Annotated in this window: 54 protein-coding genes, 1 tRNA gene and 1 pseudogene (1 of these 56 only partly in view); 20 read left to right on the plus strand and 36 right to left on the minus strand. The window is 68.2% G+C overall.

Annotated elements, in window-relative coordinates:
- Positions 1-105 precede the first annotated feature (105 nt).
- Positions 106-2670 carry a glycosyl hydrolase family 18 protein gene (locus tag AB0I67_RS06750; protein WP_357918769.1) on the plus strand — a complete coding sequence of 855 codons (2565 nt, stop codon included), beginning with the start codon at positions 106-108 and terminating at the stop codon, positions 2668-2670.
- 121 nt (positions 2671-2791) lie between these two features.
- Positions 2792-3136: a VOC family protein gene (locus tag AB0I67_RS06755; RefSeq protein ID WP_357918772.1), complete on the plus strand. Its 345-nt coding sequence runs from the start codon at positions 2792-2794 to the stop codon at positions 3134-3136.
- Position 3137: 1 nt separating this feature from the next.
- Here the strand turns inward: AB0I67_RS06755 and AB0I67_RS06760 are convergent, their stop codons facing one another.
- Positions 3138-4919, minus strand: a complete 1782-nt coding sequence (locus AB0I67_RS06760; RefSeq protein ID WP_357918774.1) for an amino acid transporter — start codon at positions 4917-4919, stop codon at positions 3138-3140.
- Between the two features lie 277 nt (positions 4920-5196).
- Here AB0I67_RS06760 and AB0I67_RS06765 point away from each other — a divergent pair, with 277 nt between their 5' ends.
- Complete coding sequence (locus AB0I67_RS06765; protein ID WP_357918777.1) at positions 5197-5583, plus strand: pyridoxamine 5'-phosphate oxidase family protein; 387 nt, start codon at positions 5197-5199, stop codon at positions 5581-5583.
- 1 nt (position 5584) lies between these two features.
- On the opposite strand, the gene AB0I67_RS06770 is transcribed toward AB0I67_RS06765, so the two are convergent.
- From AB0I67_RS06770 to AB0I67_RS06795, 6 genes are all read right to left on the minus strand, one after another.
- On the minus strand, positions 5585-6736 hold the full coding sequence (locus AB0I67_RS06770) for a M6 family metalloprotease domain-containing protein (protein ID WP_357918780.1): 1152 nt from the start codon (positions 6734-6736) through the stop codon (positions 5585-5587).
- Entirely contained in the window at positions 6733-7968 is a 1236-nt protein-coding gene (locus tag AB0I67_RS06775) for an ion channel protein (RefSeq protein ID WP_357918783.1), read from the minus strand. The genes AB0I67_RS06770 and AB0I67_RS06775 overlap by 4 nt, the downstream gene beginning before the upstream one ends.
- A gap of 118 nt (positions 7969-8086) precedes the next feature.
- Positions 8087-8449, minus strand: a complete 363-nt coding sequence (locus AB0I67_RS06780; protein ID WP_357918785.1) for a CrcB family protein — start codon at positions 8447-8449, stop codon at positions 8087-8089.
- Positions 8446-8814 carry a CrcB family protein gene (locus tag AB0I67_RS06785; RefSeq protein ID WP_357918788.1) on the minus strand — a complete coding sequence of 123 codons (369 nt, stop codon included), beginning with the start codon at positions 8812-8814 and terminating at the stop codon, positions 8446-8448. The genes AB0I67_RS06780 and AB0I67_RS06785 overlap by 4 nt, the downstream gene beginning before the upstream one ends.
- A 40-nt stretch (positions 8815-8854) precedes the next feature.
- Complete coding sequence (locus tag AB0I67_RS06790) at positions 8855-10840, minus strand: MDR family MFS transporter (protein WP_357918791.1); 1986 nt, start codon at positions 10838-10840, stop codon at positions 8855-8857.
- A 97-nt stretch (positions 10841-10937) separates the two neighbouring features.
- Complete coding sequence (locus AB0I67_RS06795; RefSeq protein ID WP_357918793.1) at positions 10938-11774, minus strand: fumarylacetoacetate hydrolase family protein; 837 nt, start codon at positions 11772-11774, stop codon at positions 10938-10940.
- A gap of 48 nt (positions 11775-11822) precedes the next feature.
- On the opposite strand from AB0I67_RS06795, the gene AB0I67_RS06800 reads away from it, so the two are divergent.
- Positions 11823-12467, plus strand: coding sequence for an FCD domain-containing protein (locus AB0I67_RS06800; protein ID WP_357918796.1), 645 nt, complete (start codon positions 11823-11825; stop codon positions 12465-12467).
- Here AB0I67_RS06800 and AB0I67_RS06805 read toward each other — a convergent pair.
- Positions 12457-13008, minus strand: a complete 552-nt coding sequence (locus AB0I67_RS06805; protein WP_357918799.1) for a TetR/AcrR family transcriptional regulator — start codon at positions 13006-13008, stop codon at positions 12457-12459. The two genes, AB0I67_RS06800 and AB0I67_RS06805, sit on opposite strands and share 11 nt — an antisense overlap.
- A gap of 82 nt (positions 13009-13090) precedes the next feature.
- Here AB0I67_RS06805 and AB0I67_RS06810 point away from each other — a divergent pair, with 82 nt between their 5' ends.
- The 4 genes from AB0I67_RS06810 (at position 13091) to AB0I67_RS06825 (ending at position 15395) form a co-directional block, all read left to right on the plus strand.
- Positions 13091-13720: an NAD(P)H-dependent oxidoreductase gene (locus tag AB0I67_RS06810; RefSeq protein ID WP_357918802.1), complete on the plus strand. Its 630-nt coding sequence runs from the start codon at positions 13091-13093 to the stop codon at positions 13718-13720.
- A complete protein-coding gene (locus AB0I67_RS06815; protein ID WP_357918805.1) occupies positions 13717-14031 on the plus strand; it encodes a multidrug efflux SMR transporter in 315 nt (104 codons plus the stop codon). Before AB0I67_RS06810 ends, AB0I67_RS06815 begins: the two co-directional genes overlap by 4 nt.
- Positions 14032-14061: 30 nt before the next feature.
- A complete protein-coding gene (locus AB0I67_RS06820; protein ID WP_357918808.1) occupies positions 14062-14772 on the plus strand; it encodes a hypothetical protein in 711 nt (236 codons plus the stop codon).
- 122 nt (positions 14773-14894) lie between these two features.
- On the plus strand, positions 14895-15395 hold the full coding sequence (locus AB0I67_RS06825) for a universal stress protein (RefSeq protein ID WP_357918811.1): 501 nt from the start codon (positions 14895-14897) through the stop codon (positions 15393-15395).
- 6 nt (positions 15396-15401) lie between these two features.
- Here the strand turns inward: AB0I67_RS06825 and AB0I67_RS06830 are convergent, their stop codons facing one another.
- The 5 genes from AB0I67_RS06830 to AB0I67_RS06850 form a co-directional block, all read right to left on the minus strand.
- A complete protein-coding gene (locus tag AB0I67_RS06830; protein WP_357918814.1) occupies positions 15402-16565 on the minus strand; it encodes a YibE/F family protein in 1164 nt (387 codons plus the stop codon).
- 164 nt (positions 16566-16729) lie between these two features.
- A complete protein-coding gene (locus tag AB0I67_RS06835) occupies positions 16730-18931 on the minus strand; it encodes a heavy metal translocating P-type ATPase (RefSeq protein ID WP_357918817.1) in 2202 nt (733 codons plus the stop codon).
- A gap of 36 nt (positions 18932-18967) precedes the next feature.
- A complete protein-coding gene (locus tag AB0I67_RS06840) occupies positions 18968-19657 on the minus strand; it encodes a hypothetical protein (protein ID WP_357918820.1) in 690 nt (229 codons plus the stop codon).
- A 305-nt stretch (positions 19658-19962) separates the two neighbouring features.
- The gene (locus AB0I67_RS06845) at positions 19963-20172 is read right to left on the minus strand and encodes a copper ion binding protein (RefSeq protein ID WP_357918823.1); all 210 of its coding nucleotides are present in this window, start codon (positions 20170-20172) and stop codon (positions 19963-19965) included.
- A 143-nt stretch (positions 20173-20315) separates the two neighbouring features.
- Complete coding sequence (locus AB0I67_RS06850; RefSeq protein ID WP_357918826.1) at positions 20316-20543, minus strand: hypothetical protein; 228 nt, start codon at positions 20541-20543, stop codon at positions 20316-20318.
- A 496-nt stretch (positions 20544-21039) separates the two neighbouring features.
- Between AB0I67_RS06850 and AB0I67_RS06855 the strand changes: the two genes are divergently transcribed.
- The 3 genes from AB0I67_RS06855 (at position 21040) to AB0I67_RS06865 (ending at position 21983) form a co-directional block, all read left to right on the plus strand.
- Entirely contained in the window at positions 21040-21159 is a 120-nt protein-coding gene (locus tag AB0I67_RS06855; RefSeq protein ID WP_357918829.1) for a DLW-39 family protein, read from the plus strand.
- Between the two features lie 21 nt (positions 21160-21180).
- Entirely contained in the window at positions 21181-21894 is a 714-nt protein-coding gene (locus AB0I67_RS06860; protein WP_357918832.1) for an HAD family hydrolase, read from the plus strand.
- 16 nt (positions 21895-21910) lie between these two features.
- Positions 21911-21983 (plus strand) — tRNA-Ala (locus AB0I67_RS06865).
- Positions 21984-22072: 89 nt separating this feature from the next.
- Here the strand turns inward: AB0I67_RS06865 and AB0I67_RS06870 are convergent.
- From AB0I67_RS06870 to AB0I67_RS06925, 12 genes are all read right to left on the minus strand, one after another.
- Positions 22073-23212: a site-specific integrase gene (locus AB0I67_RS06870; protein ID WP_357918835.1), complete on the minus strand. Its 1140-nt coding sequence runs from the start codon at positions 23210-23212 to the stop codon at positions 22073-22075.
- Positions 23209-23427 (minus strand): excisionase family DNA-binding protein, encoded by a 219-nt coding sequence (locus AB0I67_RS06875; protein WP_357918837.1) that lies wholly within the window; start codon positions 23425-23427, stop codon positions 23209-23211. The genes AB0I67_RS06870 and AB0I67_RS06875 overlap by 4 nt, the downstream gene beginning before the upstream one ends.
- Complete coding sequence (locus AB0I67_RS06880) at positions 23424-24995, minus strand: replication initiator (protein WP_357918840.1); 1572 nt, start codon at positions 24993-24995, stop codon at positions 23424-23426. Before AB0I67_RS06880 ends, AB0I67_RS06875 begins: the two co-directional genes overlap by 4 nt.
- Complete coding sequence (locus tag AB0I67_RS06885) at positions 24992-26410, minus strand: cell division protein FtsK (protein WP_357918843.1); 1419 nt, start codon at positions 26408-26410, stop codon at positions 24992-24994. The genes AB0I67_RS06880 and AB0I67_RS06885 overlap by 4 nt, the downstream gene beginning before the upstream one ends.
- 83 nt (positions 26411-26493) lie before the next feature.
- On the minus strand, positions 26494-26730 hold the full coding sequence (locus AB0I67_RS06890) for a hypothetical protein (RefSeq protein ID WP_357918846.1): 237 nt from the start codon (positions 26728-26730) through the stop codon (positions 26494-26496).
- Positions 26727-26987, minus strand: a complete 261-nt coding sequence (locus AB0I67_RS06895) for a hypothetical protein (RefSeq protein WP_357918849.1) — start codon at positions 26985-26987, stop codon at positions 26727-26729. Before AB0I67_RS06895 ends, AB0I67_RS06890 begins: the two co-directional genes overlap by 4 nt.
- On the minus strand, positions 26984-27388 hold the full coding sequence (locus AB0I67_RS06900) for a plasmid replication, integration and excision activator (protein ID WP_357918852.1): 405 nt from the start codon (positions 27386-27388) through the stop codon (positions 26984-26986). The genes AB0I67_RS06895 and AB0I67_RS06900 overlap by 4 nt, the downstream gene beginning before the upstream one ends.
- Before the next feature lie 134 nt (positions 27389-27522).
- On the minus strand, positions 27523-28347 hold the full coding sequence (locus AB0I67_RS06905; RefSeq protein ID WP_357918855.1) for an integrase: 825 nt from the start codon (positions 28345-28347) through the stop codon (positions 27523-27525).
- A 2-nt stretch (positions 28348-28349) separates the two neighbouring features.
- The gene (locus tag AB0I67_RS06910) at positions 28350-29189 is read right to left on the minus strand and encodes a sigma-70 family RNA polymerase sigma factor (RefSeq protein WP_357918858.1); all 840 of its coding nucleotides are present in this window, start codon (positions 29187-29189) and stop codon (positions 28350-28352) included.
- A gap of 397 nt (positions 29190-29586) precedes the next feature.
- Entirely contained in the window at positions 29587-29973 is a 387-nt protein-coding gene (locus AB0I67_RS06915; RefSeq protein WP_357918861.1) for an ATP-binding protein, read from the minus strand.
- A gap of 120 nt (positions 29974-30093) precedes the next feature.
- Entirely contained in the window at positions 30094-30930 is an 837-nt protein-coding gene (locus tag AB0I67_RS06920; protein ID WP_357918864.1) for a helix-turn-helix transcriptional regulator, read from the minus strand.
- A 183-nt stretch (positions 30931-31113) separates the two neighbouring features.
- A complete protein-coding gene (locus AB0I67_RS06925) occupies positions 31114-31536 on the minus strand; it encodes a hypothetical protein (protein WP_357918867.1) in 423 nt (140 codons plus the stop codon).
- A gap of 356 nt (positions 31537-31892) precedes the next feature.
- On the opposite strand from AB0I67_RS06925, the gene AB0I67_RS06930 reads away from it, so the two are divergent.
- Positions 31893-32099 carry a hypothetical protein gene (locus AB0I67_RS06930; RefSeq protein WP_357918870.1) on the plus strand — a complete coding sequence of 69 codons (207 nt, stop codon included), beginning with the start codon at positions 31893-31895 and terminating at the stop codon, positions 32097-32099.
- Positions 32100-32141: 42 nt separating this feature from the next.
- Here the strand turns inward: AB0I67_RS06930 and AB0I67_RS06935 are convergent, their stop codons facing one another.
- Positions 32142-33083 (minus strand): tyrosine-type recombinase/integrase, encoded by a 942-nt coding sequence (locus tag AB0I67_RS06935; protein WP_357918873.1) that lies wholly within the window; start codon positions 33081-33083, stop codon positions 32142-32144.
- Between the two features lie 1133 nt (positions 33084-34216).
- Between AB0I67_RS06935 and AB0I67_RS06940 the strand changes: the two genes are divergently transcribed.
- Together AB0I67_RS06940 and AB0I67_RS06945 are read left to right on the plus strand one after the other, a co-directional pair.
- Complete coding sequence (locus AB0I67_RS06940) at positions 34217-42448, plus strand: LamG-like jellyroll fold domain-containing protein (RefSeq protein WP_357918876.1); 8232 nt, start codon at positions 34217-34219, stop codon at positions 42446-42448.
- A 30-nt stretch (positions 42449-42478) separates the two neighbouring features.
- Entirely contained in the window at positions 42479-43585 is a 1107-nt protein-coding gene (locus tag AB0I67_RS06945) for a DUF4259 domain-containing protein (protein WP_357918878.1), read from the plus strand.
- A 644-nt stretch (positions 43586-44229) separates the two neighbouring features.
- Here AB0I67_RS06945 and AB0I67_RS06950 read toward each other — a convergent pair.
- The 6 genes and pseudogenes from AB0I67_RS06950 to AB0I67_RS06975 form a co-directional block, all read right to left on the minus strand.
- The gene (locus AB0I67_RS06950) at positions 44230-44709 is read right to left on the minus strand and encodes a hypothetical protein (RefSeq protein ID WP_357918881.1); all 480 of its coding nucleotides are present in this window, start codon (positions 44707-44709) and stop codon (positions 44230-44232) included.
- Between the two features lie 302 nt (positions 44710-45011).
- A pseudogene (locus tag AB0I67_RS06955) lies at positions 45012-45806 on the minus strand (IS5 family transposase).
- A 408-nt stretch (positions 45807-46214) separates the two neighbouring features.
- Complete coding sequence (locus tag AB0I67_RS06960) at positions 46215-46883, minus strand: response regulator transcription factor (RefSeq protein WP_357918884.1); 669 nt, start codon at positions 46881-46883, stop codon at positions 46215-46217.
- Positions 46884-47001: 118 nt separating this feature from the next.
- Positions 47002-48138, minus strand: coding sequence for a histidine kinase (locus tag AB0I67_RS06965; protein WP_357918887.1), 1137 nt, complete (start codon positions 48136-48138; stop codon positions 47002-47004).
- A 20-nt stretch (positions 48139-48158) separates the two neighbouring features.
- Positions 48159-48746: a hypothetical protein gene (locus tag AB0I67_RS06970; protein WP_357918890.1), complete on the minus strand. Its 588-nt coding sequence runs from the start codon at positions 48744-48746 to the stop codon at positions 48159-48161.
- A 92-nt stretch (positions 48747-48838) separates the two neighbouring features.
- On the minus strand, positions 48839-49090 hold the full coding sequence (locus AB0I67_RS06975; protein WP_357918892.1) for a hypothetical protein: 252 nt from the start codon (positions 49088-49090) through the stop codon (positions 48839-48841).
- A gap of 58 nt (positions 49091-49148) precedes the next feature.
- Between AB0I67_RS06975 and AB0I67_RS06980 the strand changes: the two genes are divergently transcribed.
- Positions 49149-49433 carry a hypothetical protein gene (locus AB0I67_RS06980; protein ID WP_357918895.1) on the plus strand — a complete coding sequence of 95 codons (285 nt, stop codon included), beginning with the start codon at positions 49149-49151 and terminating at the stop codon, positions 49431-49433.
- Between the two features lie 5 nt (positions 49434-49438).
- On the opposite strand, the gene AB0I67_RS06985 is transcribed toward AB0I67_RS06980, so the two are convergent.
- Complete coding sequence (locus AB0I67_RS06985; RefSeq protein ID WP_357918898.1) at positions 49439-50410, minus strand: helix-turn-helix domain-containing protein; 972 nt, start codon at positions 50408-50410, stop codon at positions 49439-49441.
- Positions 50411-50481: 71 nt separating this feature from the next.
- On the opposite strand from AB0I67_RS06985, the gene AB0I67_RS06990 reads away from it, so the two are divergent.
- Positions 50482-51675, plus strand: a complete 1194-nt coding sequence (locus tag AB0I67_RS06990) for an MFS transporter (RefSeq protein WP_357918901.1) — start codon at positions 50482-50484, stop codon at positions 51673-51675.
- Here the strand turns inward: AB0I67_RS06990 and AB0I67_RS06995 are convergent.
- Positions 51672-52031, minus strand: a complete 360-nt coding sequence (locus tag AB0I67_RS06995) for a hypothetical protein (RefSeq protein ID WP_357918904.1) — start codon at positions 52029-52031, stop codon at positions 51672-51674. The two genes, AB0I67_RS06990 and AB0I67_RS06995, sit on opposite strands and share 4 nt — an antisense overlap.
- Before the next feature lie 43 nt (positions 52032-52074).
- Between AB0I67_RS06995 and AB0I67_RS07000 the strand changes: the two genes are divergently transcribed.
- Positions 52075-52635 carry an AAA family ATPase gene (locus AB0I67_RS07000; RefSeq protein ID WP_357918907.1) on the plus strand — a complete coding sequence of 187 codons (561 nt, stop codon included), beginning with the start codon at positions 52075-52077 and terminating at the stop codon, positions 52633-52635.
- A 46-nt stretch (positions 52636-52681) separates the two neighbouring features.
- On the opposite strand, the gene AB0I67_RS07005 is transcribed toward AB0I67_RS07000, so the two are convergent.
- The gene (locus AB0I67_RS07005) at positions 52682-54112 is read right to left on the minus strand and encodes an MDR family MFS transporter (RefSeq protein ID WP_357918910.1); all 1431 of its coding nucleotides are present in this window, start codon (positions 54110-54112) and stop codon (positions 52682-52684) included.
- 299 nt (positions 54113-54411) lie between these two features.
- Entirely contained in the window at positions 54412-55035 is a 624-nt protein-coding gene (locus AB0I67_RS07010; RefSeq protein ID WP_357918913.1) for a hypothetical protein, read from the minus strand.
- Between the two features lie 244 nt (positions 55036-55279).
- Between AB0I67_RS07010 and AB0I67_RS07015 the strand changes: the two genes are divergently transcribed.
- The 3 genes in view from AB0I67_RS07015 to AB0I67_RS07025 are tightly spaced (at most 28 nt apart) and all read left to right on the plus strand, a layout consistent with a single transcriptional unit that may run on beyond the window.
- Entirely contained in the window at positions 55280-56089 is an 810-nt protein-coding gene (locus AB0I67_RS07015) for an MBL fold metallo-hydrolase (protein ID WP_357918915.1), read from the plus strand.
- Positions 56090-56117: 28 nt separating this feature from the next.
- The gene (locus AB0I67_RS07020; protein ID WP_357918917.1) at positions 56118-56771 is read left to right on the plus strand and encodes a PadR family transcriptional regulator; all 654 of its coding nucleotides are present in this window, start codon (positions 56118-56120) and stop codon (positions 56769-56771) included.
- On the plus strand, positions 56768-56782 hold the 5' end (the start) of the coding sequence (locus AB0I67_RS07025; RefSeq protein ID WP_357918920.1) for a hypothetical protein. The gene runs 330 nt beyond the window's last position; the window shows 15 of its 345 coding nt (coding positions 1-15); its start codon is at positions 56768-56770; the stop codon falls past the right edge of the window. Before AB0I67_RS07020 ends, AB0I67_RS07025 begins: the two co-directional genes overlap by 4 nt.

The raw sequence follows: 56782 nt of genomic DNA on the forward strand, positions 1-56782 counted from the left end.
GATCGCAGGGGTCTTCCGTGACTTTGGGCCTTGCCGCCGGAGGTGACCCCGATCTACGATCCAAGAAAATTGTTAGGAAACTTTCTTAAAAGAAAGGCTTCCGACGTGCGACGCCTCATCACCCCCCTGCTTCTCGCCGTCACCCTCCTCGTCCTCGGCCTCGCCCCACCGGCGATGGCCGCCGATCGCCTGACCGCCGTGTTCAGCCTGACCGGCACGACCGGCAAGTTCGTGGTCAGCAACCCGGGCACCACCGCGGTCAGCGGCTGGTCCCTCGTCTTCGACCTGCCGGCCGGAGTCACCGCCAGCAGCCCGCAGAACGCGACCATCACCCAGAACGGCACCCGGGTGAAGCTCACGCCCGCGTTCTACATCGCCACCCTCCAGGCGGGCCGCAACACCGAGCCCTACTCGCCGACGGTCAACCTCAGCGCCGCCGTCCAGCCCACGAGCTGCACGGTCAACGGGGCCAACTGCGACGGCACCGGCGAACCGCCGCCACCGGCCGCGCCGGTCGTGGCCGAGTACGAGGTCGCCGGCACCTCCGCCAAGTTCATCATCAAGAACAACGCCACGACCGCGCTCAACGGCTGGACGGTCGTCTTCGACCTGCCCGCCGGCGTCACCGCGAGCAACGCGCAGAACGGCTCGCTCACCCAGTCCGGCCGTACGGTCACCCTGACCCCGGCCCACTACAACACCACCATCAACGCCGGCCGGACGACCGAGCCGTACAGCCCGAGCTTCACGGTCAGCAGCTCCGGGGCCGAACCCACGAGCTGCCGGGTCAACGACGTCAACTGCGACGGCTCCGCCGACGCGCCGCCCGGCGTGCCCGGCAACCTGCGCTCGCCGGTCAAGACGACCAAGACCGTCTCCCTGGCCTGGGACGCGGCCACCCCCGGCAGCCTGCCGATCACCGGCTACGAGGTCTACAACGGCACGGCCAAGGCCGCCGAGGTCACCGGCACCAGCGCGACCGTCACCGGCCTGACCCCGAACACCAGCTACACCTTCACCGTCAAGGCCAAGGACCGCAAGGGCACCCTGTCCGGCGCCAGCGCGCCGGTGACCGTGAAGACCAACAACCCCTCCGACGACACCCAGGCGCCGACCACGCCGGGCAACCTGCGCAGCACCGCCAAGACCTCCTCGACGGTCACGCTCGCCTGGAACGCCTCGACCGACAACACCGGCGTCGCCAACTACGACGTCTACGTGGGCTCGGCCGTCGCCACGACGGTCACCGGCACCACCGCGACGGTCTCCGGCCTGTCCCCGTCCACGGAGTACGCCTTCACCGTGAAGGCCCGCGACGGCTACGACAACCTGTCCCCGGCCAGCGCCGAGGTCAAGGTGACCACCGCCGACATCGTCGAGACCGGCTACGCCCGGGTCGGCTACTTCGTCCAGTGGGGCATCTACGGCCGCCAGTTCTTCGTCAAGAACCTCGACACCAACGGCTCGGCCGCCAAGCTGACCCACATCAACTACGCCTTCGGCAACGTCGACCCGGTCAACCTGACCTGCCTGCAGGGCGTCACCAAGGGCACCACGTCCAACCCGCAGGACCCCAATCAGGGCGACGGCGCCGGTGACGCCGAGGCCGACTACGGCCGGCCCTTCAGCGCCGCCCAGTCGGTGGACGGCGTGGCCGACACCGGGTGGGAGAAGCTGCGCGGCAACTTCAACCAGCTCAAGAAGCTCAAGGCCAAGCACCCGCACCTGAAGGTGCTGATCTCGCTCGGCGGCTGGACCTACTCCAAGTACTTCTCCGACGTGGCCGCCACCGACGCCGCGCGCAAGAAGTTCGTCTCCTCCTGCATCGACATCTACATCAAGGGCAACCTGCCCGTGTACAACGGCGCCGGCGGCCCCGGCACCGGCGCGGGCATCTTCGACGGCATCGACCTCGACTGGGAGTGGCCGGGCGCCGAGGGGCACCCGGGCAACCACGTCAGCCCCGCGGACAAGGTCAACAACACCCTGCTGATCGAGGAGTTCCGCCGTCAGCTCGACGCCCTGACCGTCACCACCGGCAAGCGCTACCAGCTCACCGCCTTCACCCCGGCCGACCCGGCCAAGATCGAGGCGGGCTGGGAGCTGGCGAAGGTCGCCAAGTCCATGGACATCTTCAACGTCCAGGGCTACGACTTCCACGGCGCCGGCAGCGACAACTCGTGGGAGCCCAACCGCACCGGCCACCAGGGCAACCTGTACGCCGACACCGACGACCCGTACAACTTCCACTTCAGCGTGGAGAACGCGGTCAACGAGTACCTGAAGGCCGGCGTGCCGCCCAGGAAGATCACCATCGGCCTCGCCTACTACGGGCGCGGCTGGCAGCAGGTGACCGACGGCGGCAAGTACGGCGAGTGGCAGGCGGCCGTCGGCGCGGCCCCCGGCCAGTTCCAGGAGGAGGCCGGCACCCGCGGCTACAGCAACCTCCTGGCCAGCGTGCCCGGCTGCACCATCAGGCACGACGAGCAGGCCGTCGCCACCTACTGCTACACCGGCAACAACGGGCAGTGGTGGACCTTCGACGACGCCTGGGCGATCGGCAAGAAGACCGCCTGGCTGAAGCAGAAGGGCCTGCTCGGCGCGATGATCTGGGAGATGTCGGGTGACACCGGCGTCCTCACCACCGCGCTCGACAACGGCCTGAAGTAGATCCGGCCGCCGAATCCCGGGCAGGGAACCCCTGCCCGGCGATTCGGGGCCACCTGAGCCGGTGGCCCGGGCGCCAGTGCGGGGCGCCCGGGCCATCGCCCCCGCCGCTAGGCTGGCCGCCATGCCCGCCCGCCTCAGCCAGATCGTGATCGACTCCGCCGACCCGCGGGCCCAGGTCCGCTTCTGGGCCGCCCTGCTGGGCGGCGAGCCCGTCGACCGCGCCCGCGGCTGGTCGCACGTCGAACCCCCCGAGTTCGTACGGCTGGCCTTCCAGCCGGTCCCCGAGGCCAAGAGCGGCAAGAACCGGCTGCACCTCGACATCGAGGTCGAGTCCGTGGAGCACGCCGCCGACCGGGCCGAGACGCTCGGCGCCCGCCGGGTGGGCTCCGCCGTACGGGACGAGCAGGGCGCCTTCCAGGTCATGGCCGACCCGGAGGGCAACGAGTTCTGCTTCGTCGGCGACTGACTCAGCCCACGTGCACGATGGGCCGGCGCTCGATCTCGGGCTCGGCCTGGCGCAGCACCTCGCGGGTGAGCGGGGGCACGTCGCCGCCGCCGAAGACCAGGTAGCGCAGCAGCGCGGGCACCGGGTTGCCCTCCACCCAGTGGAAGTAGACGTGCGGCAGCTTCCCGGTCTGGTCGCGCAGGTGCAGCAGGATCGCGGCGATGGCGTTGGGGATGGTCGCCGACTCGACGGTGAGCACGCGGAAGCCGTACCGCTCCTCACCCACCACGCGCAGCTCGCTCTCGAACTCCGACGCGTCCGGCACGGTGACCTCCAGGAAGAGCAGGCCCTCCTTCTGCCGCAGCCGGTGCCGCTCCCACGCCTCGCGGCACTTGTCGACGTACTCCTTCTGGTCGCGCTCGTGCGGCTCGTTGGCGATCAGGTGGATCTCGCCGACCTCGTGCAGGAAGCGCCGGGCGGTGTCGTCCAGGGAGATGCGGGTGACGCGCAGCTCGGTCGAGCGGGTGGCCCGGGAGACGAGCGAGGTGACCACGATGGCCAGCACGAAGAACAGCGCGATGACCAGGCCGTCGGGCCGCTCGATGATGTTGGCCACGGTGGCGTAGGCGAAGATCAGCGTCACCACGCCGAAGAAGATCGCCGATCGCGTCAGGCGGCGCTTCAGGGCCGACAGGGTGACCGCGACGGCGGCCGACAGGATCAGCGCCAGTACGCCGGTGGCGTAGGCGCCGCCCTGCGACTCCACGTCCGCGCCGAAGAACAGGGTGATGGCGAAGGAGACCAGGGTGAACAGCAACACCATGGGCCGGCTCGCGCGCGCCCAGTCGGGGGCCATGCCGTACCTCGGCAGGTAGCGCGGCACGATGTTGAGCAGCCCGGCCATGGCCGAGGCGCCGGCGAACCACAGGATGGCGATGGTGCTGATGTCGTAGGCGGTGCCGAACCAGTCGCCGAGGTACTCGTGCGCCAGGTAGGCCAGCGCGCGGCCGTTGGCCTGGCCGCCCTCGGCGAACTCGGCGGGCGGGATGAGCACGGTGGTGGCGAAGCTGGAGGTGATCAGGAAGACGCTCATGATCAGCGCGGCGGTGGTGAGCAGCTTGCGCGCCCCCTTGACCCGCTGCGCGAGCTCGCCCCTGACCAGCGGCATCACCGCGACGCCGGTCTCGAAGCCGGACAGGCCCAGGGCGAGCTTGGGCATCACGTAGAGCGAGACCGCGATCATCGCGACCGGGCTGGCGTAGTCGGCCTCCAGCACGTTGCGCCAGTTGGCGACCAGCTCGGGGGCGGCGAGCACGTGCTGCACGGCGGTGGCCACGACGACCACGTTGAGCAGCAGGTAGACCGCGACCAGCACGACCGCGATGGAGATCGCCTCGCTGAAGCCCAGCAGGAAGACCGCGCCGAGCGCGGCGATCAGCACCAGCGTCACCGGCACCTGCGTGCCGTGCAGGAACTCCGGCACGAACGGGTTGTGCAGGACGTGCGCGGTGGCGTCGGCGGCCGACAGCGTGATGGTCACGATGAAGGCGGTGGCCACGAAGCCGAGCAGGAACAGCACCAGCAGCTTGCCGCGCCAGCCCGGCAGCAGGCTCTCCAGCATCGACAGCGAGCCCAGGCCGTGCGGGCTCTGCTCGGCGACCGCCCGGTAGGTCGGCAGCGCGCCCAACAGCGTCAGGGCCACCAGCAGCAGCGTCGCGACCGGGCTCAGCGCCCCGGCCGCGAGGGCGGCGATGCCCGGCTGGTAGCCCAGGGTGGAGAAGTAGTCCACACCGGTCAGGCACATGACCTGCCACCAGGAGTGCTGCCTGTGCGGGACTTCGGGGGTCTTCGAGTCCGCGTGATGCAGACCATCCAGCAACCAGCGCCGGATCGAGGATCCGGTATGCGGCCGGGTTGACGTGGTCAACCCGCTCACCCCCAACAGTCAAACGGACCAAAGACCGGGAAGCGTATCCTTCGCCGTGGAGTGTGAGGAACCAGTTCAGATGCGTCTTGACGCAATCCCTACGCCCAGGTCCTGACGTTGCCGCCCCACCGTTGTCGCCACCCTGAGGAGCCGTGTGAACCTGACCGAGCGGGGTCCCGCTTTCGCCGAGTTCTGGCGGGAACGGCACCTGTGCACGCTGAGCACCGTCCGGCCGGACGGCACCCCGCACGTGGTGCCCGTGGGCGCGACCCTCGACCTGCCGGCCGGGATCGCCCGCGTCATCACCTCGGGGGCCTCGCGCAAGGCGCTGCTCGTCGCCGCCGGCGCGGACCGGGTGGCGTTGTGCCAGGTCGACGGGCGGCGCTGGTCCACCCTGGAGGGGGTGGCCGTGGTCCGGCGCTCGGCCGAGGAGGTCCTGGAGGCCGAGCAGCGCTACGCCGAGCGGTACAAGCCGCCGCGGGCCAACCCGGAGCGGGTCGTGCTGGAGATCGCGATCACGCGGGTGCTGGGCAACGTGTGAGCTACGACTTGGTGATCGTCACGGTGTAGCCGCCGTCGTCGTGCTTCTCCCCGACGCTGATGCCGACGTTGCCGGCCTTGTAGTGGTACTCCCGCGACGGGGTGTCCCCGCACGACTCCGGACGCTCGCCGAGCAGCCGGATCGGGCCCTCGCCGGTGCGCACGGTGGAGTCCACCGAGTAGAGGACCACGCCGGTGTGGCAGGCGTCCACGTCCACGCCCTCCCGGGCCCGCACCTCGATCACGGTGGCCCGCGTCGGCGACGAGCGCACGACCGCCAGCTTGACCCCGCCCGGCTTCTCGACCGGCGAGATGTGGTGCCGGGTGGTGCCCGGTGTGGCGACGCAGGCCACCTCGGGCTCGCCGAGCCAGCCGAGCTTGCGCTTGTGCCAGGCGAAGAAGTCGGGCTGGCGGCCGGACAGCTCGCCCATCACGTCGAACTCCCCGACGTAGCGCCCGTTCTCCGACCCCTTCTCGGGATACAGGTCGGGCAGGCCGAACAGGTGGGCGGTCTCGTGGGCGACGACGCGGTACTTCAGGTCGGGGTCGTCGCCGAAGTAGGTGATCGCCGCCGCGACCTCCGCGCCGTGCACCTGGACCGGGGGCGCGCCGCCGGTGTAGGCCGCGGTCGCCTCGGCGGAGATCTCCGAGGCGGCCAGCGTGGCCATGATGTGCACCATCGAGTAGGCGCCGAAGTCGACCGACGGCTCGGCCCGTGCCACCGCCTCCAGCGCGTCGCGGATGTAGGCCTGCTGCGTCTCGATGCCGAAGCCGCGTTCCATGCCGTAGTCGGTGGACTCCTTGGGCATCCGGGCCCACTTCAGCACCGGGGTGAGCTGGAGGTCGAGCTTGCCGTACGAGGCCTGCTGGAACCAGCGGGACACCGGCTGGTAGTGGGCGAAGCGCTCGGCGAGATCCTCCTCGCCCACGGCGTCGGGGAAGTCGACGAAGACCATCAGCGCCCGTACGGTGCCCACCGGCCGCAGGTAGTAGCGGTAGTCGGTCGGGCCCTCCTCGCCGTCCACGGACGAGGGCAGCTCGCACGGCGAGCCCGCGCTGGGGTTCAGCGTGCCGGGCGCGGCGGTGACCCGCTGCGCCGCGCAGCCGCACAGCGCCAGCACGAGCACGAGGGCCAGCAGCCGGGCGCGGTTCACGGCCGCTCCTCGATGAGCATCTGCGGCCGGCCGGTCACCAGCAGCCAGCTCGGCAGCAACGCCAGGCAGAGCAGCGGCACCAGGTCGAGGTCGGTGACCACGGTCACGGCCATGAACAGGCTGAGCCAGCCCTGCTGAGTGACCGCCAGCGTCAGGCCCAGCACGCCGCAGGCCACCGCGAGCGGCACCGGCACGCCGGGAACCACCTCGCAGACCAGCAGCCCGAGCGCCACGCCGACGAAGACCGCCGGGAAGATGCGCCCGCCGACGAAGCCCGCGGTCGCCGCGACCAGCAGGGCGGCGACCTTCACCACGACGACGAGCAGCAGGTGGCCCGCCGGGTAGCCGGCGCCGATCAGCTCCCGCATCTCCGCCAGGCCCTTGAACAGGGTGATCATCCCGCCGATCACCCCGAGCACGCCCAGCACGAACCCGCCGAGCGCCAGCCGGGCCACCGGCTGCCGCACCCGGTGGAAGAGCCGGTGCACGTGCGGGAAGGCGTAGACCGCGACCAGCCCGACGGCCGCGCCGATCGTCGCGATCACCATCCCGCTGAGCAGGTCGATCGGGCGCATCGCATAGTCCGGCAGGTCGAGCGCGAAGGACGGGCTCGCGATCACCACCATGGTGATCGCCCCCGCCGCGGCGGCCACCAGGGGGGCGAACAGCCGGTCCCACAGCGGCGGCGCGTCCGCGCCCGCGTTCGTCTCCGACAGCAGCAGCGCGGCGGCGACCGGCGTGCCGAACATCGCGCCGACCGTGCCGGCCACCGCCATCCCCATCCACGCGACGCCGGGCACGGCCGGGATCAGCCGGGCCCCCGCCGCCACCGTCACCGCGATCGTGGCCGCGGTGATCGGGTTCTCCGGTCCGAGGCTCGCCCCGCCGGCCAGGGTGAACACCGCGGCCAGCAGGATGCCCGGCAGCACCTTCACCGGCAGCGGCGGGCCCACCAGCGCCTCGGTCGCCGGGTCAGGCCCGGACGGCAGCTTCCACAGCGCCAGGCCCACGGCCACCCCGCTCAGCGTGAGCACCGCGAGGATCCACCACCACGCCGACCCGGTGAAACCGATCCAGGACGGCAGGCGGTCCCACAGCACATGCTGCAGCAGCTCGGCGAGGTAGCTGAGGCCCAGGAGCGTCAGGGCGCAGCCCACGCCGACGACCACGGCGGGAAGTGCCATGCGGGCCAGCGTCCCGGCCCGGCTGTGCGCGATCGGCGGAGTGGCCACGCTCAGCCCCGCGTCGGACGACCAGCCGGCGACGGGTGGATTTCGGGGCTTCCGTCAGGAAGTCCGGTGATCGGTTGAAGCATGGGCTGGTCATGCCCGTACGGCAGTAAAGGGAAGATCATCCGGTTGGCAGGTTTGCGGCCAGGTGGCCCAGCCCCGCCCCGGCCGCGACCGCCAGCAGGCAGCCGGCGAACATGCCGACCAGGTTGAGCGCCCGCTCGCGGGTGCCCGGCAGGGCCAGCGTCTCGACCATCGCGGTGCTGAAGGTCGTGTAGCCGCCGCAGAACCCGACGCCCGCAAGCACCCGCCAGTCACCGGTCAGGCCCACTCCGACGAGCAGGCCGAGCAGGAACGAGCCGGTCAGGTTCACCACGGTCGTGGCCACCGGGAAGCGGGTGGGGAAGCGGCTGCGGATCGCGTGGTCCACCAGGTAACGGGCCGCCGCCCCCGCCGCGCCGAACAGCGCCACCAGGAGAGTCACCGGCTCGCCCGGCCCGCACGGGCCCCCAGGCACGCCGCGCCCAGACCACCGGCGAGGCTGGCCACCGCGTAGCCGAGGGCGAGCCAGATCCGCCCGGCCAGCAGGAGCTGATCCACCTCCAGGGCGAAGCTGCTGTAAGTGGTGAACGAGCCGATCACCCCGGTCCCGGCCAGCAGCCGGACCTCCGGCCGCACCCTGGAGCTCGCCACCAGCCGGCCGAGCGCGAAGGCGCCGCTCACGTTGACGGCCAGCGTGGCCAGCGGGCCGTACTCGGCCGCCGGGAGCAGCAGCGTCACGCCGTACCGGGCGCTCGTCCCCGCCAGCCCGCCCGCGGCGACCAGGGCGGCGGCTTTCCAAGGAGTCATGGCCGCCAGATCCTAACCGCGCCGCCCGCCCGCCCCGAGGTCAGGGCGCGTCGGTCTTCGAGCCGAGCAGTTGCGGCGAGACCCGGTCGACCAGCGCGTTGAGCTCCGGGTCGGGCCCCCAGTCGGCCACCAGCAGCCGCAGCCCGGCCCGGTGGTGCAGCAGCAGCCGCTCGTGGATCCGCTCGCCCTCCGGGGTGAGCCGCAACGAGTTGCCGTCGGTGGAGCGCCGCACCAGCCCCGCCGCGACCGTCTGGTCGACGTAGGGCCGCCCCTCGGCCCGGCTGACCTGACCGCGTTCGGCCAGCTCGGTGGCGCGCATCCAGCCGCCGTGCGCGCCCAGCCGGGCGACGATCCACACCCCCTGCGGGCTGAGCTCCTCCAGCCCGGCCAGTTGCCCGAGCCGCCGGTAGTAGTCCCGGCGCAGGTCGGCGTGGGCGAGCTGGACCAGCCCCCGCTCGACCTCCTCCAGGGACGAGCGCTCGGCCGAGGCCGTCCCGAGCCCCTCGCCCAGGTCGCTCGCGCCGACGGTCTGCTTGAGCGGCTGCTCGGGGATGAACCAGGTGAGCAGGAAGGCCACGAACAGCACCGGCGTCGCCACCAGGAACACCCGGGCGATCGAGTCGGCGTACACGTGCAGGAAGTCGGCCGCCAGCTCCGGTGGCAGCCGTTGCAGCGTGGTCGGGTCGCTCTGCACCGCCGCCGGGGTGAAGCCCGGCGGGAAGGTCGTACGGCCGGCCAGCTCGGCGATGTCGTCGTTGAGCCGCGCGGTGAACACCGAGCCGAGGATGGCCACCCCGAAGGAGCTGCCGATCGACCGGAAGAAGGTGGCGCCCGAGGTCGCCACCCCCAGGTCACGGTACGGCGCGGCATTCTGCACGATGATCACGAGCACCTGCATGACCAGCCCGAGCCCGGCGCCCAGGACGAACAGGTAGAGGCTCATCGTGAGCGTCGAGCTGTGCTCGTCCAGCAGCGACAGCAGGAACATGCCGACGGTGGCGATGGCCGTGCCGAGGATGGGATACATCCGGTAGTGCCCGGTCTTGGCGATGAGCTGCCCGCTCAGGATCGAGGTGCCCAGCACGCCGACCATCATCGGCAGCAGGTGCAGCCCGGAGGCCGTCGGGCTCACGCCGTGCACGATCTGCATGAACAGCGGCAGGTAGGTCATCGCGCCGAACATGCCGAAGCCGACGACGAAGCCGATGATCGACGACATGTTGAACGCCCGCAGCCGGAACAGCCGCAGCGGCATGACCGGTTCGGCGGCCCGTTTCTCGACCACGACCCAGGCGGCCAGCATGGCCAGGGCCGCGGCGATCAGCCCGATGATCACCGGGCTGCTCCACGGGTAGGTGGTGCCGCCCCAGGTGGTCATCAGCACCAGGCACGAGGTGGCCGCGCCCAGCAGCACGATCCCGGCGTAGTCGATCTTGTGCTTGGTGCGGTTGGCCGAGCCGGGTAGCACCGCGGCGATCACGAAGAGCGCGAGCGCGCCCAGCGGGAGGTTGATGAAGAAGACCCAGTGCCAGGACAGGTGATCGACGAAGAGCCCGCCGAGCAGCGGCCCGGTGATGCTGGAGACGGCGAAGACCGCCCCGAACCAGCCCTGGTAGCGGCCCCGCTCGCGCACCGGCACCACGTCGCCGACGATCGCCTGCGCCAGGACCATCAGCCCGCCGCCGCCCAGGCCCTGGATCGCCCGGAAGAGGATGAGCTGGGTCATGTTCTGCGACAGCCCGCAGAGCACCGAGCCGATCAGGAAGATGACGATCGCGGCGAGGAAGAGGTGCTTGCGCCCGTACTGGTCGCCGAGCTTGCCCCACAGCGGGGTGGAGACCGTGGAGGCGAGCAGGTAGCCGGTGACCACCCAGGAGAGCTGTTCGAGGCCGCCGAGGTCGCTGACGATGGTGGGCAGGGCGGTGGAGACGATCGTCTGGTCGAGGGAGGCGAGCAACATGCCGAGCATCAGGGCGATGATGATCAGCACGACTCTCGGTTGTCGTTGATCGTGCTCGGTCGTCATGCTCCGGGTGATCCCCGGGCAATCTTCCGGATAGCGGCAACTCCTCGCCAAATCCGCTTCACCGCATGCCCAGAAACGTCCGAAAAATCCGGAAACTTCAGGAGGTGAAGCGCTGCCGGAGCTCGCCGATGCCCTCGATCGTGGAGACCAGCTCGTCGCCCGGCGCCAGCCAGCGCTGCGGGGTACGGCCCAGCCCCACCCCGGCCGGCGTGCCGGTGAACACCACGTCACCGGGCAGCAGCGGCAGCACCGCCGACAGCTTGGCGATCAGCGCCGGCACCGGGAAGATCAGGTCGCGGGTGCGGCCCTTCTGCATCTCCTCGCCGTTGATCGTGCAGCGCAGCTCCAGGTCGTCGGGGTCGGCGAACTCGTCCGGCGTGACCACGCACGGGCCGATCGGGGCGAAGCCGGGGAAGGACTTGCCGAAGCTGAACTGCGGGGCCGGGCCGGTCAGCTGGGTGATCCGCTCGGACAGGTCCTGCCCGATCGTCACGCCCGCGACGTGCTCCCACGAGGGCTCGGCCTGGTAGGCGCGCGAGCCGATGACCACGACCAGCTCGATCTCCCAGTCGGTGTGGCCGCCCGGCGGCAGCCGTACCTCTGAGACCGGGCCGGTGATGGCGCTGGCGAACTTGGTGAAGATCGGCGGCAGCGTGTCCGGGGCCGCGAAGCCCGACTCCGAGGCGTGCTCGCTGTAGTTGAGGCCGACCGCGAGCACCTGGCGCGGCGCGGGGACGGGGGAGCCGAGCCGCTCGGCGGCGTACGGCACGCCCTCGGGCAGGTCGGCGCTCGCGGCCCAGGCGCGGAACTCGGCCCAGCGCTCGTAGACGGCCTGCGGGTCGGCGGCGAAGCGCCCCCCGCTGGCTTCGGCCACGTCCACCGCGCGGTCGTCGATCAACAGGACGAGGCGGCCGGCGAGGTTCGCGATACGCATCGGGAGGCTCCCTCAATTCATCATGATGATTATGCGTATCCTAGCCAGATGAATCGTGCGGAGCGGGCGGCGGAGGTCCTGGCCGGGCTGTCCAGGGCGGCGGCCCCGGGCGAGCGGCTGGGCACCAAGGAGGAGCTGCGCCAGGCGTGCGGCGTCTCGGCCGGCACCTTCAACGAGGCGTTGCGCCTGCTCCAGGCCCGCGGCCTGGTCACCGTACGGCCCGGCCCCGGCGGCGGCCTGTTCGCCGCCGAGCAGTCGCCGATGGTCCGGCTGGGCACCACGATGCTCGCGCTCGACTCCGGCGCCTCCGAGGTCGCCGACGCCATCCGGGTGCGCGACGCGCTGGAGCCGCTGCTCTTCGAGGACGCGCTGTGGCACGGCTCCCCGGCCGACTTCGCCGAGCTGCGCGCCTGCCTGGAGACGATGAAGCGCGCGGCCGGCGCCACCGCGTTCGTCCGGGCGAACTGGGCGCTGCACGCGCGGATCGCGGAGATCAGCCCCAGCCCGCTGCTGCGCTCGCTCTACCTCAGCCTGCTCGACGTCATCGGCTCGCGCACGGTCTCGATGGCCGAACCCGAGCCTGGCTACCTGGCCGCCCGGCACCGCCTGCACGAGCGCCTGGTCGAGGCCCTGGAGCGCCGCGACCGGGAGGCCGTCGCCGCCCTGCTGGCCGAGCACGCGGTCAGCGGCTGATCACGGAGGCCAGCCGGCCGAGCGCGGCGGTGATCTGCGCCGGGCTGAGCCCCCGGTCCTGCCGCTGGTAGGTGTAGACGTCGGGCGCGAGCGGGGCCAGCAGCACGTCCACCAGCGCGTCCGGGTCGGGCGTCGCGGCGGCGACCAGCAGCGAGCGCACGTGCACCCGCCAGAACCCGTAGGCCCCGGTCTCGAACCGGGAGCGCCCGGTCTCGGCGCCCAGCACCAGGTGCGCGTGCGCCTCCAGCAGCTCCACCATCGCCGCGTAGAACGCGGCCAGCCGCTCGCGCGGCGGCGCCCCCGGCCCCAGCGGCGGCTCGCCGCGCAGGAGCCGCTCCTGCAGCGCGGCCTCGTGCGAGTCGAGCAATGCCGTGGCGATCGAGGCGCGGTCGGGGAAGCGCCGGTAGAGCGTCCCGCGCCCGACCCCGGCGGCTCGGGCGATGTCGTCCATGGTCACGTTGGGCGCGCCCTTGGCCGCGAACAGCTCGGCGGCGGCTTCCAGGATGCGGCCGCGGTTGCGCGCGGCGTCTGCTCTCTCCACCGCCCCAGCATATAACTGGACACTGTGTCCGCTTATCCGGTAGCGTATAAGCGGACACGATGTCCGGATATGGAGACCGATCATGAACCTCTTGCACCTCGACGCCAGCGCCCGCCGCGCCTCCCTCTCCCGCGAGCTGTCCGCCACCTGGGCCAAGCGCTGGCGGACCGAACACCCCGACGGCGGCTACCACTACCGCGACCTGGCCGCCGACCCCGTCCCGCACATCGGCGAGGCCTGGACCGAACTGTGCGACCACGTGATGGCCCACCGGATCACCGAGATCGCCAGGTACCGCGAAGCCGCCCGCACCCCCGCCCAGATCGAGGCATGGGACGTGCTGGAGCCGCTGCTGAACGAGCTGGTGTGGGCCGACGTGGTGCTGATCGGCACGCCGATGTACAACTACTCGATCCCCTCCTCGCTCAAGGCGTGGCTCGACCAGGTGACCTTCCCCCGCATGTCGCTGGCCGGCCGCCGCTTCGTGGTGACCAGCGCCCGCGGCGGCATCTACACCGGCGACGCCCCCAAGGCGCCCCTCGACCACCAGGAGCGCTACCTGCGCGACTTCTTCCACGGCCACTTCGCCGTGGACGACGTCACCTTCATCCACGCCGAACTGGCCAACGCCCGCATCGACCCCCTGCTGGCCCACCTGCGCGAGCAGCACGAGCAGTCGCTGGCCGCCGCCCGCCAGGAGGCCGGCCGATGAACTGGCTCGTGCTCCTGCTGGCCGGCCTGGTCGAGGTCGCCTGGTCGCAGAGCATCCGGCCGACCGAGAACTTCACCAAGCCCCTGCCGAGCGTGATCTCCATCGCGCTCATGATCGGCGCGGTGCTGCTGCTGTCCCGGGCGATGAACACCATCCCGGTCGGCACCGCCTACGCCGTCTTCACCGGCATCGGCGCGGTGGGCGCCATCGGGCTGGGCATCTGGCTCAACGACGACCCCGTCTCGATCGGGCGGATGGCCGCCCTGGCGCTCATCGTCGGCGGCATCGTGCTGGCCAAGGTGACCTCGTAACCGCCGGGGCGCGGCCCCATACTTACGCTGATGCCGAAGTACGCCGCCGCCGTCGCCCCCGTGATCGACGCCGCCCACATCGACGGGCACGCCGCCAGCCGCCCCCTGTCCGCCGAGGCCGTCCGCGCCTCCGGGCTCACCCCCGGCCTCCTCGTCGACCAGCGCTTCACCCTCCCGCTCCGGCCGCTGACCCGCGCCGGGCTGGCCGCCGTCTACCGGTACGGCACCGCCGCCGAGCGCGAGCCGGTGCTGCGCGCCCACCTCGACGAGGGCGCCCTGGAGGAGGAACCCGCCGGGACCTTCCGCGTGACGGCCAAGGGGCTGGCCTTCATCGAGCTGGTCTACCGGGCCAACGCCGAGGCCACCGCCACGCTCTGGGCCGGGCACGACGTGGCCACGCTGGCCGGGCTGGCGGGGCGGGTGCTGGAGGCCGCCCTCGACGACGCGGGACCGGCCTTGCGGGTGATGGCTCCGCCGTACGAGCCGGATCCGAGCCCGGGGCTGCTGCTGTTCAACCGGCTGGCCGCGTTGCGCTACCACCGGGCCGACGCGCACGCCGCCGCCTGGCAGGCGGCCGGGCTGACCGCCGCCCAGGTCACGGCCCTGCCGCCGGGCGAAACGCGTGAGCGGATCGAGCAGGAGACCAACCGGCGGGCGGCCGTGCCGTACCGCGTGCTCACCGAGACCGAGCGCGGTGCCTTTCTGGACGGGCTGCTGGCTCTGGTACGCCCGGCAAAGTGACTTCGCCGGTATCTCGCGATGCGGGCCGGATGAGAGCACAATTGACCGACATGACCGGGACCCCGGGCCGCCGGAGCCCGGGCCCCGCCTGGCTCGGGGCCGTCTAAGGAGGCAGTAGGGCCGTGGAGCTGCCCAGCCAGCCGCGGGTGATCGTCGGCGTCGACGACTCGCCCGCCTCGCGCTGGGCTCTGGCCTGGGCGATCGGCGACGCGCGGCTGCGCCGGATGGCCCTGGTGGCCGTGCACGTGAGCCGGGCGCCGGTGCATCCCTTCTCCGAGACGCTGCCGGTGCACCACGCCGCCCGCCAGGACGAGGAGGAGCGGGCCATCGAACTGGTCGAGCGCGCCTTCGAGGACGTCGCCGGCGGCGTGCCGTACGACGTGGAGACCGCCCTGATCAGCCGGCTCGGCGAGCCGGGCCACCACCTGGTCGACCTGGCTCGCGAGGGGGACCTGCTGGTCCTCGGGCGCAGCCGCCGCGGCGTGCTGGCCCGCATGCTGCTGCCCTCGACCAGCCTGTACTGCGCGCGGTACGCCAGGACCACGGTGATCATCGTCCAACCGCCGTCACCGCCCGACCAGGAACAGGTGTCCGCCGAGCGCACCCGCCGCTTCTGGCGCTGAGCGACCTCAGCCCCTGCGGTGCCTGGCCTGCCCGTTGGCCCGCGAAGTCGCCCACGCGCTCAGCAAGGTGGTGATGGGCACAGCGGCGATCAGCCCGAGAGTGCCGACGACGCTCCGCACGATCTCCTGCGCGATGGCCGGGTTGGCCAGCACGTCACCAAGTGGCTGCGCGGCCACGCTGATCAGGATGAGCAGAGGCAGCGAGGCGCCCGCGTAGGCGAGCACGATGGTGTTGATCACCGACGCGATGTGCGCCCGCCCGACCCGGGCGGCGGCCCGGTAGAGCGTCCCGAAGCCGTAGCCCGGATTGGCCCGCGCCAGCTCGGCCACGGTGGCCGCCTGGGTGACCGTGACGTCGTCGAGCACGCCCAGCGAGCCGATGATCACACTGGCCAGCAGCAGGCCCTCGGTGTTGATCTGGTAGCTCATGCCCAGGTAGAACGAGCTCTCGTCGGTCACCCCGGTCAGGTGCGCGAAACCGATCGAGGCGTAGGACAGCACGCCGGTGAGCGTCAGGCTGATCAGCGTGCCGAGGACGGCCATCGAGGTGCCGACGGTGAAACCGTGCGTCAGGTAGAGCACGGCCAGCATGATCGCCGCGGCGCCGACGATGGCCACCAGCAACGGCGGCTCGCCTTGCAGGATCCCCGGGATGATGAAGAGCAGCAGCAACACGAAGGTCACCGCCAGGCCGACCAGCGCGGTCACGCCCTTCCACCGGCCGAAGGCGACCACCGCGGCGGCGAAGGCCAGCCCGAAGATCCACAGCGCGCCGCTCCGGTCGTGGTCGGAGAGCTGGTAGAACTCGCCGGTGTTGATCGCGACGATCTCGTCCCCGGTCTGGAAGACCTGCGAACCCGGGCCGCTCGGCAGCAACGCGGTGATCTCGTCCTGCGCCTCGGTCCGGACCGTCGCCTCGCCGCAGGTCTTCGGATCGGGCTTGGGCTCGCCGGGCAGCGGATCCGAGCACGCCTTCAGGAAGATCGCGGTGATCGTGCCCTTCACCCGCTCCGGGCCGGGCTGCGGCTTGTCGGTCCGCTCACCCGGCCACAGCAGGATCAGCGAGACCAGCGTGGCCAGCGCCAGCGGGACGACGACCGCAAGCGTGGCGATCCGGGTGCCACGCGAGGCCGGAACCTCGGTGCCGTGCGTGTGGTGATTGCCGCCCATGTCTCCTAGGCCACTGTGCGCAGTAGCAGGCCCTGTTCGATGCCTGATGTCGGGATCGAACCGTACCCGAGGTCAGCCCCCGGCCGTGCCGGTTCGCCGGGCTACGGAAACACCACGGCCGCGGGGACCGGAGGTCCACCGCGGCCGCGTTCCGGGCTGTTCGCTTACTTGAAGCTGCGCAGGCGCAGGCTGTTGGTGACCACGAAGACGCTGGAGAAGGCCATAGCCGCTCCGGCGATCATCGGGTTCAGCAGGCCGAGCGCGGCCAGCGGCAGGGCGGCCACGTTGTAGGCGAAGGCCCAGAACAGGTTGCCCTTGATCGTGCTGAGCGTCCGGCGGGAGAGCCGGATGGCGTCGGCCGCCACCCGCAGGTCGCCACGGACCAGGGTGAGGTCGGCCGCCTCGATCGCCACGTCGGTGCCGGTGCCCATCGCCAGGCCGAGATCGGCCTGGGCGAGCGCGGCGGCGTCGTTGACGCCGTCACCCACCATCGCGACCGTCTTGCCCGCGTCCTGCAGCCGCTTGACCACGTCGACCTTGTCGGCCGGCAGGACCTCGGCGATGACGTCCTCGGGAGCGATGCCGACCTCGGCCGCGACCGTCCTGGCGACCGCCGCGTTGTCGCCGGTGAGCAGCACGGGGGTCAGGCCGAGCGCCTTGAGCTGCTCGATCGCCTCCTTGCTGGTCGGCTTGATGACGTCGGCCACCACGAGGATGGCCCGCGCCTTGCCGTCCCAGCCGACCGCGACGACCGTCCGGCCCTGGTCCTGCTCCTCCTCCAGCTTCGCCTTGAGCGCTACCGGAAGGTGCTGCGACCACTCGGCCAGCAACTGCGGCCGGCCCACGAGGACCGCGTGGCCGTCGACGATGCCCTGGACGCCGAGACCCTCGATGTTGGCGAAGTCCTCGACCGTGGCGGTGGACTCCGCCGCCCGGGCGATGGCCTGCGCGATCGGGTGCTCCGAGGCGTGCTCGAGAGCCCCGGCCAGCTTCAGGACCTCCTCGCGGCTCTCGCCGTCGGCGAGGTGGACGTCGGTGAGGGTCATCTTGCCCTCGGTGACGGTGCCGGTCTTGTCCAGGACGATGGTGTCGATCTTGCGGGTGGACTCCAGGACCTCCGGGCCCTTGATCAGGATGCCCAGCTGGGCGCCCCGCCCGGTGCCGACCAGCAACGCGGTGGGCGTGGCCAGGCCGAGGGCGCAGGGGCAGGCGATGATCAGTACGGCTACCGCCGCGGTGAAGGCGGCACTCGCGCCCTCGCCCGTGCCGAGCCAGAAGCCCAGCGTCGCCACGGCCAGGCCGATCACGATCGGGACGAAGACCCCCGAGATCCGGTCGGCCAGCCGCTGGACCTGCGCCTTGCCGGTCTGCGCCTGCTCGACCAGCTTGGCCATCTGGGAGAGCTGGGTGTCCTGGCCGACGCGCTCGGCCCGGATGATCAGACGGCCACCGGCGTTGACGGTCGCGCCGACGACCTTGTCGCCCTTGCGGACCTCCACCGGGACCGACTCGCCGGTCAGCATCGAGGCGTCGACCGCGCTCGTGCCCTCCTCGATCACGCCGTCGGTGGCGATCTTCTCGCCGGGGCGGACGACGAACCGGTCGCCCACCTGGAGCTGCTCGGCCGGGATGCGCCGGCCGTCGACCAGCTCGACCTCCTTGGCGCCCAGCTCCAGCAGGGCGCGGAGCGCCGCACCCGCCCGGCGCTTGGAGCGCGCCTCGAAGTAGCGTCCGGCCAGGATGAAGGCGGTCACGCCGGCGGCGGCCTCAAGATAGATGTTGGCCGAGCCGTCGGTGCGGGCGATGGTGAACTCGAACGGGTGCGTCATGCCGGGGACGCCTGCCGTACCGAAGAAGAGCGCCCACAACGACCAGCCGAACGCGGCCAGCGTGCCGATGCTCACCAGGGTGTCCATGGTGGCGGCGCCGTGGCGCAGGTTGGTCCAGGCGGCCTTGTGGAAGGGCCAGCCGGCGTAGACGACCACCGGGGCGGCCAGGGTCAGGCTCAGCCACTGCCAGTTGGTGAACTGCAGCGCCGGGACCATCGCCATCGCGATCACCGGCACGCTGAGGACCAGGCTGGTGACCAGGCGGTTGCGGAGCGGCCTGAGCTCGTCCTCCGGCTCCTCGTCGGCCGTCCCCTCCTGCTGCTTCGGCTTGGGGAGGGCGGCGGTGTACCCGGCCGACTCCACCGTGGCGATCAGCTTCTCGGGGTCCACGCCCTCGGGGAAGGTGACCTGCGCCTTCTCCGTGGCGTAGTTGACGGTCGCGGTCACGCCGTCCAGCTTGTTCAGCTTGCGCTCGATCCTGTTGGCGCAGGACGCGCAGGTCATGCCACCAATCGACAGCTCGATGGTGTCGGTCATCGCCTTCTCCTTCCCTGGCACTCTTCGCGCGTCCGGTTAGTGGCCGTGCTCTTCGTCGTCGTCGTGAGCGGTTTGAGCGGTCTGGGCCTTAGCTGTGAAATCTGCGGTATGCACGGTTTCGCCGTGCTTGAAGTCGAGGAACAGGCGGTAGTCGCCCGTGCTCGGCACCTCGGCGAAGAAGACGATCTCCGGCCCGGCCGCCTTGCTCTCCTCCGGATGCACGTGGAGGTAGGCCAGGTCACCGGCGCGCAGCGCCACCAGGTGGCCGTAGGCGCCCAGGTAGGGCTGCAGGTCGGTGACGGGCTTGCCGTCCTTGGTCACCCGCAGCGTCAGCTTGCTGGACCGGCCCGGGACCAGGTCCCCGTCGAGGGTCACAGTGTAGTCGCCGACCTTTGTCGTACGGCTGGCCGCGGGCAGCGGCTTGGCCTGGAACGCGCCCGAGGCGTACAGGTCGGCGCCCAGTGTCAGGCCGCTCTGGCCGGTCGGCTTGAAGTCGGCGAACGCGCGGTACACGCCCGCCTCCGGCAGGGTCAGCGGCACGCTCCACACCCCGCCGCCGGCCTCCTCCGGGTGCAGGTGCTGGAAGCTGCCCAGGTCGCGGGAGACCACGATGAAGTGCAGCTTCTTCTCGTGCTCGACGGCGTAGTCCGTGACCGGCTTTCCGTCCGGCCCCGTCACCGTGAAGCGGAAGTCGGTTGCCTTCCCCGGCTCCACCGTGTTCGTCATCGGCGTCAGCGTGTACCCGCCCTGCGAAATCTGCAGCCCTCCGGGGGTATCCCCCTTGGCCCCCTTGGCCGCCGTCGTCACCGCCTCATGCCCCCCGCCATGCCCTCCCTCTGTGGTCGTGGTCGTGGGCGTGGTTGTGCTCGTGGGCTGGGGCGTGCTCGCGGGCTTGGGAGCCGCATGTCCATGCTGTCCGCTCTTCGGCTCCGGCGCGGCCGTCACGTCCCCCACCGCGTTACCCCCGGCGAGGGCCGCCCCGAAGATGAGCGCTAGTCCAAGGCCGTACGCGCCGAGCTTGGCTGGAGTGTTCACTGGTTCACCACTTCGTATCCGGCTGCCTCGACCGCGGCCACGATCTGGTCGCGCTCGACGGGCGAGTCGCTGTCCACGGTCAGCAGGCCACTGGCCAGGTCCACCTCAACGGCGGTCACCCCGGCGACCTCGCCGACCTCTTCCTTGACCGAGCTCACGCAGTGGCCGCAGGTCATGCCCTTGACGGTGTAGGTGGCAGTGCTCATGTCCATCTCCTCGTTCCACTCTCTTTCTACCACAACACCATACCCCCCTATGGTATTTCTCAGAAAGAAATCCATACCCCTAGGGGGTATCGGTGTGCTCCGGAAGCTACCTAACCCCACAGGGGTATGTCAACCCGCTCCCCTCAGCCGTGCACCGCGACCCCGCCCTTCGACCGCGCAGCCCGATGCCGGTGCCGGCCCGACCCGCCCTCCCCCTGCATGGCGTTCGCATACAGCCGCAAACCCCCGAGCTGCAGAACCGCAAAATCCGAACCCGGCCGCGCCACCACAGCAATCCCCGACAGCTCGGTGTGGAACTCAACCGCCCGCTCAACGTCATGAACGAGATAACGAACCCCGGCAGCCTCCATAGACCCTCGCTGCCCTTACCGCCCGCCCCCACTCACCGCCCTGTGCCAAGCGCCAGCACCCCCGCGACAAGCGCCAGACAAGGCCCGCCGCACCCTGCAACCAGCGCCACCCACCCCGCACCAAACGCCATCACCCGCGCCAAGCGCCCCTACTCCGAACCCGAAGACCCACCACCCCGAACGCGAGGACCCACCACCCCGCAAACCGAGCCCGTCACCCCAAGGCCGCGCCCCACAACCCCCGCGACAAGACCCCCACCCCCGTCCAGCACCGGACACCCCACCCCGACCCCCGCGCCAGCCCCCAGGCCCCCCAGCCCCTCCCCACCAGCACCTACCGCAATGTCAAGCCCCCCTCACCAGCGCCTACCGGAAAAACCCGCACATCTGGTTCGCGGGCAACACCGGAAGCACCCCCATCCCTTGCTAGTCTGCTAAACGAACCGTCGTCCCGTCTCCGGCTAGGGCGGGACAGTCGAAGAATTGGGGTCACATCGTGAAGAAGCTGCTCGTCCTGGCCCTGCTCGCTCTCGGGGGCTTGCTGATCTGGCGCAAGGTTCAGGCCGACCGCGCCGAGCTCGACCTGTGGACCGAAGCGACCGGCAGCGAGAAGTAAGTCTCGCCCTTGAGCGAAGCCATGCCGATCAAGCTGGCCTGCCTGGATCTCGCCGGCACGACGATCGGTGACATCGCCACGGTGGAACGTGCTTTCTCCGAGGCGGTCGCCACCCAGGGCATCGTGCCCGGGACCGGCGCATATGCCCGTGCCATGGTGCACGTGCACCGGTCCCGGGGCTGCCCGAAGATCGAGGTGTTCCGAGGGATCTTCCCCGGCAACGAGGCCCAGGCGCAGGCGGCGAACCTGACGTTCGAACGCTCCTATGAGGGCACCATCGAACGCACAGGTCTCGTCCCCACGCCCGGCGTGATCGAGGTCCTCGACAAACTGCGTGGTGCGGGCATCTCCATCGCGCTCATCACCGGCTTCAGCCGGTCCACCCTGAGCCGTGTCCTCGGCGTGCTCGGCTGGGAAGACAAGATCGACCTGGCCATCTCGCCCGAAGACGCCGGCCGGGGCCGCCCTTGGCCCGACATGATCCTGCATGCCGTACTCCGCCTTGGCATCGAGGACGTCCGCCAGGTCGCCGTCGCGGGCGACGCCGAGAGCGACATGCTCTGCGGCCGCCGCTCAGGCGCCTCCATCGTCGCCGGCATCATGAACGGCGTCCACAGCCGTGAACGCCTCCTCAAGGGCGGCGCCACCCACGTCCTCGACTCCCTGGCCGATTTCCCCGATTTGATCTTGGCCGAGGAGCTGGGGGCGCAGCAGGTAGCCGCTTCCGTTCGGTAAGCTGTCTTTCGTTCGCGGGGCCTTAGCTCAGTTGGCAGAGCGCCTGCTTTGCAAGCAGGATGTCAGGAGTTCGAATCTCCTAGGCTCCACCTCGCTTCACCTGCAGAAAGCCCAGGTCAGACATGATCGTCTGCCCTGGGCTTCTGTGTGTCTGGGAGGAATTCGGGAGGCGTGCCCGTCACGTGCCCGATCGGTTCCTCAGAACCCCGCGGGCAAGGTCGTCAAGCTTCCGCGCCACCTCGCGCTGACGCTCATCGGTGGAGTGCTGGTAGATCATCGCGGCGCGGGTGCTGGAGTGACCCATCCTCGCCATCAGCTCACGGATCGATGCCCCGGCGTTGGCGGCAAGGGTGTTTCCGGTGTGCCGGAGGTCGTGAAAATGAATCTTCGGTAGCCCGGCATCCTCCAGAGCCTTGGGCCACACGCGGCGGTTGAAGTTGCTGTTGCGGAGCGGACCATCGTCGGGCCCGACGAACACCAAGCCTTCATCGCCGTCCTGGGCGAAGTCCTTGAGGTGTGCTCGGAGCTCATCCACGATGAGGCCGGGAATCACCACGGTGCGCTTGCCGGCCTCTGATTTCGGGTCGGTGAAGACGAGCCCCTTCCCGGTGAGGTAGATGAGCTGACGTTCCACGCGGATGGTCTGCTCGTCGAGGTTCAGATCCCTCTTCTGAAGGCCGGCCAGCTCACTCCACCGGAGGCTCGCGAAGGTCCCCAGAAGAACCAGGGCGCGGTAGCGGTTGCCGATGGCGTCCACGAGCTTGTAGACCTGCCCGACTGTCAGGATCTTGCGTTCCGCGGACTTTTCCTGCCCGGCTCCCTTGATTCGGCACGGATTGCGCTTCAGGAGTTGATCGTCCACTGCTGTGGTGAAGATGGCCTTGAGCAGCCGGTACGCCTTGGCCGCGGTCACCGCACTGACTCCGGCGTCGAGGAGCTTCTTCCGCCAACGCCGAACGTGCGGCTCCTTGATCTCGTTCATGGCCTTCTCGCCGAAGGTGGGTACGAGATGTGTGCGCAGCAGGTAGCCGTACAACTCGATCGTGCGGGGGCGAAGGTTCGGCCGCTCGTTGATCCAGTCCTTGCCGTACTTGCCGAATTTGATCTTTCCGGCGTCGGGATCAATCCACTCACCTTCCAGGATCTCGGCCTCGGTTCTGGTCAGCCAGATCTCAGCGTCGGTCTTGGTGGCGAAGGTCTCAGGCGCCGGGCGGTCGACGCCATCCGGACCCGGATAGCGCGCTTGGTAGCGCCCGGACGGGAGTTGCCGTACACGGCCGAAGCGCCGCTTGGTCGCCTTCTTCTTCCTGACGGTCACGCGGCCCTCCTTCGGCGGGTGGTGATCGGATGGACGACGCCGGCGGCGATGAACGCCTCAAGCGCGGCTTCGGGGATACGCACCTTGCGGCCGACATGGACGAAAGTGATGCGGCGTTCCTCGATCAAGCGCCGAGGGAAACGGACGCTCGTGTTCAACCGCTCGGCGACCTCTTCGACGGTCAGCAACCGGCCCTGGGTGAGGTCTTGGGTCATGCCGCGCCCTCGTTTCTGCCCGTCGAGTGGCCTGCGGCTCTGGCTTCGAGGGCCAGGAGGCTGGCGCGGAACTGTTGTCGTCGGGCGATGCCTCTCATGAGTTGGGTTGCTCGGGGTGTTCGGGTTGGGTCGTTGGTGGAGACCGGGTGCCAGATGTAGCGGTGCGGGTCGTTGGCGGTCGGGTCGTCGAGGCCGAGGAGTTCCAGGGCCCAGGCGCGGCGGTCCTGCTTGTGGTCGCGGAGGGTTTTGTTGGACCACTTGCGGGAGACGAGGACGCGGCGGCCGGCGTAGCCGAGGTGTTCGGGGCGGTGGGCTTTGCCGCGGCAGTGGCCGGGGGTCATGCCGGGTTTGGGGTCCTTGGGTTGGATGCCGTAGCGGAGCCAGTTGGCGCAGGTGGGCGAGCAGGGTTCGTAGCGGAGGGCGTCGAGGAGGCGGGTGGTGTGGTCGTGGCGGGCCTGGTCGCTGTCGTTGAAGGGGTCGCCGAGGGATTTGGTGAGGTACTTGGTCAGGTAGCCGAGGGCGCGGTTGGCGGCGGGGGAGCCGGCCAGGACGCCTTGGACGTCAGCCTGATCGCCGAAGCGGACTACGTGTGATGGCTCGTCGAGCTGGTCGAGAGCCTGGTTCCAGGTGGAGAGGTATTCGCCGGTTTCGGGGTTGAAGTAGCCGTGTTCGTCCCAGGCGGGTTCGTAGTCGACGGGGTTGTCCGAGGGGGGCCACCAGACCTGGTGGTAGGTGGCGGTGGCGATCTGTTTCATCTCGGCGCGGGGCAGGGTGCCGCGGATGGCCATGTGGAGGTGTGGGGCCAGCCGCTTTTGGGGTTCGACGGTGGCGAAGTACTGGACGTCGTAACCGGCGACGCGGCGCAGGTTCTGGGTGAAGCGGTCGACGAGCTTGGAGAAGTGGATGGCGTCGCGGGCGGCGCGCCGGTAGTCGTAGGTGACCGGGTCGACGGGGGCGCCGTTGCGGATCTTGCCGTACGACGGGAGGGTCAGGGTGACGAACATCGAGGGGCGGTAGAGCTGGCCTTGCGGGCCGGTGAAGGTGCGGCCCAGGGTGGTCGGGCGGCGGGTTCGGCGGGGCAGGTCGGGGGCGTCCTGGCGACGGCGGGTGGTACGGGTGCGGCGTGCCGTACCTCGGTGGGAGGCCAGGGTGCCGCGCATGCCCGCTTGGGTGATCTCGGCGTCGATGGCGACCAGGGCGGCGGCCCAGTCGGCGGTTTCGGCTTCGGTGGTGGCCTGGTCGTGTCTGGCCTGGATGTCGGCGCGGAACTCGATTAGCCAGCGTTGTTCGTCGGTGGCTTCGGCGGGGTCGGCGGTGGGTTCGTGGTCGAGGTGCCAGCCCTCGCGGCATTGGGCCTTGCGGAGCTGCTGGTTGCGCTTGGCGCAGGGCGGGCACTTGGCCTCCTGCGTGGCGCCGCAGGGGAGGTCGAAGGGGATGATCTCGCCGGTGGTGGTGTCCTGGCGGCGGAGTTCGATAGGGCGGATGCAGACGCCGTTGTTCTTGGCGATCTCGATGGCGACGTCCAGGGCGAGAGGCATCGCCTGCCGTACGAGCCGGGGCAGGGTCACATGGCCTCCCGGAAGAGGGCGGTCATGGCGTTGATGTCGGCGTCGGAGACGTAGGCGGCTCGGGCACGGATGGGATCCGGGGAGGACTCCAGTCGGACGTAAGCCACGCCGGCGCCGAGGGCCGGGATCGGTGAGATGTGGTCGGCCAGCGCGCCCCGGTCGCGGGCACCGTCGCCCAAGACCATGTCGACCTGCTCTGACTCGTCGAGACGGAGGGCGATCTTGTCGGGGAAGAGGTTGCGGATGGTGATGACGTCCTTGCGCGGATCCTGGAGGGCGGCGAGGACACCGACGCCTACCGCGCGACCTTGGGTGGTGAGGGTGGCCAGGGCGGAGGAAATACGTTGCCGTAAGGCGCGGTCGGACTGGTAGGCGGTGAGGAACGCGATCTCGTCGACGACCACCAGGACGAACGGGTCGCGGGTGGTGGGGACGTGGTCGCGCTGCACTCCGGCGAAGCGGCCGGCGCGTTCGCGCATGACGGCTACGGCCTGGTCGAGGAGATCGGCGCAGTCGGCCGGGTTGGCGGCGTAGCGGTTGCCGAAGACAACGCGGCCGAAGGACAGTTCCATGAGCTTGGGGTCGAGAGCCCAGATCTCGGCGAGGCCGGAGAGCACGGCGGGGATGAGGCCGCGGATCGCCGACCAGAGGATCGAGCCCTTGCCCGCTCCGGTGGCGCCGGCGACCAGGACGTGGGTTCCGTGGAGCTTGAGGCGCCAGGGTCGACCGTCCTCAGTGCGTCCAATCTCGATGGGACCGACGGTGGGTTCGGCCGGGAAAGGTACGGCAGGCAGCGGTTCGGCGAGGGGGTCGTGACGCGGGAAGGTGAGGCGGAGGCGGCCGGCGCGTTCGACGCTGACGCGGCAGGACGGTGCGCCGAAGCCGTGGGCGAGGTGTTCGATGCGCTCGGACCAGTCCTTGGCGGCTTGGCCGTCGAGCATCTTCACGGTGACCACGTCGGCCCATGAGGTGCAGGTGACGCGGAGGAGGCGGGGCATGTAGTCGCGGCCTCGGAGGTGGCGGCCGAGGCCCGAGACGATCATGACCGGTTGCCAGTGGCGGCGGTAGATCCAGATGAGCCGCCACCAGGCGAGCAGACGGTGTCCGAACCACGGGAGGACCTGCCGCGGGTAGGCGACGGCCCAAGGGGTGATGAGGGCGACGGGTGTCGCCACGGCCATCGCGGCGAACTGCCAGCCGTACAGGCTGAAGAGGGTTCCGGGAGTGATCGTGATCGTTGCGGCGATGGGGTGTCGGATCAGGGCGCGGATGAGGCCGATGATCAGGCGAATGGCGAAGATGACGATGGTGACGATCGCCGGGGTCTGGACGATGGCCGGACGGAAGACGACCGCGGTGTCCGGGGTGGTCGAGACGATGCCGGAGACGGGATCACCAGGCAGTTTTCTGAGCATTAGGCTTGATGCCTTCCTTGATGTGAGAACCCAGGGGAGAACCGGGGCCGCCGGAAGTTGGCGCTTCTGGCGGCCCGCTTGGATCACGCGTGCTTGGCGTGGAGCTGTTCGCAGGCGGCGAGGTACTCGGCGGCGGTGCGGGCCAGGGCCTTCGCGAAGGCAAGGTCGTTGTCGGTGAGCGCGGCGTCTTCCTCGGTGGAGAACGAGACGATCGAGGAGCCGAAGGTGAGATCGAAGATCGGCGTACGACCGGCGTAGGTGTAGCAGCGGACTCGGGCGTTCTCTCCGGTCGAGAAGAAGTGGTGGCTGCGTCGGCTCATCCGCGGGCCTCCTCGGAGGCGGCGCGGAACATCTGCTCGACCGAGGCGGCGAAGGCCGCAGTCTCGGCCGCCAGTTCACGGGCGAAAGCGACGTCCGCCTTGGTGACGCGGTCGGTGAACGACGTCGTGATCAGGACCGACGTGGTGTCGAAGTCGAGGGACAGGACCGGGGTCCGACGCGGGTAGGGGTAGGACTTGGCGTTCGACGGGGCGCCCGCCTTCAGCGTGATCACCGAGACCGGCCGGGGGCGCTTCACGCGACATCCTTGGAGGAGTACGTGCGCGGGGCGCGGATGCCGGTGGCGCGGAGCGAGTAGGCGAGCCGGCCGGTGTTCATGGCGACGTACGGCGTGACCGTCATGCCGTCGAACTCGACCGGGACGATCATCGGGCCGGAGGCGGGCGCCGGCGGCACGATGGGCTGAGTGGGGGAGAGGATCTTCACGGCCACGGTCTTCTGGGAGAGCTTCACCGTGGGGTCGCCGTCCATGACCGCGACCTGCCAGACGAGTTCGCCGGTGGTCTTGTCCTTGGCGTAGACGACGCGGTCCTTGGTGGAGGCGTCGAAGTCCTTGACCTGCTCGACCTCGCTGACGAGGAAGCAGCCGTGCGGGAAGACCTGCTCGAAGTGGACGGGGATAGGACCTTGGATGGCCATGTGGCTCCTTCTGTGTACCCCCCTAGACATTGAGCGCTTGGTGCGTTCGAGGTCGGCGTCTAGGGGGCTATGCACTGAAGGTAGATCGGTGATTCAGAACTGTCTAGGGGGGTGGACGAAATTCTCTGGCTTCCCTAGAAGAACTTCCAGAACATGGCCGTAGCGTCGTCGAACGCCTTGCCACGAGGCCACCGCGCGCCGTCGAGGTCGCTGGTCTCGGCCTCGCGCACGAGCTTGATCAACTCGTCGGGCCCGGTGAGCGCTAGCAGCCCGAGCGCTTCTCTCCAACTCGCCAGCGCGAAGCGGTCGACCAGTCGGGATGCCCCGTCACTGAGCAGCGCCGCGGCCTTGACCGTGTCTGCCGGAACGCTTCCCGTCAGCGCTTGATCAGCGGCCAGCGGATCAACCGCAGCCACCCAGAACCCGCCGTCCCTGTTGCGGTGATCCCGAAGGGTCTCCACGTACGCCCGGTGCGCGGCTACGTGTTCGGGCGTGCCGGCGGCAAGCGCGTCCATGGCTTTCCGGTACGGCTCGCCTACCAGAGCCTCACGCTCGTCGCAGATGATCATCGGCTCGTCGGTGCCGACGACGTCGAGCAACAGGACCGAGTCAGCAAGGACCAGCCACTCCACGGCGCTTGCCGTACGGCGGAGCATGACCACCGTCGCGGATGGAGAGCCGGGGTGGGTGAGGTCGCAGGTCGAGTCATGCAGTGAGGCGACGGCCTTGATCCCATCAGCCAGGACCTCCGTCAACGAGGTGTCCTCGTCGCGACTCATCCCCGCGAGGAGAGCCGAGCCGAGTGCCTGCACGAACCACGGCACGCCGTGCGAGCACCCGGCATCCGAGCCGACCGGCGTACCGACCCCGTCGAGCAGCACCGCGGCGTTGGGCGTCGCGCCCGCGAAGTCCTCGTTCGGCCGGCCTGGAGCTGCTTCGGTGGCGAAGGCGAGGCGCACGGTCAACTCTCCTCGTGGCGGTAGAGCGGGCTGGCCAGTTCTGCCCGGACGGGTTCCCCGGTCGCCGGGTCGTACTCCACGCCGATGACGGTGGAGAACCGCTCTTCGCCGACCTGACCCCAGAGGGTCGCGATTTCGGAGGTGAGCAGGTCGACGACACCAAGGGTCCCCTGCGGGTGGATGCCGGTGAACACCAGCACGTTGCCCTGCCCGTCGGGCCGGGGGAGCCGGCCAAGATACGCGTAGTCGACCGGGCGGGCCGGGTCGGAGTCCTCTCCCGATCGATACACCTCGCCGGTACGGCTGTCGCGCAACGTCCACGCGCCGTCCTTGACCCACTCGATCACCGGGTCGGACTCGTACAGCGCGCCCATCACGGGCGAGAGCTTCGGCCCGCAGATCACGATGAGGTTCGGGCGGTTGAGGTCGATCTCCCCGCCGAGCGGGACGTGTTCGAGGTTGGCGGCCATGCCGAAGCCGCGCGCCAGGTCCTCCAGCCGCTTGGCCGCGGTGACGTCCTCGATGGCGACCACGGGACGGGCGTTGTTCGCCTCCCGCTTGAGCGGAGTCGCCAGCGTGATCGTCCCAGCGCCGAGGAACGCGCCCTCGGGTGCTGGCCCCGTGTGCTTGATCTGGTGAATGCGCCCGCGCGACAGCCCCGCTTGCTGGGCGATCTGGGCATAGGAGATGCCTTGGGCGTGCAGCTCTTGGATCACCCGGCGACGGAGCCTCGCCAGCTCGGTGACCTCCAGTTGTGCCGCGCTCAGTCGCTCGGTGGCTTGGCGGATCAGCAGGTATGGATCGTCGATGGAGGCGATGCGCTCAAGCTCGCTGGGTGGCACGGTGGTTCCCTTTCCGTGGTGCTCCACCGAGTCTAGGCCCCTAGACGATTCGCCGTCGATCCCTCTAGACAGTACGGATTTGAGGGCTTCCCCGGTCACCCCGCTTACCGCCTTGATTGCCGATCGCCGTTTTGGGACGCCGCGCGTCAACGCGCCCTGCCGTTAAGCAGGTCTGTCCACAGGCTGTGGGCTTCCGCCCTGAAGAGCCGCGCGGACTCTGCCTCAGGGGCACTTCGGTACAAGAAGTACAGACCGGCCGCACTCCGGAGTTCGTAGAACGTGGCCTGACAGTCACACGTCCACTGGACCACCCGAACGCGTTCGTCCCTACGCGGTTCGCCCCACTCGATCGCTTCGTAGTTCGGATCAGCGGCCGGCACATGCACCGCGTAGCACGTCATGACCCGCTCACCAGAGCCAGAGGTGACACTTCCAGGACCGCCCACACCGTCCGGCCGTAGTCATCGCCGGCTACGCCCCACTTCGCGGACAGCTCCGACACGATCGCCAGCCCTCGCCCTCCCGGCTCCGTGGTGCAGAGCGGGAACAGCATCGGCCGACGCGGCCCGCCCTCATCCCGCACCTCCGCCCGGAGCGAGGAGCCGACGACTTCCAGGGTGACGACGAACCTGCCGCCAGGCCGTCCGCTTTGGCTGTGGCGGATGGCGTTGGTGGCCAGTTCGCTCACGATCAGGATGGCGTCGTCGAGCGTGGGCCAGGCGCCGAGGAAGGCCGAGACGAAGCGGCGGGCTTCGAGGATGGAGATGGTGGAGCCGAGGAACATGCGAGATACGCGCCAAGGAGGCATGGACGTCTCCGATGTCTAGGGGGCTATACATCCATGGCAGCAGCGTATGAGTGTCGCGGGGCTTGACTCAAGTTATCTCACTTATAAATAAGTGAATCAGTCGATGTTCTTCAACTGCCGAAAGTCCGCGGCGACCCGGCCGAGCAGCTCCCGCATCTCGTCCCCGAAGATCGCCACACCCTCGAAGGCCCGGAAGGTCTCCAGGTGGACCCGGACATCATCGGCGTCCGTGACGGACGCTTCCGAGGTCAGCATCTCGACAACACTCGCCTTCTCATCGAAGATCGTGAACCCGTGCAGGGGGAGTCGCGGCACTTGAACCGCCCACGGCACCACCCCGAGCCGCACGGTAGGCAGGGTGGAGAGTTGCACGAGCCGATCAAGTTGAGCGTCAACCACAGAGACAGGCCCAGGCCACGTTCGTACGGCGCCCTCGGTGAGCACGAAGGAGAACTCCCGCCCTTCCTCGAAGAGCACGGCCTGCCCTTCGACGCGGATAGCAGCCGCCCGAGAGATGGCATCCTCTTGGCCAGCTCCACCAAGACGAAGGGCCAGCCGTGCGTACTCCGCCGTCTGAAGCAGAGCGGGAATCATCGCCGGCTGAAACGAGTCGACTCGACTCGCGGCACGCACCCGTGCCACATCAGCTTCCTCACGGCCGGCCAACCCACCCTTGAGTCGTGGGATCTCCTCACGAAGACGCTCAAGCAGGTTATCCAACTCACCCCGCGAAGCATCCGACAGCGACAGCCCCTCAACTAGCCGCTCAACCGTCTCGGGCAGCGGCAGCAGTTGCCCGGTCTCAATCTGAGAGATCGTCGGCTGCGTAACCCCAGCGCGCGCGGCCAGCTCCTTGCCTGTGAGTCCTACGCTCTTGCGAAGACGCCGAACCAGAGCGCCTAGCGCCCGCAGCCGCTCCCGACGATCGTCCACATTCAGCGTTCTACCATCCCTCAGACCGCGTCCTCAGTTGTGGAAGCGGATCACTGCCGAATTGTTCTTGTAGGGATCAAGGGCGGCGCTCCGCACCGCCACGCGGCCCGAGCTTGCGGCCCGCACGCTGCGCGTGCGGCCTGGAGGCCGTTCTCGCGCACGGTCCGCCACTCGGGCCGCGACCTACTGGAAGGCTGCCAAGATGTCCATGGTCGAGTCGTCACGCTTGCTGGCCATGAGGTAAACGACTTCGCCCTCCCAATCGGTGGACACGCCGTCGAGGCCATCAACGCATATGACGCACTGCTCATCGTGCGGCTCGTCGATCCGGCTCCACCCCTTGACTAGGAACTTCTGGAAGATCTGTTCACTATCCATCCGTACACTCGCCGTGAATGAGATAAAGCCACCGGACCCAGAGTCGCAGTCATTCCCCTCTTCGAGAGTGACGGCAACAGCCTCGGGGAGAAGCCCCGACACGATCTCCTTGAGATCTCTGATGTCCGCGTTGGCCGCTGCCTCGCATCCGGGCCAACAACCAGTCATCAACACGGATAAGACGAGTCCTGCCGCGAGAGCAGCACCAGTCCTTGCAAGCCTGTCCATCGGATGACCTACTCCTTAAGGTTTCCGGCTAGCGCGGCAGCGGTACAGGCACTACACCTCCGGCGGGGGTACTCCGGCTCCAGGATGATCGCCGTGCTGAGTCTGGGGTCCGTAGAGGGCTGAGGTGGAAGCCTGATCATGCCGTCCGCCATCGTCCCGGGACAAGCCGAGCAGCCCAGGGCCATGGGGCCAAGGTCGTTCGTCCGGTGGGGCGCTCCACCTTGTCCCCATGGCCCTGGCCCGCTTCCCCTTCGGGCGGGACGACGGCAGAAGGCATGATCAGGCGGGTGGGGTGCGTGCGGCGCGCTTCTGCCTGGACAATGCCATCTGTGGAAGTCGTCCGAGTCTCCGCTGACATGATCACCGTAGACCTCAGCCCGGACGATGCTCTCGCCATCAACAACGCCCTCAACGAGGTATGCAACGGCATCCACCTTGATGAGTGGGACTTCCATACCCGCATGGGTGTCGAGCGTGATCACGCCCGCGCTGTGCTGCGGGTAATCAACGACTCTCTCAATCAGATGAAAGATCAGCGCTTGGCCGAGGGCAAGGAGTGGTAGGACCGCAGGTCACCACTTGATCGCCGTGCCATTAACATGCCATTAGCGCTTCTTCTTGATCTTCCCCTTCCGCTCGGCCTTGACCCGCGCACTCAGCGCGTCGGCGATCTTCTGGTCTGCGTCTCGGGTGGCGTGCTGATAGATCAGCGCCGCCCGGTCGCTGTCGCGGCCCATCCGAGCCTTGAGGTCCGCGATGCTCGCTCCGGATTGAGCCGCGAGGGTGTTGCCCGTGTGGCGGAGATCATGGAAGTGCAGTCCTTGGATCCCCATTTCGTTGAGCGCTTCCGCCCATTTGGCTTCCCTCCTGAAGTTGCCGCCCCGGAGGAAGGCGCCGCGCTTGCCGAGAAAGACGAAGGCGTCCTCCGCCTCGTCGACATACGCGGCAAGATGGTCAGCCAACGCCGGGACGATGACGGACGGGATGGCGATCGTGCGCCGGCCTGCGCGCGACTTGGGCGGGCCGAGCTGCATGATGCCGCCGTCGAGTTCGAGGAGTTGCTCCCGCACGCTGACCGTGCGCGCGGTGAGGTCGAGGCTTCGCCGGCGCAGCGCGATCACTTCACCCCACCGCAGGCTCGCGAAGGTCGTCAGGAGGATCAGCGCCTTGAACCTCTTGTCCGCCATCCGGTCGGCCAGCTCGAAGACCTGAGCGAGAGTGAGGATGGGGCGCTCCGGGGTGTGCTCGTTGTCGGCGCCCTTGATACGGCACGGGTTTCTCATGATGATCTTGTCTTCCTCGACAGCGGTCATCAGTACGGCCCGCAGCAGCCTGTATGCCTTGGCCGCAACCGACACGGACACACCGGCCTTCAGCATGTCGGCTCGCCAAGCGCGAATCATCGGCGTCGACAGCTTGCCCACCGCCACGCCACCCAGGCCCGGCACGATGTGACGGTTGAGCAGCCACATGTAGCCCTCGATCGTCTTGGGCCGGAGGCCGGGACGCTGGCTGATCCACGTACGGGCGTAGTCGCTGAGCAGCACCTTCCCGTAAGCCGGGTCCGTCGCCGGTGATGATCTGAGATTCGATCAAGGTGAGCGCGCGGTCGGCGTCGGTCTTCGTCGCGTAGGTCGTCTCCCCGGTCCTGATTTGACCCGACAGGTGATCTACGGCGGAGACGAGTTGCGACCCTCGTAGGGGGGCGAGGAGCCGAGAGCAGCGTGGAGAACTTGCTGCGGACAGCAGCCCCTTTGCCTGCAGGCATAGGAACGTCCGCCACCAGGTCCCGATGCTTCGCGGCGCCGGCGATTGTCGGCGTGAACGCAGAATCCGCCGGACTGTCGCCGCGCTGACCCGCACACCGAGCCGCATCCGTTCGCGGTGGACCCGCCGGTACCCCCGCCTGGGATTCTCCTGGGCCAGACGAAGGACCAGGTCTCAGACCTCTTTGCCTGTTCCGGGACGGCCGGTACGGTGGGGTAGAGCCATGCGCGTCTGATCAAACGATGATGCCAGGCCAACAAGGCGCCCGGGGCGACCAGCTGATGAGCCCGCAGCATCGACGGCAAGAAGCGGGCCAAGGCCGCGAGAAGCGCCTTACCGGCCCAGTCCGGCTTCGGCCGCACAACCTGACGCTTCAACACCACCACCTCGTGGCGGAGCACCATGATCTCGACATCCTTGGGCGCCTGGCTACGCCCCATCAACGCCAGCCAACCAAGCACCCGGATCAAGGTTAGATATAGCAGACGAATCTACACGGCCCGCGATCTTGCCTGCGCGGCGCCTGGAGGTCAAAACCGCAGATCAAGCACCACACCAGGAGTTTGAAGCGCTATAGCTCCCAGCCCAAGGATCACGCAACGCCACCACCGATTGCCGGCCAGGGCCGATTTCTAGACAACCCCTCACTGCACGGGATACCGCCACGCCCGAATTGATCACTCTCTGTATGGGGAAATGCATGTTTTCCTCCTAGATAAGATCGTGATAAAGATCCATCTTGACGTCCAGTGTCGGATTTGTGATCTTTGGTCTGTTTGATCACATACCGCGCACTCGGTGCTCGCCGAGAGCTTGCTTTCGGCATGGAGTGTGGGTGCGCATGCGCCGTACGTCGTCATGGCTTCGTTCTGGTCACGTAGTGGCTGCGGCGTCCTTGATTCTGATTCAGCTCGTGGCATTGCCCACTCGTGCCGAGGCGCAGATCGGGTCACGAGTCGAGGAGAGGTCTGCCGAAGTTTCCGGACCGGTGGACACGCCGAAGCAGCAGGCGGGCTCGGCCAAGGGATTGCCCCCTTTAGTAGGCACGGAGCAGACCCAGCCAGCGGCTGCCAAAGGACAGGGCAAGAGCGGCGGCGTTCAGGTTTCGGCGCCTGCTGGAGCTGTCGCTGAAGAGCAGCGCAGTGCGTTGGCACGTGACGTGGCGGCTGCGGCCACGTACGACTGTTCGACCATCCGGCAGTGGCAGCCAGACGTGATCTACAGCACTGGCCAGTGGGTCCAATACCAAGGCTTCGTCTACCGGCGCAACCAGATGTATCCGGGCGATTACACCACCACCCCAGGCGGCACCTACTGGGACGGCGTCGGCGCGTGTGCGGCCCCAACGCCGACTCCGACCCCTACGCCGCAATATCCCCCGACGCTTACGGCCGCCTTTCCTCTGAACGGCATGCTGATCAACTCGCGGACCCCGCTGTTCGGAGGCAGCGCCTACAGCAACATGGGCTCCTCCTCTCTGACCTATTCCTTCAAAGTTTGTACGAACCAGGCTCTGTCGACGGGCTGTGTGTCCTCGGGAAGCCTGGGGTCGAACATCAGAACCTGGCGAGTGCCGACGGGAAGCGCGCTGGCCTGGAGCACTCAGTACTGGTGGCGGGTCACCGTCGTAGAGCCGTCCAACGGGATGTCGACCTACTGGGATAGCTCCTTCACCACAGGTGTGCGGCAGCCAGCGGTCAACTCACAGTTCGCCAGCTCAACCGGAGGCCTGCCGTTCGAACCGTCAACCGGCAACTTCACCACGACCGCTACTGACGCGGTTGTTGCGACAGCAGGCCCCTCGCTGTCGGTCGTGCGGTCATACAACAGCCTCGACCCCCGCCGCAGCGGCACGTTCGGTGCCGGATGGACCTCGCGCTGGGACATGAAGATCGTCGCAGACGACTGGGCCGACACCTCCGACACGACGAAGCCGACCCGGCTGACGGTGACTTATCCCGACGGCCGTCAGGTGCGCTTCGCTCCGAACGCTGACGGTACCTTCCAGCCGCCTCCTGGCACCTACGCGACGCTCACGAAGATCGAAAATCCGGACCTGGCCGGCTGGCGGCTGACCGACAAGGCGGGCACCTCTTACTTCTTCGACCTCTCCGGCCGCCTGACGAAGATCGCCGACCTGCGGGGCCGTACACAGACTCTCACCTACAACGGCGACGGCAAGCTGTCCACGGCGACCGCCTCGGGCGGTCGGTCGCTGACCTTCACCTGGACCGGCGGGCACGTGACCCAGGTTTCCACGAACGAGGCGAACGGCGCGCCGCTCACCTGGACGTACACCTACGAGGGCGACAAGCTCATCAGCGTGTGCGCCCCTGTGGCCGATACCTGCACCACCTACGCCTACACGAGCGGCTCGCAGTACCTCAGCGCGGTGCGAAACTCCGACCCCATCGGCTATTGGCGCCTCGGCGAGGCCTCCGGCACCAAGGCCAAGGACTCCGGCTGGGGGGCGGGTGACGCGAGCCTGACCGGGGTGACGCTCGGACAGGCGGGAGCCGTTGAATCGAGCCCCGACAAGGCCGCGAAGCTCTCCGGAGCGGGGACCATCTCCCTGCCCGACCACGCGATCGCCCAACTCGCCGGCTCCGCCTCGATCGAGACGTGGTTCAAGACCTCTGCAGCCGGTGTGATCATGGCAGCAGGGACCGACAACGGCAGCGACCCCGCCCGCTCTCTGGTCTACGTGGGTTCGGACGGCAAGCTACGCGGCCAATTCCGCCCCACCACCGGCACGTCAGCGATCGCCCCGATCACCTCCACGGCCGCAGTCAACGACGGCCAATGGCACCACGTCGTGCTCACCCTGTCGGGCACAACGCAGCAGATGTTCCTGGACGGCCAGAGCGTCGGTACGGCGACAGGCTCAGGCTTCGGCGGCTGGCCGGTGGGCGCCCAGATGGGTAATGGCAAGCTGGAGGGCGGTAAGTGGCCAGGTGGGCCGGCAAGCACGGCAAATCTGCCGCTGAACGGATTCCTGGACGAGGTCGCCCTCTACGACCGGCCCCTGTCGGCCGATGACGTCGCGATCCACTTCGCCGCACGTGGGGCCGCGCCGCACCTCATGTCGAAGATCACGCTGCCGTCCGGCCGCGTCGGGATGGAGGCGACCTACGACCCGGCGACCGACCGAGTCAAGACACTCACGACGGCCCACGGCGGCGCCTGGCAGCTCGGGGCGCCCACGGTCAACGCCAGCACCGGCATTGCCACCGTGACCGTGACCGACCCGGCCACGAACACCCTCGGTTTCGAGTTCGACTCCTGGCGCGGCGACCGGCTCGTATCGCAGACAGATCAGCTCGGCAAGAAGACCGCGTACGCCTATGACACGGGCGGTTTCCTCTCCAAGGTCACTGATCCGAATAACAATGCCGTCCAGCGCACCTACGACAAGCGCGGCAACGTGCTCACCACGACCACCTGCCGGTCCACGACGAGCAATTGCCAGACCTCGCGGTCGGAGTATTACCTCAACACCTCCGACCAGCTCGACCCGCGCAACGATCGCCTGGTCAAGAGCCGGGACGCGCGCTCGGCATCGGCCACCGACAACACTTACGCCTCGACTGTTGAATACACGGCCTTCGGCGAGGTGTTGAAGGAGACCACTCCGGCCACCGCTGACTTCCCGGCCGGCCGTTCCGTCGGCTACGCCTATACCGACGGCACTGAGGCAGCCGTCGGCGGCGGCGTCACCCCCGCCGGGCTGCTGAAGACCAAGACCGACCCGCGCGGCAATGAGTGGACCTACCGTTACACCGCTGCCGGCGACCTCGCCGAGCAGACCGACCCCGAGGGCTTGGTCACCAAGCTCGCCTATGACGAGATCGGACGGCTGGCTGCTTCGACCCAGGTTTCGGACGCGCATCCGAACGGCGTCACGACCAGCTTCACCTACGACAAGCTGGGTCGGATCCTCACCCAGACCAGTCCCGGGATCAAGAACGAGATCAGCGACGTCACGCACACCGCGAAGACCACCTTCACTTACGACGCGGACGGTAACAAGCTCACCGCCACTCTCGCCGACACGACCGGCTCTGACCCCGACCGGGTGACGACCTACACCTATGACACCAGCGGACGCCTCGACACCGTCACCGGCCCCGAAGGCGGCCAGGTCACCCAGACCTACAACACGCTGGGCCAGGTGGTCACCACGAAGGACGCCCGCGGCACTGTCCTGCAGTACGGCTACAGCAAGCGCGGCGAGAAGATCACCACCACGCTGAAGGGCTGGACCGGCAGCCCGGTCGCTCCGCAGGCGGCGCAAGACGTCGTGGTGGAAGCCCTCGCCTACGACCCCGCCGGACGGCTCGCCTCCCGCGTCGACGCCATGGGGCGGAAAACCTCCCTCACCTACTACACCGACAATCTGCCGTGGCAGACCATCGCCGACGACGTCAAACTCAACGGCTCAACCACCGCCCGGGACGTGGTGCTGGAGGAGAACACCTACGACGCGGCGGGCCACCGTACCAAGCAGGTCACCGGAGGCGGCCGCCTGACCGCCAGCGCTGTGTACGACGCAGCCTCCCGGGTGACCTCGCAGAACATCGACCCCGCAGGCGTGAACAGGACCACGACCTTCACTTACGACGCCGCTGACAACGTGCTCAAGACGGCTCTGTCCGCCGGCGGAACCACCAGAGTCGAGACTCGCGAGTACGCCTACACCAAGACCGGACAGATCAACCGCGAGACCGTCGAGAACGGTGCCGAGGACATCGTCACCACACGAACATTCGACGACCGTGGCCTGCCCGTCAGTGTCACCGACCCACGCGGCAATGTCGCCGGCGCGGATGCCGCCGCCTACACCACCACGATGCGTTATGACGCGGCCGGACGCCTGGTCGAAGTCATCGCACCGCAGGTCGCCGTCGAGAAGGAGGGCGCGACCACCCTTAAGCGGCCATCGGCCCTAATGGGCTTCAACACCGCCGGCGAGCAGACCCACCAGACCGACGCTGAAGGTCGCACCACCACGACCACCTTCAACAAGGCCGGGCAGCCGACCAAGATCACTGCGCCGTCCTACACTCCCCCGGACACTACCGGCCGCGTCGGCGGCGAAGTCGGCTGGTGGAAGGCGGACGAAGGCAGCGGCACGGTTCTCAACGACTCCTCCGGAGGTAACCACCCGGCCACTCTGGTTGGCCCCACCACCCGGGTAGACGGCCGCACTGGCGGAGCCGTCGCCTACACCACGGGTACGCACGCAATGACCTCCGGGCCAGTGATCCACACCAACCGCAGCTACACAGTGTCCGCCTGGGTGAAACTGGCTCGGGATGACCACCACGCCGCCGTCGTCGGCCAGGACGGAACCGTCAACTCGGCCTTCAAGCTGGTCTTCTCGCCTAACGACAAGAAATGGCGGATGCTCACGTATTCGGCCGACGTCAGCGGGGACCCCGGCGTAAAGATCGTCTCGAGCAATCTGGCCAAACTGAACCAGTGGACCCACCTCACCGGGGTATACGACGCGGAGCAGAGCAAGATCCGCCTCTACGAAGACGGCGTTCTGGCCGCCGAAGGCGCCTACACCAGCACCTGGGATGCAACCGGCAGCTTCCTCATCGGGCGCACCAAGTACGACAGCGGCTACCAGCACTCCTTCCAGGGCGCCATCGACGACGTCCAGGCATGGGACCGCGTCCTGACCGCAGCGGAGATCGCTTCCGTCGCAGGGGTATCCGGCTCGCCCACCCCAGACGCACCGATCACGCCTACCGTGAAGAACGAGTACAACAGTGCGGGCCAGGTGACGAAGACCACAGACCCGCGTGGCTTCGTGCGCAGCATCGAATACGACCAACTCGGCCGTCCTGTCCGCGTCACCGACCCTGCGCCTCAGAACGAAGCCCCCGGCCGCTGGGTCACCGAGTACGACCTGCTTGGCGAGAAGCTCGCGACCGTCGACCCGCTCGGCGCCCGCACCGAGGCCACCTACGACGACTTGGGCCGCCAGATCACCGCAACCGTAATCGAGCGCAAGCCGACCACGGCCGCCTACACCACCAAGCTCGAGTACTACGACAGCGGCCAGCTCTCCAAGAGCATCGCCCCCGGCAACCGCACCACTACCTTCACCGTCAATGCGGCAGGCGAAATCACCGCCGTCACCGATCCCGAGAACCACACCACCACTAGCACTTACGACCTTGCTGGCCGAGTGGTGAAGGCGACCGACCCGCTGGGCAACGCCACCCAGACCGACTACGACCTGGCCGGCCGCGCCGTCGCCGTCAGAAACCTCGGATCCACCGGCACCATCCTGCGGACAGGTACCGTCGACTACGACGCGGCTGGCAACGCGACCAGCACCACCTCTGGGGAGGGCAACACCACACGCCAGTCTTTCGACGCTTTGGGCCGCGTCACCTCCCTGATCGAACCGATCACGGACACCAAGTCGATCACCACCACCTTCGGCTACGACGCAGCCAGCGCTCCCACCCGCCTCACCGACGCCCGCGACAACACCACCTGGACCACCTACAACTCTCTCGGCCTGCCCGAGTCGGTCATCGAGCCCTCCACTACGGCCCACCCTGACCCCTCCGACCGCACCTGGACCACCAGCTACGACGCCGCTGCCAACCCGGTCAGCATCCTGCAGCCCGGCGGCGTGCGCACCACCCGTGTCTTTGACCATCTCGGCCGCCTCACCTCCGAAGAAGGCGAAGGCGGTGGCGCGGTCACGGCCTCCCGCGCCTTCGGTTACGACGCCGTAGGCCGCCCGACCAGGCTGGGCGACCTCAGTGCGGACTACAACGACCGCGGTCTCCTCACCAGAATCTCCCACGGCACGGTTCAGCAATCGGCCTTTGTCTATGACGAGCTTGGTCGCACCATCCAACGGGAGGATGCCTCGGGCTCCTCCATCTTCACCTGGGACAACGCAAGCCGCCTCAAGACGGCCACCGATCCGGTATCCGGCCGGACCCTCACCTACGGCTGGGACGAGGCGAACCGACTACGTACTTTGGCCTCGGCCAGCGACAGCCAGATCTTCGACTACGACGCCCAAGACCGCTTGATCAGCCATCAGGTAAAGAGCGTCGGTGGGACAGAGCTCGCAAAGATCACCTACGGCTGGGACAAGGACGACAACCTCACCGCGAAGACCACCACAGGCATAGCCGGAGCCGGAGCTAACACCTACGCCTACGACAAGGCCGGTCGTCTGACCTCGTGGACGGCTCCGGACGGATCCGCCACACCCTACGAGTGGGATGACGCCGGCAACCGGACTAAGGCAGGCAGCAGCACCTTTACCTACGACGCGCGCAACCGCCTGACCTCAGGAGGGGGAACTGACTACACATACACCCCCCGAGGAACGCTCGCTAGCCAGATGAAGGACGGTCAGACCACTGCGCTGGCCTTCGACGCCTTCGACCGGCTCATCGCCGATGGAGACAGCCTCTACAGCTACGACGCCCTCGACCGGGTGACAAAGCGCACCAGGGGTACGGCTCAGCAGGTCTTCTCCTATCTCGGCGTGTCGAACTCGCTATCCGCGTTGTCTTCTAGCGAAGGGCCCGTGGCGAAGTATGGCCGCGATGCCATTGGCAACATCATGAGCCTGCAGGAGGGCGCCGCATCTGCGGTAACAACAATTACTGACCTTCACAACGATGTTGTCGCTACTTTCAACACTAGCGGGTTGACGAGCTCGACTATGTTCAGCCCCTTCGGTGAGATATTGCAGCAGACAGGAGTAAAAGCCAGCCTCGGCTATCAAGGGTCATACACCGATCCGGATACTGGGAAAGTCAACATGCACGCACGTTGGTATGCACCTGAACTGGGTGCGTTCACTAGTCGCGACAGCATGTCCCTCGACCCAAGCCCTAGCGTCCAGGCCAACCGGTACGCATATGCAAACGCTGGGCCAATGACAGGCATCGATCCGACCGGCCACAATCGGGTAGCGGTCGGGGCTGGAGCTGTGAAACCGCTTGGCGCAACGGGCGGGCACGGGTCGATTGATTATTCATCTGCTGCCACGGGCGGCGGTATTTCTGCTGGCTGTCAGTACGCAATGTGTATAGGCGGAGGCGGAGGTTGGGATAGGCATCCTGTAGGAATGGCTGCTCACTGCCCTTGTGAGAGTTCTGGGCCCTACCTGTCGGATGAAGAGGCTAAACGGATTGATTATATGCCAAATGGACGGCCGGCGCCAAAGGGCTACTGGGATAATCCCAAAGCAGGTAAGTCCTACATGGCAATGTACGATCCGACCGCCCCCGACGCTGCATTGGCGAATCTTTGGAAAATCCTCACCCACAAGGGCAGCTCAAATGGTAAGGGCGTAAGGTCCTCCGCCCCTCCCGCCGAAGACAGGCCCAACAAAGGTTATAAGGTCTGGTGGAATGGGAAAGAGATTACATTCCCCTCAAAGGCCGCTGCGAAGAAATATATACAAGGGATGGCTGACTCTGGAAAAATAAATACCGGAGGTGCCGGGTATTGGTACTGGTCCCTGGACGCGGAAGAGAAGCTTCAGAAAGACATTTGTAGCAAGAACCCGACTTGGTGTCAGCCTGCCGACACTACTCGCTGGGTTCAGGAAGCATCCGTCCGGATGGCCCTCGGCGCCATTGGAATCCACGGCGTTGACACTCTCTTGTATAATGGGGACGTCGGTCTCGGCATGCAGCCTAAAAACGCAAGAGGAGGAATTTATCTGATTGTCGATCCAGATGGAGAAATATTAAAGGTCGGTAAAGCTTTCACGTTCTCTGTACGTGTTAACAACTATCAAACGAAAGGCCCCTATCGAGACCTAAATAAGCCCGGCGGTCATCGCATGATGATTCTCTGGCGCACGGGTGATTCAAACGTTGATGATGGTGGAGAGCACATCATGTATCATGCGCTTAAGAACGCTGCGCACCTGGAGTTGCCGCACAACCGCAATGAGCCACTCTCTGATCCTTCTAAGCTTAAGAAGGGGGCAGATGTGACCGAGGACTACGCTCATTCGCGAGAGCGTGCTCTCAAAGCTGCATATAGATTCTTCATGAAATACAACTATCCGATTGTGGGTACTGGCACTCCACAGCTCGGCATCAAAATGCAGATCGCTGGACAGACTATCTATCGGCGATAGGCGTTCGCCTGTCGCCTCCTGGAGTGTTGCATGTCATCGTGGGGCGTTGGTCCGTTTGAAAGTGACGTCGCACTAGATTTTCTAGCCCTCCTGGAAGGATCGCCACAACCAGGGGCGGTAATTGAATCTGTTCTAGACGCAATCTTGTCTGAGGATAACTATATTCCCGACATGGCGTTGGTGTTTGGACTAGCAGCTGTGGGAGCTATTGGGTCGTCGTTTGACAGCAAGCGAGGGAGCATTTCTCTGCTGCTATCAAATCGCGTCAGGAGCTATTCTGGGTCGCAGCGGCTCAAGTGGAAGGCGGCCAATGTAGTGGAGTGCGCACGCCACCCCTGGGGGCTCCATACTGGTTGTAACAGTCTCTATTGGAGTCATTGGCAAACTGGGGATTTGGCCGCCTATCTCGACGTGCTGCACAGCATGGCGATCAAGTTCTCAGATTTGCCACCGCCGGCATCTCCGCCATGGATACCGCATCCGAAACCGCCATCAGTGCTGGGTCGGTTCGATGATCACCTGGCTTCGTTTCCAGTACCTCCCGTCGCGCCTGCTTTTCGGATACGCTACGGAAGTGAGGACGTCGCAAAAGCAGTACACTACGCAATACTTTCGGTCATTGAGGGGATTCATCATGACGCAAAGTCTCTTGCTTGTGATGAAACAGTCCTAAGGTCTGATCTGACTCGGCTTCGGCAGTTGAACGAATTGCCATGGCGATACGCATCAATGTACGATCAAAACTTTGCCTTGAAGATGCTTTCTGTCGCTTCGCTGAGGGCAGATAGCGTCCTGCGCGGGTTGGCCAGAAGGCCGCGTTGTGTTGCCGAGCAGCTCGTCGATATACTATTTTCCACCGCAGGCGTTCGATTTATAGCTGAGCGAAGCAATCTTTCGGGGAATGAGTTTTCAGAGGCCTGCACTGCAGTTCGCGAGATATTCAACGTCACTACTCGGCGCCATGGGCTGCGCGCTTTGTTGGGTTCGAGTTGCATTCGCCAAATATCTGAGATAACCTCCCTCGTTCCCTCCAGCTTGCTTCCTCTGCCAGGAGATTTTGCGCAGGCATTTGATCGTTGGTTCCGGGCGTTTGAGGAGAGGCCGGGTCTATATTCATCGCTTAGCGATATTTGGTGACTCTGCCGAAATAAGACTTCTTCTGACGAATGCTTATATCCGTGCAATCTCGAGTGACGGTGGACTTAGTAGCCTGGTCGCGAGCTTGGACTCGATCCCGGTGCCTGTTGGTCCAATTTCATTACCAGGTTCTGGCTGGTTGGGTGCCCTATGCTCCCAGGAGTGGTCGCTGAAGTCAGCGGGCCTGCAACCAAAGCCTCCGGCCGGGCGCTCCAGCTTGGGGATGATCAGGCAGCGTGCGTGCGTTGCGTGGAGGATCAGTGGGTCAGGAGCTCACGTCGTGCCATCAACGTGCCATGGGGAGCAGTCAGTAGTGGTCAATCACGGTCACTCGAGGACTGTCTTCCACGGCCATGAAGCCGCCCGGAAGGGGCGCCTGATTTAGTGCGGTGACTCGGCATGGTTCACCGGGTTGATCGCCTGGCACAGGCATCGGTCGGCCATGTAGGTGAGTCGGCCAGGATCTCGATCCCAGCAGTTGCACGCAGGCCGGCCGACCCTCCGGGCTGTTTTAGCACCGGCTTCGACGCCCGGGTCAGGGCAGGCGGGGCGCCCGGGGTGGCCGTGGACGGTCCACGTGACTCCAGGGATCGTCGCGGGGAGGACTCGCCTAGCCGCCGCGACGAACCTGCTGCTTCTGGAGGTCAGGCAGCGGGGTGGACGTGGAGGTCGAAGGGCTGCCTGTTGTTGGCCGGGTACGCGTCGCGGCGGCTGTACACCTGGACGCAGCCGCGCAGCGTCGTCGGGGCGCCGATGCGGAGGTCAACCCGTACCGGGATCAGAGCGGTAGCGGTCCGGAACTTGCCCAGTCCGGACGGGAAGGTGCAGCGCACCTGGTTGAGCTGGGGGAAGCCCTGGCAGCTCGTCGGGAAGAACGGCCCGGCCGAGGCGACTCCTTCGGGCAGGGTGATCACGACATAGAACGGTGAGGTCAGGGGGTCAGGGCCCTTGTTGGTGACGAAGCCGCGCACGGTCGTGACACCGCCCGGCGTGGTGGCGTCCGGATCCATCCTGACCACTGCCAGGTCGGAGCGGGGGACGGCGGCGAGGGCCGTTCCGGCCCCGAGGAGGGAGAGGGCGAAGCCCACCGCGACAGCTCTGACGATAAGGCCCGAGCGTGACATTTCGATCGCCTTGCTTTCTGGGTTGTGCCTAATCAACGGCTTGATCACTTCTCCTCGGGTGATCTTCGATGCTTGGCATGGCGATCCCAGGCTTGATGCTGGTTGATCTTTGGCAATTGGCGGATGTCGATGGCTGTTCGGCATGCTTGGGGCTGGTGGGGCGGGCCCGAGTGGCGAGTCTGCTTCGCCGTACCGCATGTGCGTCGGTAGCGGACCACCTGTCGAGCTGAGCCGGTCCGGTGCTTCCAACCACGGATGATGCTCGGGGTGGGATGGCAATCGTGCTGGTGCCCTAAGAGCTCCTAACGCAATGACGTCAGACGTCGCCAGCAGATGAGCGCGCAGGCCAGTCTAAGAAAGGCCTCGTGGATGTCGGCGTGGACTTCCCAGCGGATGCGCAGGCGGCGGAAGGCGTGCAGCAGGGCGAAAGGTCTGCTCGACGACCCAGCGTTGTGTGCCCGGGCCGGAGCCGTGTGCAGTGCCGCGACGGGCGATGAGTGGGCGGATCTGCAGCTCGCGGACCAGGCGGTGGTACTTGTCGTGGTCGGCGAGTACGGCGTCGGGACGCTGGCGGGGACGGCCGCGCTTGCCGCGCACCTGGGAAATAGCCTCCAGGAGCGGGCGGAGCTGAGTGACGTCGTTGCGGTTGGCGCCGGTCAGGATAACCGCCAGTGGGATGCCGCCGGCGTCGGTGATCAGGTGGTGCTTGCTGCCGGGACGTCCCCGGTCGACCGGAGACGGACCTGTCTGCGGCCCCCTTTAACGCTCTGATCTGCGAGGAGTCCACCGCGGCCTGGGAGAAGTCGAGCGCGTCAGCGGCCCGCAGCCGATCGAGCAGCACCTCGTGCAGGCGCTGCCACACGCCGGCCTTGTTCCACTCGGCCAGCCGCCGCCAGCAGGTCATGCCTGAGCCGTAGCCCAGTTCTTGGGGCAAGAGCTCCCAGGCGATCCCGGTGTGCAGCACGAACAGGATGCCCTGCAAGGCCAGCCGGTCATCCAGCCGTCTGCGTCCCGGACGCCGGAAACGCCGCTGACGCTGCGGCAGCAACGGTTTTGATGACCTCCCACAGTTCGTCGCTGACCTCCCACGGCCTCAGCTTGGCCACTCGCGCTCCTCTCGCCCGGTTACAGCGAGAGATCAAAGCACAACAAAGATCATTCTGTGAGGAGCTCTAAGCCGTCGTCGGCAGGTCGGTGATCACTGCGTCGGGCTGCAGGGGCTGGTGAAGTGCGTGCAGGTGGGTCGAGCCGGCCGGCCTTCTTGGTCGCGTGGGGCTGCGCATTTCTCGCGTAGTGGGTCGGATGCCCGTCACTCACACTCCAGGCAGCGGGCCGTACACCCCGCCGACGTGCGCGCAAGCTGTCCATCATCGGCAGTCGTTGATCTCGAATGGCTGCTGAATTCGCCGACTTCGGGATGGCCGCATGGGGGCGCTCCGTCGTCCTGGCGGTGCCTTACAGCCGCGGAGGTCGTTCTGCGCCCGGGAAACCGTTGAAGCAGTCGTTCACAGCCGGCCTGGGACCGCGAGGCCGCCCTCGTAGGCGGCGATCACTGCCTGAACGCGGTCGCGCAGGCCGAGCTTGGTGAGGATGTTGCTGACATGCGTCTTCACCGTGTGCTCGCTGAGGACCATGGAGGCGGCGATCTCGGCGTTGGACTGGCCGAGGGCGATCATGCGCAGGGTCTCGCGTTCGCGGGTGGTCAGGACGGAGAGTTCCCTCGCGAGCGGCCTGTCGGTGGCGGGGGAGCGGGAGGTGAACTCGGCGATCAAGGTGCGGGTGACGGAAGGGGCCAGGAGTGACTCGCCGGCGGCTACGACGCGGACGGCGTGGATGAGGTCGGCGCGGCGGACGTCCTTGAGGAGGAAGCCGCTGGCTCCCGCGCGGAGGGCTTCGAAGACGTAGTCGTCGAGGTCGAAGGTGGTCAGCATGAGCACGCGGCAGCTTGTTTCGGAGGAGACGATGCGGGCTGCCTCTATGCCGTCCATGTGGGGCATGCGGATGTCGAGGAGGAGGACGTCTGGGTGGTGGGTGCGGGCGGCGTCGACGGCTTCGAGGCCGTTGGCGGCTTCGGCGACGACCTCGATGTCGGGCTGGGCGTCGAGGATCATGCCGAAACCGGCCCGGACGAGTTCCTGGTCGTCGGCTATGACGACACGGAGGGGGCTGTTCATGCTGCTGTCGCTTTTCATACTGCTCACTCCGTTGGTACCGCTCAGACCGTTGGTCTCGCCCAGCTCGCTCATGCCGGGACTCCGAGGTCCATGCCGCTCGGGTCGCTGAGGTCCCCGCTCATGCCGCGATCCCGACGGGCAGCCGGACGACGACCTCGAAGCCGGGGCCATCAGTGCGGGGGCCCGCCGAGGCGGTGCCGTGACAGGCGGCGGCGCGCTCGCGGATGCCGATGAGGCCATGGCCACCGTAGTTGCCCGCGGGCAGCAGGTGGGCGGCGCCGCGGCCGTTGTCGGTGATGCGGATCATGAGCTCCCCGTCCGACCAATCAACGCAGACCTCAGCCCGGCTAGCACCGGAGTGCTTGACGACGTTGGTCAGCGCCTCCTGCGTCACCCGATACGCCGCGACGTCCACATCGCCAGGAACCGGAACAGGGGAACCGGTGACGGTGTAGGTGACGTGCACACCGGTGACCTGAGCAACGAGGCCAGGCAGGTCAGCCAAGGTAGGTTGCGGCGCACGCGGCCCCTCGCCCTCCTTGAGCACCCCGAGCAGCCGCCGAAGCTGCACCATCGCATCCCGCCCCGAGGCCGCGATGGCGTCGAAGGTGGCCTCAGCCCGGTCGGGGTCGGTGCGGACGACGACGGGGCCGGCCTCGGCCTGGACGACCATGAGGCTGACCGCGTGGGCCAGGATGTCGTGCATGTCCCGAGCGATCCGCGCCCGCTCCCGCTCGGCGGCCCGCTCGGCCTCGACCTGGCGTTCCCGCTGGAGCTGGACGGCACGCTCCTCCAGCGCGGCGGCGTGGCTACGCGAGATGGCCGCCGCCCGGCCGACGGCGTAGGCGGCGACGAAGAGCACGACGCCCCGCACCGCCGTGTCGGAGGACCCGGTGACCAGGAGCCCGCCTGCGGCGGCCACGGCCAGCGCGATCAGGCGCGCCGACCGGGTGGCGTAGGCAGCGGTGGAGTACATCGCGACCAGCGCGCCGTACCAGATGGGCTGGTCCGCCACCCGGTCGGACAGGTCGTACAGCGCGACCGCGACAAGGGTGGTCATGAGCACGAGCACCGGCGCGCGCCGCCGCCACACCAGGGGTACGGCTGCCGCGACCACGACCGCGTACCCCCACCAGCTCCACCACCCAGCCCGGTCGGCGAGGAGCGGCCAGAGCTGGACCGCCAGGACGAGCGCGACGAGCGCCAGGTCCAGCCGGCGAGCCGGAATGGCACGCAACCGTTCGAGAAGGGGCACAAGGCGGCATTCTGCCCGCATCACACAGCAGCCGGTACGGCAGGCCGTACCGCCGGGACGGAGACCCGGGCCACGGCCAGGTAGGAGATCAGCAGGAAGGCGGCGCCGACCGGCATGAAGTCCTTCTCCACGAACGGCACGAGCACATCGGCGATCACCAGGACCGGCGTCCACGCCTTGACCCGGCGCTGTACGGCAAGCTGCAGGACCAGCCCGATCTGGGCGACGAAGAACAACGCCGGCCCGAAGTCGTAGATCACCTGCTGCACCCCGGGAATCGCCTGGACCTGGTCGAACTGCACGCCCATCGCGGCGTGGTCGGCCGACCGGAACCCGATGACGATGTCGATGGCGAACTGGGTGATCAGCGTGGTGATGCCGACATATCCGGTCCAGGCCAGCCCGGCCGCCAGCCGCCCGCCCCCGGCCATTCGCCGCATTTCATGAAAGGTCACGGCGAAGAACACGAGCGCCCCGATGAAGGCCAGGTGCCCGGTCGTCCAGGCCAGGCCGGGACCGCGGCTGCCGTCCAGCCCGTCGAGCAGGCGGATCACGCCGTAGGCGAAGGTGAGGACAGGGGCGGCGACGAAGGCGAATTTCGGGGACATCTCGGTAGCTCCTTGGCTGCGGTGATGTCCCCAATCCTGGTTTCGTGCGGCCTTCCGGACATCGCCGAGCTGAGCGAACTCTCGTATCCCTCTTAAGAGCGATATGCGGATGCGGGCCGGGTCTCGGCCCACCAGGTGCGGATGGCGTCGAAGTAGTCGTCATCGCCCGGGTTGCAGCTCGCGATCGGCGTCTCGCCCGGGTTGACCCACGCGCCCTCGTCCCCGTAGTAGCCGCGAGGCCGCAGGCAGCGGATGACGACGCGGTGCTGGAGGCCGGTGGCGCCTCTGGCGCAGGTGGAGATCGTCTGCTTCTCGTTGATCTTCGTCGCGGTGCATCCGTACAATAATGTGAAGTACTACATACCACAAGGCATTGTCGGGAGCGCGTGACATCCTAACCTCATGACTACCGCACCGACGCAGGCCGACATCGAAGCCCAGTTCACCGGGCTGCTCGACGGCACCGTCACCAGGGAAGACGCCAACCGCTGGGCGGCTCGATGGGTGAACGCCGACAAGCCCGGCGTGGACGACGAGCTCGTGTGGTGGGGCCTGATGCACCTGTACGGCATCGACCTCCGGCCCGGGCCCGGCGAGCCGTACCTCTCCAGTGACGAGCAGATCGCCGAATGGCTCGAAGAGTTCCGCGGCAACGGCAAGAACCTGCTGTTCGACGACGAGTCCTGACAAGCTCAGCGGAATGAGCGCCGGTAGGCGGCAGGAGTGGTGCGCAGGGCGGTGTGAAAGCGGCGGCGGAGGTTGACCGCCGAGGAGAGGCCGACGCGGGTGGCGATGGTCTCGACCGGCAGGTCGGTGTCCTCCAGCAGGGCGCGGGTGGCCGCGAGGCGGCGTTCGAGCAGCCAGCGGGCGGGTGGCACGCCCAGTTGCTCGGTGAACTGCCGCGTCAGCGTGCGTGGGGATACGCCCGAATAGGCCGCCATGTCCTCCACGGTGACCGGCTCGGGAAGCCGCGCGAGCAGCCATTCCAGCAGGGGAGCCAGCGAGTCCGGCATCGGCCCGGTGGTCGGCAGCGGCGGATATTGCCGCTGGCAGCCCTCCCGGTGCGGCCCGGCGGCGAGCTGGCGGCCGATGCGCATGGCGTGCGCCGCGCCGTACTCCTGGAAGACCTGGTGCAGGCAGAGGTCGAGGGTGGCCGCCGACGCGCCGGCGGTGGCGACGTCGCCGTGATCGACGTAGATGACCGTGTCGTCGGGGATCACGCGCGGATACCGGGCGGCGAGCTCGGCGGACAGCTCCCAGTGCACGGACGCGCGACGGCCGTCCAGCAGCCCCAGCGCCGCGGGGATGAACACCCCGGCGGCGACGGCGACGATGCGGGCGCCACGCGCATGCGCTGCGGAAACCGCATGCAGTACGGCAGGCGAAGGGGTGAGCGTCCAGCCGGCGATGACGACGGTGTCGGCGTCGTCGAGGGCGTCGAGGCCACGATCCACCTGGATCGGCACACCCAGGGTGGTGGGCAGCGAACCGGGCGTTTCGCTGCACAGTGTGAAGCTGTAATGCTGGGGAATGTCCGGCCCGTGATAGCCGAAGACGGCTGACGCCGAGGTGACCGGATAGAGCTCCTGGTTCGGGGCGACCAGGGCGACCACGCGGTGGGGATCGACGGGCGCGGGCGGGGTCTCCGGGCAGTCCAAGGCCATGGCGCAAATGTACCCAATGATGTCATTCCGGACTCCGGTGCTCTGATCTGGAGAAATCCAGAATGAAGGGCATGTGGACGAGGAGCTTCAGCCTCTACTTCGGGGCCCGCACGATCTCGCTGCTCGGGGACGCGATGATGCCCGTCGCCTCGGCGCTGGCGATCGGCAAAGTGTACGGGATCGCCGGCGTCGGCTACGTGCTGGCGATCTGGACCGCGTCGGCGGTGCTGGTCATGCTGTTCGGCGGGGTGGTCGCCGACCGCATCGGCGCCCGGCGGTTGATGATCGGCGCGGACGTGGTGCGGGTCTTCACCCAGGGCATCGTGGCGCTCGCCTTCCTGGACGGGGCTCCGCCGTACCCCTTGTTGCTGGTGATGGCGGGTTTGTCGGGCATGGCGGCCGGGGTGTTCGAGCCGTGCGTCAACGGCATGGTGCCCCTGGTGGCGAAGGACCCGCAGCGGGCCAACGCGACGCTGAAGATCGCCGAAGCGGTCACCCACCTGGCCGGGCCCGCGCTGGCCGGTGTGCTCATAATGGTCGCCGGGCCGGTCTTCGTCTACACCGTGGACGCGGCGACGTTCCTGGTCAGCGGGGTGTGCCTGCTGCTGATCCGGGTCGCCGTGCCGAAGCCGGAGCCCTCCGACGTGCTGAGCGACCTGCGGCGCGGGTGGGAGGAGTTCAAGGCCAGGAACTGGATGTGGTCGGTCATCCTGGTCTGGGTGTTCTGGGGCGTGCTGGTGGTCGGGCCGTACGTGCCGCTGTCCTCGCAGGTCATCGGGGCCGACTACGGCTGGGTGATGGCCGCGCTCGGCCTCGGCACGGTGCTCGGCGGCGTCGTGGCGATCCGCCTCCGACCGCGCCGCCCGCTCGCCGCCGGCGCGGTGGCGCTGAGCCTGTACGTCGCCGTGCCGTTGACCGTCGCGCTGGGGCTGCCGCTGCCCGCGCTGATGATCGGCCACCTGCTCGGCGGCTGCGCGCTGGCCTTCTGGTCGGTGATGTGGTCCACGACCGTGCAGACCCAGGTCGCCCCGGACGTCGTCAACCGGGTCAACGCCTACCAGGTGGCCGGCTCGGTCGCGGGCATGGCCGTCGGCCAGGCCCTCGCCGGCCCGATCAGCCTGGTGATCGCCCCCCGGGACTTCATGCTCGGATCCGCCCTGGTCACCCTGGGCGTCGCGGCGGCCTTGCTGTTGATCAAGCCCGTCCGCAACCTCCCCCGAGCCGCCCCCACCCCCACCACGGAACCAGCACCGATCCCGGCCTAGCCATGGAGGCCTTGCGCAACCAGCGCCCGCTCCAACAGACCCGTGTCGAAGCCGTGCGTCGCGAAATGATCGACCAGAGGTTGGTAACGGTCGGCCCGGTCGCGCACGAGCTCGGTGGCCAGCCGCAGTTCGAGGCGGACGACCGGCACTTGGAACGGGCCGCAGGGGACCAGCACGCAGTGCTCCCACGGGCCGCGGCCGACGCACTCCATGCTGTCGGAGCCGGTCTCGACCTCGACGGTGCTGAACTCCACCTGCACCCCGCCGACCGCGAAGCGGGCGAAGTACTGCGCGGTGGCGGGAAGCCAGACGGGCGGGTACAGGCAGGGAAAGCCCGCCAGGGCGGCGGTAGCCACCGCGCCCGCGCCCCCGTCAGTGTCAAAGTGCCAGTATCTCCGAATGCCGCCTGACCATCGCCTCGTCGTCCTCGTCGACGGCCTGCCCGGAGCCGGCAAGTCCACCCTGGCCCGGCCCCTCGCCCACGAACTGGGCCTGCCGCTCTTCAGCAAGGATCAGATCAAGGAATCCCTCGCCGACCACCTCGACCCGCCCGACGGCCTCGCGCCGCGCGAGTGGAGCCGCCGCCTGGGCCGAGCCGCGGGCGAGACCCTGTGGCGGCTGCTCGCCGACTCCGCCCGCGGAGCCGTCCTCGACAGCTACTGGCCCGCCACCCTGCGCCCGGTCGTGGCCGCCGGCCTGACCCAGGCAGGCGTGCACACCGCCCACGAGATCAGGTGCACCATCCCCACCGACCTCGCCCGGCAGCGCTACGCCGAGCGAGAGCCGACCCGGCACCCCATCCACCACGGCGTCCCCCTGGACGAGCAGTCGTGGAAGGAGATGGAGTCCGGCTCAGCCCCACTCGGCCTCACCCACACCCACCAGATCGACACCACCGAGCCGATCGACCTGCACGAACTGGCCGGCCGCATCCTCGGCACACCGAACCCGGCAGCCTGAACGGGACGCCGAAAGGCGCCTGCCGGTCAGGGCAGGCGCCTTGGGGTCAGTGACCGGCGTGGGCGCCCATCTCGTTGTCCGCCCGAGCCGGCAACAGCAGGGCGGTGATAACCACAGCCACCGAGATCACCGCGCCGATGATGAACGCCAGCCGCATCCCGTCAAGGTCGGCGACCACCTTCACGACGCCCTCGTGCTGGAGCGCCTCGGTGCGGGCGCTCATGACGGTGATCACCAGCGCGGTGCCGAAGGCCGCCGAGACCTGCTGCAGCGTGCTGAGGATCGAGCTGCCGTGCGAGTAGAGCGAGGGCGGCACGGCGCCGAGGCCGAGGGTGAACACCGGCGTGAAGGTCGCCGCAAGGCTGATCATGAGCAGCGCGTGCAGGCCGAGGATCTGCCAGTACGGCATGGTCATCGTGACCTGGGTGAAGCCGACCAGGGCGAGCATGATCCCGACAGCGCCGGGGATGACCAGGACCCGGCCGCCGAAGCGGTCGAAGAGCCGGCCCACGGTCGGGCCGAGCAGACCCATGGCCAGACCGCCGGGCATGACCAGCAGGCCGGTCTGGAAGGCGGTGAGGCCGCGGACGTTCTGCAGGTAGAGCGGGAGCAGGATCATCGAGCCGAGCATCGCCATGAAGGCGACCGCCATCAGGATGAGCGCCACGGTGTAGGTGCGGTGGCGCAGCGTGCGCAGGTCCATCAGCGGGGCGTCACGCCGCGCCGACCGTGAGCCGGTCGCGGCCGAGCGGTCGCTGCGGCGCTGCAGGACGAGCTGGCGGAAGACGAAGACGCCGATGGCGAGCACGCCCGCGCTCACGACGCCGATGGCCACGCCCAGGTCGCTGCTCTCGAAGAGGCTGAGCCCGTAGACCAGGCCGCCGAAGCCGGCCGCGGCGGTGAGGACGCTGAACCAGTCGATGGTGCTGAACTCGGGCTGGCCGACGTTCTTGAGCCGCTTCAGGCCGCCCCAGGTGATCAGCGCCGCGATGGGGAGGACGACCGCGAACAGCAGTCGCCACGAGCCGAACTGCAGGATCACGCCGGAGATCGCCGGGCCCATGGCCGGGGCGACCGAGATGGCCAGCGTGACGTTGCCCATCACCCGGCCACGGTCGGACTCGGGCACGACCTGCATCAGCGTGGTCATCAGCAGCGGCATCATCACGGCCGTGCCGGACGCCTGGATGATCCGGGCGGCGAGCAGCACCTCGAAAGTGGGGGCAACGGCGGCCAACGCGGTGCCGAGCAGGAACAACCCCATCGCGGTGGTGTACGCGCTGCGGGTGGAGACCCGCTGCAGGAACCAGCCGGTGATCGGGATGACCGCCGCCATCGTCAACATGAACGCGGTGGACAGCCACTGCGCGGTCTGACCCGTGATGTCCAACGCGCTCATCAGGTTGGGGATCGCGTTGATCATGATCGTCTCATTGAGGATGACCACGAACGTCGCGAGCACGAGCAAGCGGATCACGGCCGGGGTACGGCCGGACGGAGCGGTAGCGGATTGCTCAGGTGATTCAAGCTTAAGGGCGGACACGATACCTCGATCGGGGTTGACGGGCAGAAGCTGGTCACGGCCGCTGGCTTCGCAGCCGTCGCTCTCACGAATCGTCGTCGTGGACATGCCCATGCTGACTTGCGGTACCGACAAAACTCATCGGCCCGATCTACACTGCGACATCCGGAAGGCGGCTGTCATCTGGTTTTCCGGTGAATTCGCAGGTCAGCTCGCGCCCAATTTCCTGGAACCCCAGATCCGGCCGGCCCCGGTCAGGTGGAAGGCCGGCGGGCGCCCCAGAGCGTGACGGCCGCGTACAGGGTCAGCAGCACCGACATGGCCAGCGTCCACCCCGACCCGCTCTCGCTCCACCGCCACCACGCCAGCGCCGCCAGGGGCGCCAGCACCAGCGCGAAGGCCAGCGACCCCATCCGGTACCACCGAGGCCGCGTCCGCGAGGCCGCGACCAGGGAGGTCATCCACCGGGGCTCGTCCGGGTCGGGCCGGGTGAGCACCCGCCCCCAGCTCTCCTTCTCCACCAGCGACTCGTCGCCGGGCGAGTAGCCGCCGCCCAGGAAGCGGGAGGCGTCCGGCGTCCGGGTCACCCGGGCGAGCAGCCCGAGGACGCCCTCCACGCGCGCGGCGGGGATGGCGTGCAGGGCGGTGAGGGATTCGACGTTCATGGGCCCGCCGAGCGCGCGCACCCAGGCGGCCGGCTCGGTCCCGTCCGCCTCGGCGCCCCAGATGTGGTGCGTCTGGAGCTTGCCGGCCTGGAAGAGCCAGTAGAAGGCGTGCCCGCGGAAGTGCCCGACGGAGATCGCCACCCGCTTGCCGGCGGACAGGGCGGCGGTGAGGCGCAGGTAGCCGTAGCCGTCCTCGCGCGGGGTGGCCGGCACGACCAGGGTCCAGGTGTCGTCGACCCGCTCGACCCAGGCGGGGTACGGCTCAGCCGTACGGCGTGGCGGGCCTGGTCGAGGCCGGCCCGGAGCAGAATGATCTCCCGTTCCGCGCGCACGTCGAGCTCCCTGTCCACAAACACCGACATATCATGACAAAAATGCTGGGCGGCGAGTCGTCCGGGGGGCCGGTTCGCCGAGTCCGGCCGCCACCGGTCGGGGCGCCGGGTCCTACGCTGGCTCGATGAGCGAAGAAGCCCCCTGGCAGGAGGTCGGCGACCGGGTCTACGTGCGCCGGCACCGGTCCTACGACCTCAACGTCGGCCTGGTGGTCGGCGACGACCAGTGCCTGGTGCTCGACACCAGGATGTCCCACCGCGAGGCCGCCGACCTGATCCAGGCCATCCGGCGCATCACTCCCTTGCCGTGGACCGTGGTGAACAGCCACGCGCACTTCGACCACCACTTCGGCAACGCGATGTTCAAGCCGGCCGAGATCTGGGCGCACGCCCGCGCCGCCGCCGAGATCGAGCGCATCGGCGAGGAGCAGAAGGCCGCCGTGCTCGGCTTCATCGAGGAGGAACGGCGCGCGGAGGTCGAGGAGGTGGAGATCGTCCCGCCCGACCAGGTCTTCACCGACCGGGCCACGCTCGACCTCGGCGGCCGGCTGGCCCATCTGCGCTACTTCGGCCGGGGACACACCGACAACGACATCGTGCTGCACGTCCCCGACGCCGAAGTGATCTTCGCCGCCGACCTGGTCGAGGAGGGCGCCCCGCCGTCCTTCGGCGACGCCTTCCCGCTGGACTGGGCGGACACGACCACCGCGATGCTGGCCGAGCTGCCCGGGGACACGGTGGTGCCGGGCCACGGTGCGGTGGTCGACCGCGCCTTCGTCGCCGCCCAGGCCGCCGAGCTGCGCGAGATGGCCGACCTGGCCCGCCGGGCGCACGTCGAGGGCCTGCGTGACCTGATCCGCAAGGCGCCCTTCCCCGAGGACTTCGCGAACACCGCCATCCAGCGGGCTTTCCTCCAGCTCGACGGCGACCTATAGTGCAAAGTGCACTATAGAAGGAGTCACTATGGCGCGACGCCCTGATCTGGTCGGCCTGACCGTGCTGGCCGTGCTCACGGTTCGCGCCGCACATCCTTACGAGCTGCACCGCTTCATCGTCGACACGCACAAGGACCACGTCACCGGCCTGCCGCGGAGCCTCTACCACGCGGTCGAGCGGCTGGCCCGGGACGAGCTGATCGTCCCGGTCGAGACCAGCCGCGAAGGCCGGCGGCCCGAGCGCACCGTCTACGAGATCACCGACGCCGGCCGGCACGAGGTCGCGCTGCGCGCGCGCGCCCTGCTCGCCACCCCCGACGCCGACCGGCGGGCCTTCCTGGCCGCCGTCTCGCTGCTCGGCGTGCTTCCCGCCGCCGAGGTGGCGCGTGCCCTCAGATCCCGTACGGCCGGCCTCGAAGGCCGGCTCGCCGGGCTGGAGGCGCACCTGCGGGAGGCGGCCGCGTCCGGGCTGCCGCCGGTGCTCACCCTGGAGACCGAGGGCGAGCTGGCGCTGACCCGGGCGGAGCTCGACTGGGTGCGTGAGGTCGTGCGCCGTGTGGAACGCGGCGACCTGGCCTGGCCCGACACGCTCAAACGAGCCGCACTCGACGACCTCCACCGAGCCGCACCGCACGACGTGCACCCAGCCCCGCCCGACGACCACCTGGAGTCGCCGCCATGAAGAAGCTGATC

The organism is Nonomuraea sp. NPDC050310 (assembly GCF_040655795.1).
In the GTDB taxonomy this organism is placed as follows: domain Bacteria; phylum Actinomycetota; class Actinomycetes; order Streptosporangiales; family Streptosporangiaceae; genus Nonomuraea.

What these genes read in the sequence shown, in the direction of transcription:
- AB0I67_RS06755 (WP_357918772.1), top strand. Translation starts at nt 2,792, where the DNA reads ATGCCCGCCCGCCTCAGCCAGATCGTGATCGACTCCGCCGACCCGCGG.
- AB0I67_RS06760 (WP_357918774.1), bottom strand. Translation starts at nt 4,919, where the DNA reads ATGTGCCTGACCGGTGTGGACTACTTCTCCACCCTGGGCTACCAGCCG.
- AB0I67_RS06785 (WP_357918788.1), bottom strand. Translation starts at nt 8,814, where the DNA reads ATGACTCCTTGGAAAGCCGCCGCCCTGGTCGCCGCGGGCGGGCTGGCG.
- AB0I67_RS06790 (WP_357918791.1), bottom strand. Translation starts at nt 10,840, where the DNA reads ATGACGACCGAGCACGATCAACGACAACCGAGAGTCGTGCTGATCATC.
- AB0I67_RS06795 (WP_357918793.1), bottom strand. Translation starts at nt 11,774, where the DNA reads ATGCGTATCGCGAACCTCGCCGGCCGCCTCGTCCTGTTGATCGACGAC.
- AB0I67_RS06800 (WP_357918796.1), top strand. Translation starts at nt 11,823, where the DNA reads ATGAATCGTGCGGAGCGGGCGGCGGAGGTCCTGGCCGGGCTGTCCAGG.
- AB0I67_RS06810 (WP_357918802.1), top strand. Translation starts at nt 13,091, where the DNA reads ATGAACCTCTTGCACCTCGACGCCAGCGCCCGCCGCGCCTCCCTCTCC.
- AB0I67_RS06815 (WP_357918805.1), top strand. Translation starts at nt 13,717, where the DNA reads ATGAACTGGCTCGTGCTCCTGCTGGCCGGCCTGGTCGAGGTCGCCTGG.
- AB0I67_RS06820 (WP_357918808.1), top strand. Translation starts at nt 14,062, where the DNA reads ATGCCGAAGTACGCCGCCGCCGTCGCCCCCGTGATCGACGCCGCCCAC.
- AB0I67_RS06830 (WP_357918814.1), bottom strand. Translation starts at nt 16,565, where the DNA reads ATGGGCGGCAATCACCACACGCACGGCACCGAGGTTCCGGCCTCGCGT.
- AB0I67_RS06835 (WP_357918817.1), bottom strand. Translation starts at nt 18,931, where the DNA reads ATGACCGACACCATCGAGCTGTCGATTGGTGGCATGACCTGCGCGTCC.
- AB0I67_RS06840 (WP_357918820.1), bottom strand. Translation starts at nt 19,657, where the DNA reads ATGACGAACACGGTGGAGCCGGGGAAGGCAACCGACTTCCGCTTCACG.
- AB0I67_RS06845 (WP_357918823.1), bottom strand. Translation starts at nt 20,172, where the DNA reads ATGAGCACTGCCACCTACACCGTCAAGGGCATGACCTGCGGCCACTGC.
- AB0I67_RS06850 (WP_357918826.1), bottom strand. Translation starts at nt 20,543, where the DNA reads ATGGAGGCTGCCGGGGTTCGTTATCTCGTTCATGACGTTGAGCGGGCG.
- AB0I67_RS06860 (WP_357918832.1), top strand. Translation starts at nt 21,181, where the DNA reads ATGCCGATCAAGCTGGCCTGCCTGGATCTCGCCGGCACGACGATCGGT.
- AB0I67_RS06875 (WP_357918837.1), bottom strand. Translation starts at nt 23,427, where the DNA reads ATGACCCAAGACCTCACCCAGGGCCGGTTGCTGACCGTCGAAGAGGTC.
- AB0I67_RS06885 (WP_357918843.1), bottom strand. Translation starts at nt 26,410, where the DNA reads ATGCTCAGAAAACTGCCTGGTGATCCCGTCTCCGGCATCGTCTCGACC.
- AB0I67_RS06890 (WP_357918846.1), bottom strand. Translation starts at nt 26,730, where the DNA reads ATGAGCCGACGCAGCCACCACTTCTTCTCGACCGGAGAGAACGCCCGA.
- AB0I67_RS06900 (WP_357918852.1), bottom strand. Translation starts at nt 27,388, where the DNA reads ATGGCCATCCAAGGTCCTATCCCCGTCCACTTCGAGCAGGTCTTCCCG.
- AB0I67_RS06915 (WP_357918861.1), bottom strand. Translation starts at nt 29,973, where the DNA reads ATGTTCCTCGGCTCCACCATCTCCATCCTCGAAGCCCGCCGCTTCGTC.
- AB0I67_RS06925 (WP_357918867.1), bottom strand. Translation starts at nt 31,536, where the DNA reads ATGGACAGGCTTGCAAGGACTGGTGCTGCTCTCGCGGCAGGACTCGTC.
- AB0I67_RS06930 (WP_357918870.1), top strand. Translation starts at nt 31,893, where the DNA reads ATGATCACCGTAGACCTCAGCCCGGACGATGCTCTCGCCATCAACAAC.
- AB0I67_RS06945 (WP_357918878.1), top strand. Translation starts at nt 42,479, where the DNA reads ATGTCATCGTGGGGCGTTGGTCCGTTTGAAAGTGACGTCGCACTAGAT.
- AB0I67_RS06950 (WP_357918881.1), bottom strand. Translation starts at nt 44,709, where the DNA reads ATGTCACGCTCGGGCCTTATCGTCAGAGCTGTCGCGGTGGGCTTCGCC.
- AB0I67_RS06960 (WP_357918884.1), bottom strand. Translation starts at nt 46,883, where the DNA reads ATGAACAGCCCCCTCCGTGTCGTCATAGCCGACGACCAGGAACTCGTC.
- AB0I67_RS06970 (WP_357918890.1), bottom strand. Translation starts at nt 48,746, where the DNA reads ATGTCCCCGAAATTCGCCTTCGTCGCCGCCCCTGTCCTCACCTTCGCC.
- AB0I67_RS06980 (WP_357918895.1), top strand. Translation starts at nt 49,149, where the DNA reads ATGACTACCGCACCGACGCAGGCCGACATCGAAGCCCAGTTCACCGGG.
- AB0I67_RS06985 (WP_357918898.1), bottom strand. Translation starts at nt 50,410, where the DNA reads ATGGCCTTGGACTGCCCGGAGACCCCGCCCGCGCCCGTCGATCCCCAC.
- AB0I67_RS06990 (WP_357918901.1), top strand. Translation starts at nt 50,482, where the DNA reads ATGTGGACGAGGAGCTTCAGCCTCTACTTCGGGGCCCGCACGATCTCG.
- AB0I67_RS07000 (WP_357918907.1), top strand. Translation starts at nt 52,075, where the DNA reads ATGCCGCCTGACCATCGCCTCGTCGTCCTCGTCGACGGCCTGCCCGGA.
- AB0I67_RS07015 (WP_357918915.1), top strand. Translation starts at nt 55,280, where the DNA reads ATGAGCGAAGAAGCCCCCTGGCAGGAGGTCGGCGACCGGGTCTACGTG.
- AB0I67_RS07020 (WP_357918917.1), top strand. Translation starts at nt 56,118, where the DNA reads ATGGCGCGACGCCCTGATCTGGTCGGCCTGACCGTGCTGGCCGTGCTC.